Source organism: Psittacicella hinzii (assembly GCF_003585885.1).
GTDB lineage: Bacteria > Pseudomonadota > Gammaproteobacteria > Enterobacterales > Psittacicellaceae > Psittacicella.
In genome coordinates, this window is sequence record NZ_NRHC01000025.1 from 1 (window position 1) to 52,326 (window position 52,326).

Annotated in this window: 35 protein-coding genes; 17 read left to right on the top strand and 18 right to left on the bottom strand. The window is 33.2% G+C overall.

What is annotated here, in order from left to right; translation table 11 throughout:
- The first annotated feature begins 126 nt into the window (after window positions 1–126).
- On the top strand, window positions 127–1,236 hold the full coding sequence (locus CKF54_RS02080) for a hypothetical protein (protein ID WP_147396804.1): 1,110 nt from the start codon (window positions 127–129) through the stop codon (window positions 1,234–1,236).
- Between the two features lie 70 nt (window positions 1,237–1,306).
- Window positions 1,307–1,960, top strand: a complete 654-nt coding sequence (locus tag CKF54_RS02085) for a superoxide dismutase (RefSeq protein WP_119524630.1) — start codon at window positions 1,307–1,309, stop codon at window positions 1,958–1,960.
- 189 nt (window positions 1,961–2,149) lie between these two features.
- On the opposite strand, the gene CKF54_RS02090 is transcribed toward CKF54_RS02085, so the two are convergent.
- The 4 genes from CKF54_RS02090 to CKF54_RS02105 all read right to left on the bottom strand — a co-directional run bounded on the left by CKF54_RS02090 (window position 2,150) and on the right by CKF54_RS02105 (window position 6,958).
- Window positions 2,150–3,913 carry a hypothetical protein gene (locus CKF54_RS02090; protein WP_119524631.1) on the bottom strand — a complete coding sequence of 588 codons (1,764 nt, stop codon included), beginning with the start codon at window positions 3,911–3,913 and terminating at the stop codon, window positions 2,150–2,152.
- 170 nt (window positions 3,914–4,083) lie between these two features.
- Window positions 4,084–4,203 carry a cytochrome bd oxidase small subunit, CydX/CbdX family gene (locus CKF54_RS02095; protein ID WP_119524632.1) on the bottom strand — a complete coding sequence of 40 codons (120 nt, stop codon included), beginning with the start codon at window positions 4,201–4,203 and terminating at the stop codon, window positions 4,084–4,086.
- Window positions 4,204–4,217: 14 nt separating this feature from the next.
- Window positions 4,218–5,366: a cytochrome d ubiquinol oxidase subunit II gene (gene cydB, locus CKF54_RS02100; protein ID WP_119524633.1), complete on the bottom strand. Its 1,149-nt coding sequence runs from the start codon at window positions 5,364–5,366 to the stop codon at window positions 4,218–4,220.
- Window positions 5,366–6,958 (bottom strand): cytochrome ubiquinol oxidase subunit I, encoded by a 1,593-nt coding sequence (locus tag CKF54_RS02105; RefSeq protein ID WP_119524634.1) that lies wholly within the window; start codon window positions 6,956–6,958, stop codon window positions 5,366–5,368. The genes cydB and CKF54_RS02105 overlap by 1 nt, the downstream gene beginning before the upstream one ends.
- A gap of 572 nt (window positions 6,959–7,530) precedes the next feature.
- On the opposite strand from CKF54_RS02105, the gene CKF54_RS02110 reads away from it, so the two are divergent.
- Window positions 7,531–7,947, top strand: coding sequence for a hypothetical protein (locus tag CKF54_RS02110; protein ID WP_147396805.1), 417 nt, complete (start codon window positions 7,531–7,533; stop codon window positions 7,945–7,947).
- Between the two features lie 217 nt (window positions 7,948–8,164).
- On the opposite strand, the gene CKF54_RS02115 is transcribed toward CKF54_RS02110, so the two are convergent.
- The 7 genes from CKF54_RS02115 to CKF54_RS02145 all read right to left on the bottom strand — a co-directional run bounded on the left by CKF54_RS02115 (window position 8,165) and on the right by CKF54_RS02145 (window position 20,146).
- Window positions 8,165–9,226, bottom strand: coding sequence for an OmpA family protein (locus tag CKF54_RS02115; RefSeq protein ID WP_119524636.1), 1,062 nt, complete (start codon window positions 9,224–9,226; stop codon window positions 8,165–8,167).
- A 243-nt stretch (window positions 9,227–9,469) separates the two neighbouring features.
- Window positions 9,470–11,149, bottom strand: coding sequence for a DEAD/DEAH box helicase (locus CKF54_RS02120; protein ID WP_119524637.1), 1,680 nt, complete (start codon window positions 11,147–11,149; stop codon window positions 9,470–9,472).
- Between the two features lie 150 nt (window positions 11,150–11,299).
- A complete protein-coding gene (locus CKF54_RS02125) occupies window positions 11,300–12,463 on the bottom strand; it encodes a hypothetical protein (RefSeq protein WP_119524638.1) in 1,164 nt (387 codons plus the stop codon).
- A 275-nt stretch (window positions 12,464–12,738) separates the two neighbouring features.
- Window positions 12,739–13,860 (bottom strand): porin, encoded by a 1,122-nt coding sequence (locus CKF54_RS02130; protein ID WP_119524639.1) that lies wholly within the window; start codon window positions 13,858–13,860, stop codon window positions 12,739–12,741.
- 115 nt (window positions 13,861–13,975) lie between these two features.
- Window positions 13,976–15,118 (bottom strand): porin, encoded by a 1,143-nt coding sequence (locus tag CKF54_RS02135; protein ID WP_119524640.1) that lies wholly within the window; start codon window positions 15,116–15,118, stop codon window positions 13,976–13,978.
- 660 nt (window positions 15,119–15,778) lie between these two features.
- On the bottom strand, window positions 15,779–18,940 hold the full coding sequence (locus tag CKF54_RS02140) for an efflux RND transporter permease subunit (RefSeq protein ID WP_119524641.1): 3,162 nt from the start codon (window positions 18,938–18,940) through the stop codon (window positions 15,779–15,781).
- Window positions 18,941–18,955: 15 nt separating this feature from the next.
- Window positions 18,956–20,146: an efflux RND transporter periplasmic adaptor subunit gene (locus CKF54_RS02145; RefSeq protein WP_119524642.1), complete on the bottom strand. Its 1,191-nt coding sequence runs from the start codon at window positions 20,144–20,146 to the stop codon at window positions 18,956–18,958.
- 872 nt (window positions 20,147–21,018) lie between these two features.
- Between CKF54_RS02145 and CKF54_RS02150 the strand changes: the two genes are divergently transcribed.
- The 4 genes from CKF54_RS02150 to CKF54_RS02165 all read left to right on the top strand — a co-directional run bounded on the left by CKF54_RS02150 (window position 21,019) and on the right by CKF54_RS02165 (window position 26,562).
- The gene (locus CKF54_RS02150; RefSeq protein WP_410454506.1) at window positions 21,019–22,659 is read left to right on the top strand and encodes an L-lactate permease; all 1,641 of its coding nucleotides are present in this window, start codon (window positions 21,019–21,021) and stop codon (window positions 22,657–22,659) included.
- 131 nt (window positions 22,660–22,790) lie between these two features.
- A complete protein-coding gene (locus CKF54_RS02155) occupies window positions 22,791–24,095 on the top strand; it encodes an HlyC/CorC family transporter (RefSeq protein WP_119524643.1) in 1,305 nt (434 codons plus the stop codon).
- 9 nt (window positions 24,096–24,104) lie between these two features.
- Window positions 24,105–25,559, top strand: a complete 1,455-nt coding sequence (gene hldE, locus CKF54_RS02160) for a bifunctional D-glycero-beta-D-manno-heptose-7-phosphate kinase/D-glycero-beta-D-manno-heptose 1-phosphate adenylyltransferase HldE (RefSeq protein WP_119524644.1) — start codon at window positions 24,105–24,107, stop codon at window positions 25,557–25,559.
- A gap of 7 nt (window positions 25,560–25,566) precedes the next feature.
- Complete coding sequence (locus CKF54_RS02165) at window positions 25,567–26,562, top strand: lipid A biosynthesis lauroyl acyltransferase (protein WP_119524645.1); 996 nt, start codon at window positions 25,567–25,569, stop codon at window positions 26,560–26,562.
- A 36-nt stretch (window positions 26,563–26,598) separates the two neighbouring features.
- Here CKF54_RS02165 and typA read toward each other — a convergent pair whose 3' ends face one another.
- Window positions 26,599–28,437: a translational GTPase TypA gene (typA, locus tag CKF54_RS02170; protein ID WP_119524646.1), complete on the bottom strand. Its 1,839-nt coding sequence runs from the start codon at window positions 28,435–28,437 to the stop codon at window positions 26,599–26,601.
- Between the two features lie 152 nt (window positions 28,438–28,589).
- Between typA and gmk the strand changes: the two genes are divergently transcribed.
- The 4 genes from gmk to CKF54_RS02190 all read left to right on the top strand — a co-directional run bounded on the left by gmk (window position 28,590) and on the right by CKF54_RS02190 (window position 32,646).
- Window positions 28,590–29,168, top strand: coding sequence for a guanylate kinase (gene gmk, locus CKF54_RS02175; RefSeq protein ID WP_119524647.1), 579 nt, complete (start codon window positions 28,590–28,592; stop codon window positions 29,166–29,168).
- Window positions 29,169–29,294: 126 nt separating this feature from the next.
- Complete coding sequence (rpoZ, locus tag CKF54_RS02180) at window positions 29,295–29,867, top strand: DNA-directed RNA polymerase subunit omega (RefSeq protein WP_119524648.1); 573 nt, start codon at window positions 29,295–29,297, stop codon at window positions 29,865–29,867.
- Window positions 29,868–29,940: 73 nt separating this feature from the next.
- Entirely contained in the window at window positions 29,941–32,079 is a 2,139-nt protein-coding gene (locus tag CKF54_RS02185) for an ATP-dependent DNA helicase RecG (RefSeq protein WP_119524649.1), read from the top strand.
- A 3-nt stretch (window positions 32,080–32,082) separates the two neighbouring features.
- Window positions 32,083–32,646, top strand: a complete 564-nt coding sequence (locus CKF54_RS02190) for a hypothetical protein (RefSeq protein ID WP_119524650.1) — start codon at window positions 32,083–32,085, stop codon at window positions 32,644–32,646.
- A gap of 47 nt (window positions 32,647–32,693) precedes the next feature.
- Here CKF54_RS02190 and CKF54_RS02195 read toward each other — a convergent pair whose 3' ends face one another.
- Complete coding sequence (locus CKF54_RS02195) at window positions 32,694–34,373, bottom strand: ShlB/FhaC/HecB family hemolysin secretion/activation protein (protein WP_119524651.1); 1,680 nt, start codon at window positions 34,371–34,373, stop codon at window positions 32,694–32,696.
- A gap of 747 nt (window positions 34,374–35,120) precedes the next feature.
- Here CKF54_RS02195 and aceE point away from each other — a divergent pair.
- The 3 genes from aceE to lpdA all read left to right on the top strand — a co-directional run bounded on the left by aceE (window position 35,121) and on the right by lpdA (window position 40,928).
- Window positions 35,121–37,793 (top strand): pyruvate dehydrogenase (acetyl-transferring), homodimeric type, encoded by a 2,673-nt coding sequence (gene aceE / locus CKF54_RS02200; RefSeq protein ID WP_119524652.1) that lies wholly within the window; start codon window positions 35,121–35,123, stop codon window positions 37,791–37,793.
- An 87-nt stretch (window positions 37,794–37,880) separates the two neighbouring features.
- Window positions 37,881–39,491: a pyruvate dehydrogenase complex dihydrolipoyllysine-residue acetyltransferase gene (gene aceF / locus CKF54_RS02205; RefSeq protein ID WP_119524653.1), complete on the top strand. Its 1,611-nt coding sequence runs from the start codon at window positions 37,881–37,883 to the stop codon at window positions 39,489–39,491.
- 15 nt (window positions 39,492–39,506) lie between these two features.
- The gene (lpdA, locus tag CKF54_RS02210) at window positions 39,507–40,928 is read left to right on the top strand and encodes a dihydrolipoyl dehydrogenase (protein ID WP_119524654.1); all 1,422 of its coding nucleotides are present in this window, start codon (window positions 39,507–39,509) and stop codon (window positions 40,926–40,928) included.
- Between the two features lie 95 nt (window positions 40,929–41,023).
- On the opposite strand, the gene CKF54_RS02215 is transcribed toward lpdA, so the two are convergent.
- The 5 genes from CKF54_RS02215 to fabB all read right to left on the bottom strand — a co-directional run bounded on the left by CKF54_RS02215 (window position 41,024) and on the right by fabB (window position 46,344).
- Window positions 41,024–41,941 carry a hypothetical protein gene (locus tag CKF54_RS02215; RefSeq protein ID WP_119524655.1) on the bottom strand — a complete coding sequence of 306 codons (918 nt, stop codon included), beginning with the start codon at window positions 41,939–41,941 and terminating at the stop codon, window positions 41,024–41,026.
- Window positions 41,934–42,713 carry a hypothetical protein gene (locus CKF54_RS02220; RefSeq protein ID WP_119524656.1) on the bottom strand — a complete coding sequence of 260 codons (780 nt, stop codon included), beginning with the start codon at window positions 42,711–42,713 and terminating at the stop codon, window positions 41,934–41,936. Before CKF54_RS02220 ends, CKF54_RS02215 begins: the two co-directional genes overlap by 8 nt.
- 1 nt (window position 42,714) lies before the next feature.
- Window positions 42,715–43,554 (bottom strand): 16S rRNA (cytidine(1402)-2'-O)-methyltransferase, encoded by an 840-nt coding sequence (gene rsmI, locus CKF54_RS02225; RefSeq protein ID WP_119524657.1) that lies wholly within the window; start codon window positions 43,552–43,554, stop codon window positions 42,715–42,717.
- Between the two features lie 58 nt (window positions 43,555–43,612).
- Entirely contained in the window at window positions 43,613–45,043 is a 1,431-nt protein-coding gene (locus CKF54_RS02230) for a nicotinate phosphoribosyltransferase (RefSeq protein ID WP_119524658.1), read from the bottom strand.
- A gap of 77 nt (window positions 45,044–45,120) precedes the next feature.
- Window positions 45,121–46,344: a beta-ketoacyl-ACP synthase I gene (gene fabB / locus CKF54_RS02235; protein WP_119524659.1), complete on the bottom strand. Its 1,224-nt coding sequence runs from the start codon at window positions 46,342–46,344 to the stop codon at window positions 45,121–45,123.
- A gap of 211 nt (window positions 46,345–46,555) precedes the next feature.
- On the opposite strand from fabB, the gene CKF54_RS02240 reads away from it, so the two are divergent.
- The 3 genes from CKF54_RS02240 (at window position 46,556) to fbaA (ending at window position 52,197) form a co-directional block, all read left to right on the top strand.
- A complete protein-coding gene (locus tag CKF54_RS02240; protein ID WP_222987475.1) occupies window positions 46,556–49,570 on the top strand; it encodes an MnmC family methyltransferase in 3,015 nt (1,004 codons plus the stop codon).
- Window positions 49,571–49,923: 353 nt separating this feature from the next.
- Window positions 49,924–51,093 (top strand): phosphoglycerate kinase, encoded by a 1,170-nt coding sequence (locus tag CKF54_RS02245; protein ID WP_119524661.1) that lies wholly within the window; start codon window positions 49,924–49,926, stop codon window positions 51,091–51,093.
- A gap of 24 nt (window positions 51,094–51,117) precedes the next feature.
- Entirely contained in the window at window positions 51,118–52,197 is a 1,080-nt protein-coding gene (gene fbaA, locus CKF54_RS02250) for a class II fructose-bisphosphate aldolase (RefSeq protein WP_119524662.1), read from the top strand.
- The last annotated feature ends 129 nt before the right edge of the window (window positions 52,198–52,326 follow it).

Consider the following 52,326-nt stretch of genomic DNA (forward strand, 5'->3'; position numbering starts at 1 on the left):
GAGTAGGTCATCGCCAAATTGATTTTCTTTTAGTCCTCTAGTTAATTCTAGAGGACTTTCTTGTATGTAAAAATAATTATGCTATCTAACTTAAAAAATATAGACTTTCATTGCCATTATTCAATAATGATTAATGAAATAGTTAACAAAATAGATTTAGATAAATGCGAAAAGGAAGTAGCTCTACTCATTGTTAATACTATATTGTTGAAGTACTTTGAGCACTTTAAAATTAGAGCAATACATAACGTTAGTACACATATAAACCATTTAGGCTTAATAAAACTATTAGAATATTCTCAAGTCCTAAATCAAAAGTCTAATTTACTTACATATGCTGGTGTTCACCCTATGGTTACCTCTAGGGGATATGTTTTCTCAGACTATTATGGAACTGCTAATGAGGTAGAAAAGCCATATATAGATGTATCAACCTATATTCAAATAAATAAAATATATACAAATTTGTATAGTTACTTTTCTGAAGGTAGATTAACTAGGGATAGTGAGCTAAGGGATATATATTTAGGTGAAGTAGGTCTTGATGTTAACTATGTTAATACTAATTTGGAAAAGCAGGGAATTCTTCTTTCAAATCAATTAATTTCAGTTTTTAGTTATTTGCAAGAAAATGAAGTTGCTGATGATTTAATGGTAAATTTACATTTAGTTGGTCAGCAAGCTTATGATGATTTTTTTAAGTTATTTAAGCAACACCTGACTCTGCAGAGCAATTTAAATTTTAAAAGACTAATTCTTAACTTTCATTCCTTCAATTACCCAGAACACCTATTAAAGAAATTATCTACCTTAATCAGTGAACTTGATACTTTAATAACAGAAAAGAATTGTACTCTACAGATTCTTTTGGGTATTGGAGAAAGATCTATAACTAGTGCTAAAAAGCTTAATTTACTAAAAAAAGCAAAGCTTTTACCTAAAGTTGTTTTAGTTGCGGAAACGGATTTACCTTTTTCTTTTAAGGGGTTCTTGGATAAATTTTCCTCAGAGATTGTTGAAATTGTGAATAGTTTTGTTTTAATGATCTCTAAAAAGGATATAGCAGATTTATCAGATATAATAAATAAGTTATCCAGTTGTAGCGAGGTAAATTTTGATGATAGTTATTTGATCTTACTTAAGAAGATATATAATACCATTGAGATTTCAACTTTAACAAGTAATGAATTAATCTATCCAATTTTTAAAGTGGAAGAGTTTATAGATGGTTTATAATAAAAAATTACTAGAAAAATAGTAGTAAAAAGTGTATTATAATAATTCACATATCTTAAAGGAGATCCTCATGTCGAATAAATATACTCTGCCTGAATTAGGCTATAGTTTTGATGCTTTAGAGCCATATGTTGATGCTACAACTATGGAAATCCACCATGATAAACATCACGCTGCATATGTTAACAATGCGAATGCAGTATTTGAAAAACACCCTGAATTATTTAAAGAATGTCCAGCTTGTTTTTGTAGAGGTATCAAAAACCTACCAGAAGAAGTTAAAGGTGCATTAAGAAATAATGTTGGTGGTCACTACAACCATACTCTTTTCTGGTCAAGCCTTAAAAAAGACGTAGCATTACCTTCTGAGTTAGAAGCAAAACTTGTTGAAAATTTTGGTTCAGTTGATGCTTTCAAAGCAGAATTTGAAAAAGCTGCAACTACACGTTTTGGTTCAGGTTGGGCTTGGTTAGTTCTAACTTCTGATGATAAATTACAGGTTGTGAGTACAGCAAACCAAGATAACCCATTAATGGGTAAGGAAGTTGCTGGAGTTGAAGGTACACCTTTACTAGCTTTAGATGTATGGGAGCACGCGTACTACTTAAAATATCAAAACCGTCGTCCTGATTACATCAAAGCATTCTGGAATGTAGTGAACTGGAGTGTTGTTTTAGAAAGATTAAATAACAAATCAGCTGACTGTAAAGAGAATTTAAGATAGTATCATCTTACACTATAAAAATTTCTATTTAAAAAATGAAGAAGGAGTAATTATCCTTCTTCATTTTTTATATGTGAGTAGATTAAAGCATATCCGTTTTTCAAGATTATTCTATTTAGGTACATTAACTTGGAAAACTATAGTTTAACTAGTAAGAGTTGTATTTATATATGGAGTAAGTTCTAGAATTTACTGGGATATACTACAAATCTTTTTAATTCTATCCGCGAATTGATCGTTTGTAATACCAAGAGCCTTTAATATTTCTTCTTGTTTTTCGTTAATAAAATCAACTGTAAAAGAGCCATTTAGTGATTTATAGATATTGATATTATTCAGTTCGTCAATTACATCGTTTACGGTCATCTTTAAAGGGTATTTGTGCTTCTTAATTCTCTTAGAGAGTTCATTGCGTATAACTAATGAGACAAAGATGCTTAGACTGCGTCCTACATATATAGATTTATAGCTTTTATCGCAAACTTTATTACCAAAGATAAATTGATCAACTTGGCACATTGCTTCAAATAATTTATGTCTATGATAATCTTGTAAACCTTCTTCAATCTCTTTGTTGTTATTGTCTAGGACAACAAAATAACCACAATATTTGGTATTTTCTCTAAATTTTGGATTGCTAAAGCTAGCCTTGTAGTCAAGAGGTTTATTTTCGCCATTTAAACAATTGATATCAACAAAATTATCATATTGCTTAATTTCTTCTAGAGATTTTATAGAACCGTCGTTTACTTTTTCTATGATTGTTTTAACTCTCTTACTTTCTAAACTAAATTCTTCGCTATATAGATCAGGGCTGAAGCATAGGTAAGCGTTGTAAGTACTCTCATCATAGGTCACTGGCAATTTTATGGTGTAGGTAGAGTCCTCTAAGATAAACTTGCCTTGCTCTTTGATTACACCTTGAGTTTGTTCTACACAATCTTTTAGCGTTTCAGTTTTCTCTCTAATTAGTATTGTCAAATCAGGAATATTAAGTTTTTCAATTGCATCTAATGGAGCATATTTCGCATCATAAACAACGCTAACTTTCTCAGTAGAGGCATGTGCTAGCATTTGATTTATTTCCGATTGGAGTAGAGATGTATTTTCATTCTCATAGCTAAGGTCAAAGTTAAGTGGTAAACCCGTTTCTTTGTCGGTAACTAAACAAAAACTTATGTGTGAGCCATTATCTTCTTGGCTGTTATAAGGTAGTAGAATCGAATAATTGTCCGGTGTGGAAGATCTATAGTTGTATGATGTAACATCATAAATTAGAGGATGTTCTTTATTATATTTGAAGTTAGCCCAGTCTTTTTTAAAATCAATTACATGTTTAGAAAGTCTTTTAAAGAATTTGACTGCATCTTGTGATTTAACAAAACAATCTAAGGGTAAATTATTGACCTCAGACCAATCTGTAAATGTATCAATTGCTTTAGTTTCATGATGAAAAAGAGATCCTAAAGCTATTAGCGCATTGGTATCTTTAACGCTAAAATATTTAGATAATTTATCTACTAAACCTATTTCTTCAGCTATTAATTGTGATATAGCAAAATGTTGAGCTGTAGGTATTTTAATGATATCCGAGATTAAAGTAATAATTTTCTCGCTCTCAACTGGACATTCTTGTGTTTGTTCTTCTTTACGAGGTCGACCTGGTTTTTTAAGAGCTACAGTTGTTGCACCCTCTCCTAGAATTTCTTCTAGAGGAATTAGTTCTAAATCAGGTAAAAATTCTTTTGTTCTTTTATTAGGAAGAAAGTATTCTGTATTCTCTGGAAGCATTTTACCAATTCTAACTCTGTCAGATGTGCCATATCTTGTACCATCTGATCGCTTCTCTGAGCGGTATTTGGTAACGTAATATAAACTGTAATCAGTGTATTTTCTTTTAATTCTGCTTTCAGGAACTTTAGCTATATATACCACTTCTTTTCTTTTAGTCATAGTTACTTGTACAGACTTATTAATTTTTCGGAGATAGTTATTTTTAGGGAGGTAAGAGGAGCGTAATTTCCTTTAGATGTTTAAATAACACCTAGAGTAGTAAAATCTTTTACTTCTTTATTTTCGTATTATATTAAAAGGTGCTAGCCGAAGCTAGCACCTTTTGCTTATTATTTTTTCTTTTGATCTTCGTATTTATCAAAAAAGCCACTTTTTTCAAGTTTTGTTACAGCTAAAACTGTTAACCAAATAGCTACAAATACTCCGATAACCCAGATTGCATAAAACATATTTACCTTCCTGATTAGTACAGATTGTGACTATTTTCTTGAACGTCTTTAGTTGATAAACGTGACCACATTTTGTAGTATGCCCAAGCAGTGTATAGAAGAACAATTGGAACGAAAACAATAGCCACGTAGAACATTACATGTAGAGTGTTATGGCTAGAAGTTGAATTCCAAATTGTTAAACTTTGCCATGGAGCTGTTGAGCTTGGAAGAACAAATGGGAATAAAGAAATTGCGTAAGTAGTGAATAAAGCAAATACACCTACAGAAGAACTGAAGAATGCAAAGCCATTGCGACCATTTTTAGAAGCTCTAGCAGCAAATAAGTAAAGTAGAGCAGCTAATACTGGAACTACAAATAATACAGGAGCTTTTAAGTAATTTGCATACCAAGAACCTGTAACTACTACGTCACCTTCTTTAGCTTGTAAGATTAGTGATTCGTTTACAATTTGGTAACCATTGATGAATGCTAACCAAACAGCAACTAAAACACCTACAACAACTACTAATAAGCTTAATACTGAAGCTAATTTTTGAGCACGTACTTGAATATCAGAACCTACTTGTGTACGTAAAGCTAACCATGTAGCACCTTGAGTTAAGAATACTAATAAAGATAGCACACCACATAATAGGCTGAATGGATTTAATAATTTTAATAAATTAACAATCCATAAAGTGTCACCACCGTAGTAGGAACGACCAATAGTGTCAAATTCAAATGGTAAACCTAATAATACGTTACCTAAGCCTACACCGATAACTAAAGCAGGAACAACACCAGAGAAGAATAGACCCCAGTCAACACCACGACGGTGTTTTTCTAAGTCAAATTTATGGCGATATTCCATACCTACTGGACGGAAGTATAAAGCAAATAGGATTAAAATCATTGCTAGGTATAAGCCTGAGAATGATGTTGCATAAACTTCAGGCCATGCCGCAAAGATTGCACCACCACCTAGTAATAACCAAACTTGGTTACCATCCCAGTGTGGAGCGATTGTGTTAATAACAACACGTCTTTCTTCATCTGATTTAGCGATGAATGGATTTAAAGTTAAAGCACCGATATCAAAACCATCGAAAATTACGAAACCGGCTAATAAAACGATAACTAAGATCCACCAAATTGTTTGTAGGACTGCAAAATCTAGCATTATTTATCTCCTACGTTTTCTAGTTTCTCAAAGTGGTATTTACCAGTGTGTAATGCACTTGGACCAAGTTGAGCGTATTTAACCATGAAATAAGCTTCGAAGTAAATGAAGATAGTATAGATACCACAAATTGCGAAGATACTAAATAGTAAATCACCTACAGATAGAGTAGAGTGAGAAATGTATGTTGGTAACACTTCGTAAACTGTCCAAGGTTGACGACCATATTCAGCTACGAACCAACCACATTCAACACCAACCCAAGGTAGTGGTAAAGCTAACATTGAAGCTTTAAGTAATTTAGATTTGCCTGGTTGTACTTTTTGACGTAATACTTTCCAAGTACATACAGCAAATAATAGGATCATTAAGAAACCAGAAGCCATCATTAGACGGAACGCATAGAATAAAGCACCTACGCGAGGAGTAGTCTCTTCGATAGCAGCTTTTAATTGCTCTTCAGTTGCACCTAATAATAGAGCAGGATTTTTATCTGAACCTGGAACAAATTGTGTGAATAATAAACCGTAACCTAAGTATTTAGCTTCATTTTCAGCAAATGCTTCTTTTTCAGCACGGCTTGCGTTAGGATTATCACGTAATTCAGCTAAACGAATTAACGCATCACGACCTTTTAAGAATTTCTCTCTATTTTCGTCGCGGATTTGGTTAAGACCTTTAATTTCTGTATCTAATGAACGAGTAACAATTAAACCACCAACGTAAGGGATAGTGATTTCAAATTTGTTTTTCATTTCTTTAGAATCAGGAATTGCAATCATAGCCCAAGGAGCAGGAGCTTTTTCAGTATCATAGATACCTTCCATTGCAGCGATCTTTGTAGGTTGTGCTTTACCAACATGGTAACCAGATTCGTCACCCATGTATACAACACCTAAAGAAGCACAAAGACCAAATACAGAAGCAACAGCGAAAGAACGTAATGCGAAAGCTACATCACGGTTTTTCATTAAGTAGATAGCAGAAATTGCTAATACGAAAATAGAACCTGTAGTGTAACCAGCTGTTACAACGTGTAAGAATTTAGCTTGAGCAAATTCAGATAGAACTAGGTCAGAGAAGCTTGCTAGTTCCATTCTCATTTTGTCAACGTTAAATACAGCACCTTGTGGGTCTTGCATGAAACCGTTTGCGATTAGGATCCACATTGCTGATAAGTTAGAACCAAATGCTACGCAGTAGGTAGAGATTAAGTGTTGGATTTTAGAAAGTCTATCCCAACCAAAAGCAAAAAGACCTACGAAAGTTGATTCTAAGAAGAAAGCCGCAGCACCTTCAATAGCTAGTGGAGCACCAAAAATGTCACCTACATAGTGAGAATAGTATGACCAGTTAGTACCGAACTGGAATTCCATTGTAATACCAGTCGTAACACCGATAGCAAAGTTAATTAAGAATAACTTGCCCCAGAATTTAGTCATATCTTTGTAAACTTCTTTACCTGTAACTACGTAAATAGTTTCCATTGTTGCTAAAACAAAAGTAATACCTAGTGTTAAAGGAACAAAATAGAAGTGATATAACGCAGTTAATGCAAATTGAAGTCTTGAGAGCTCAATAATGTCTAGCACATTAACTCCTTTATAAACAAATAATAAAACAAAATAATGAGCTTAATTAGCTAATGTTTAAACGTAAATAAAACTTTGGTATTAAATTAATCTTTTTTGTTGCAAGAAAGACTGAAACATAATAGATTAAGAAAAATACCTATCGTAGAAATATACTATATATTATATCAATTTTATAGATTAATAGCCCTAGATTGGCGTAAATTTCTCTAGTTTTACGGAATAGTTAAAACTCTAATTAGAGCTATTTTCACAAATACAATGCTTAATTTTTTATTACTAATAAAATATTTTTTTGATTTTTAATTAATTTTCTTAATTGAGAGAATACTTATGAGTAAATTTATAACTAATTTTTTAATGAGAACAATTATATTTTGTCAAGGCAATAACTTATTAACTTAGTCAATTACTAAGATATTTCCGGAGATTTAATTACGAATTAAATATTTCCTTGAAAAGTTTTAGACAAGCTAGTATATTATAATAAATTAGTCAAGCTAGGATAATTATCATCGGCTTGCATATACAGATTTCCTTTAATGAAATTTTATATATAAATTTTGAATTTAATGAAAATGAACTTTTTATCCAAATCTTTGCTAATTCTTTTGGTAGTAACAGCGCCATTAGCAAAGTCAACAGAAACTAAATTGACCGCATATAATAATAGCTTGATCTTTACCACCAATGATGTTACTGCTGAACAAGTAAAAAATTTAGGTGATAAATATAAACAACATCCAAATTGTCAGTTATTTGTAAAAAAATCAAAAGTCATTTTTGATAGTAGCCTTAAAGGGGCAACAGAGAATACTTCTTCAACGACTAGAAGAGAGTTCAACAATATTTTTAATCAGTTAGCAAATAGATTAGAAAATTCTAATATAACTGATCAAGAATTTGCTTGTTATCTTTTTAGTAGAAAACTAGATGCTTTACAAATTGAAGCTAGTATGGGAGAAGTGTCGCCTAATAGTACTAATTAATTTTAGATATTTGGTCTATTGTTAATTCGCTTCATTTGCCTTTCTTACCTATTGACACTTCCTTACCTAAAAAATTATTTCTACCCTATAAATTTTATTTCTACCCTATAAATTTTATTTTGTATAAATAAAAAGCTCCTCCATGTTCTAATGAACACGGAGGAGCTTTTTTAGTCTTTATAGATATTTTATAAACTTGTTACACTATCTATTAGAATTATTTAGTTACTGTACCAGTTACGTAAACGTCAACACGACGATCTGGTGCTAAACATGTAACTAAAGCTTTACGGTTTTTAACATCGTAACAGCCGTTTGTTACAGGTTCTGCAGAACCAACACCTTTAACTGTTAATAATTCTTGGTTAACACCTTGAGATACTAAGTAGTTAGCAACGCTTTGTGCACGACGCTCAGATAGTTTTAAGTTGTAAGCAGCAGAACCTGTACGGTCAGCGTGACCAACAACTTCAACACCTGATACTGTGCTGTTAGGGTTGTTATAACGAGCTAATACGTTAGTGAATGATTCAGCTGCGTTAGCTGTTAATTTATCTGAGTTTAGAGCAAATAATGCGTCAGATTTTAATTCAAATTTTTCAGTTGTAACAACTGGAGCTACTACTACAGGAGCGCGTTGACCGAATACATAAGTAGCTGTAGCTTGTACTAAGTGAACGTCTGGTCTGTATTTGTTGCTGTTGTTATTTACATCTGTACCTAATTGAACAGCATAGCTACCTTCTTCAACGTTTAGACGTGAATCTTTGAAAGTTCTGAAGTATGCTTTATACTCAACACCTACAGCGAATGAGTTAACGAAGTAGTATTCAGCACCTACTGTAGCGTAAGGAGATACTCTTGTTTTTTCTGATACTAATGTTGGAGTAGTAACTTTGTTAAAGAATACACCAGCACCTAAACCAGCAAATACGTTTACTTTTTCACCGATAAATTGGTTGAATTTAACACCTAAATCTAAAACGTTAGATTTGTGAGTTAAAGTTGTACCATTGTAATCGTATTTGTTGTCAGCAGGTTTTTGCCAACCTAATTCAAACGCCACGTGGTTATTTAAACGGTAACCTAAGAATAAACCGTAAGTAACACCGTCATCAGTGTGGTAAGAGTCGTTGTTAAAATCTGTGTTTAATTTTACAGTGTTGTGGTATTGAGCATAACCAACTTTACCTGTAACGTAGAAACTATTTGCTGAAGGAGCAGCAAAAGCTACTGAAGTAGCACTAAGAGCTAATAAAGCTACTGCTGTTTTTTTCATGTAAGACCTCTAAATCTTTTTGTGTTGTAAAATTCTATTGGAATTCCAAATAGAACTTAAAGATTTCAAAAATTGAACCCATTGAAATCCACTAACAGAATACAATCGATTAATATTATACCATATCTGTAATTTAGATAACCACTTTTAGCCAGCGATAAATTTAATTAAAAAACAAGACGTTAGTGGAATTTGAATAAATTTATACGAGAAAAATACCCTTATTTAACTTGCTTAACGGTGCTACTCGCCTTTTAAGAACTCATTATATAAATTAAGAAGCTCTTTTAGATTAAACTGTTTGGTTTCTAAAGACTTGTAAATTTTGTACTCTAGCTCATGTCCATATAAGTGAGCAATAGTCATTTTTTGCGTTTGACCAGCTCGGTTAATACGGTTACAAGCCTGTATATACGTTTCACAGCTATGTATTGGAGCAAACCAAATTATTAAGCTGGCACTTGTAGCAGTAATACCATGAGACATAGTGGTAGGTATTGCTAATAGTACGTCTAAATCATCTGTGTTTTGTAATTTATGAAATATCTCTGCTCTTTCTTTTTCACGAACATCAGAATTGATTTTAGCAACTTTAAATTTTGTAGAGAGTTCATCATATAGTAAATCTAAAGTACTTTTGTACGGAACAAAAACTAAAGTTTTACCCTTATTCTTTTCAGTTCTCTCTGAACGAGCTATTTCAATTAATCTAATAGTTTCCTGTACTCTTGACTTATTATCTAGAGTAATTATTTCTTTACTATTATCATAAACAGCACCACAGCAAGCTTGAATGATCTTACCAACAATAGCGGCTCCATTCGCAGGAGTTATACTTGAACCGTTTTGCATGCGAACATATTCAAATTCTTTAAGTTGCTTAATTAAAGCGCACTGCTCATTAGAAAGTTCACATTGTGAGTAAGAATTTACAAGATCAGGCAGATCTAGACAGTCTTCTTTCTTAATACGGATAGCTGGATTAAAGTAGTTATAAACTAAATCCAATGACATTTCTACGCTTTTGAAGTCTTCAATGTTATCAGAAGCTGAATTTAGAAATCTCAGATTTAGATTTAAATTCATTATGCCTTTAAAGTGTGAATAGGTTATGCCAGTAAGATTTTCTGGGCATACCATTAGCACTTGACCATAAGCTTCGAGCGGAGAATTTGGAACTGGAGTACCAGTAATTCCCCAAACATATTTAGCTTGTTTTGTTATTTTGTTTAGGTTCTTCCAACGAGCTGTTGTATGAGTTTTATAAGTAGTTAGTTCGTCAATTACAACAAGATCGTATTCTTGAGCTAAAAGTTCTTTTTGAACAACTTCAACGCCATCTGGGTTAATAATATGTATTTGAGCTTGAGACTCTTGCAGTAATTCAATGCGTCGTTTTTTGGTATTTGCATATATTATTTGTGAGGTTAACTCGCAGTTCATACTTTGCAAAGTTGTTTGCCAAGCATCGCGCATCACTGACAGAGGACATACTATTAATACTTTTTTAATTTCTTTAATGCGAAATAAATAATTAATAGCGTGAAGTGTTGATAGAGTTTTACCTGTACCCATATCAGCAAGACAAAAACAATGTCTGTGTACGGATAAAAAAGCGGAGATTTTAAATTGGTGTTCAAAAGGAGTCATTTCTCCAGGCCAATCATAATCTGCCTTTCTTACTATAGGGCTTAAAGTAGTTGCATTTAGGTCTGCTAACTTTCTAGCATTATCAAAAGTCCAGGGTACTTCTACAATAGTGTGTTTAGAAGTAGTATCTGTATTTTGATGAACAATTGCTTCGGGAATAGCTTCTGAGATTTCCTTGCTAAGACGTGTCCAAACGTATAGACTTTTTTCGTCAGGGCTTGGAATAATATTATTTTGGCCTATTGCTTCTTTGATTTTCTGAAACGAAATCATAGCGAACACATATATAACTTGAAAATGACTAGATATATCTATTTTACCAGTGAATTAAATAATTTTTTTATAATTTTTTTATTTATACATAAAAACCTCTATGTTTAAAAAACATAGAGGTAAAAATTTTAGAGGGATATTTACAATAAATTAGAATCTAAAGCGTAAGCCTGTAGCGTATGCTGTTGAATTGTAATCATTTTCAACTTTAACGCCAGATGTTGTTACATCTTTTCTTGCTTTAGCATAACCGCCTTCAAGGAAGAATAACGCTTCTAAATTATCTTTTTTATATAAAACAGAACTAAAGCCTAGTAAAGTTTGTAATACATTAGCTTGTTCTTTATCAGCATTTCCAGTGTATTTAGTTTCAGCATGAACATATGATAAAGCAACATATGGACGGAAGTATTGGTTCATGTCATAGTTTAATGTACCTGCTAAAGACCAAGCATTATTTTTCTGGTACTGATTTGAAGCGCTTAAATGGAATTTAGATTTTTCGTAAGTTGCACCAACAGAATAGTATAGTACTGGAGTAATTTTTTGACTCCATGTTAAGTCATAAGTGTGATACTGTCTTGTTTTTCTAATAGCTGCGTTTTTATTAGTAGTCTGTGTATCAGAGTAAACAAATTGTAAATTACCTAAATCTTGGAATGTATAGTCAACTAAGAAACTTAACTGTTTACGTTGCTGAGTTGATGAATCGTTAGTTTTACCCCAAGATACACCATAGAAGTAATTTTCGTATTTATTAGTATATTGGAAAGAACTATCATATGAAGTTGCAACTGTAGCAGCTGTAAAACCTAGGTGATTATAAAAATTATCGCGGTTAGTAAAGAACCAGCTGTTGTCACCCATACGGTAATCTGATAAAGTTGCAAATTTACCATAGCGTAATGTACCGTATTTATCGTATCCTAGACTTACACTTGCATTATTTAAAGTAAAGCCTTCGCGCTTATGATTACCTGTTTTACTTTTACCTGTGTAAACGCCATTAGTGTAGCTTGAAACTTCGCGGCTAGAGTAAAAGAATACGTGCTGCATTCTTGCGTAGAAACTAAATCTTAGTTTACCATCAGTGATGTTACCACCTAACCATAGACGTGTTCTTGCTTGGTTAAATGAAGCATTTAGTTTACTTTGTAAAACGCCATCAGCCTTGTGCTCAGGTTTCCATGTTGTGGTTGCACCACGTAGTTCACCACCAAAACTTAATGAAGCATTATCAGATTTATACAGTGTGTAAGAGAATGCGCTCGTAGCAACAGATGCTAATAATAATGATAGCAAAGTTTTTTTCATAGCTTTAATCGTAATTTTGGAACGTATATAATTTTCTTGGAGATATTATGTAAGGGGCATACCTTACGATTTGATTATAGCAATAACCCCATTATTTTAAGAGGTTTTTTAATATAGAAGATACTATTTTTTATTAAAAAGTTGTCACAGATCACACTTTTGAAAAGTAAAATGTAAAAAACATAACAAAGATCAAAAAAAATAACTCTATCTCATTTGAAATTCTAGGCAAAGAAAAAAGCAGACCGAAGTCTGCTTTTTTTCTATAGGTAAAATTAGAAAGTTAATTTAGCACCTACGTTGAAACCTTTGTTCTTAGTTTTTGTGCTACCTTGAACATCACGAACAGTTTCTTTAGCTCTTGAGTAGAAGTATTCAGCAAATACTGTTACTTTAGCTGTTTCATATGTGTAAACATCAGAAGCAGCACCTACAGCTAAGTTGTAGTATCTAGTTTTAGTAGTTGATGATTTATCGTAAGCGTCAACTTTTTCTTTAACATAAGCTAAGTTTAAGAATGGTTGAGCGTATTGGAAGCCAGTGTAACGAGCTTTAGCAGCTAATGACCAAGCTTTATCTTTAGCTTCAGTATTTGTTGATGTGTGTTCATAAGTGAACGCAGCACCTAATACGAAATCTTGTACTAAACCATCATTGTAGAATGCTAAATCGTAAGAGTTTTGAGTTTCAGTTGTTTGTAAATCAGCACGATTACGAGTGTTAGCATAGTTAAATACTACGTGGTTACCTGCTAAGTTGTAAGAAGCTTGTAACGCGTATTGTTTAGTGTATTGATATTGAGAAGCTTTAGTTTCACCGTAGCTTAAACCACCTTTAACACCGTAGAATTCAGGCGCTAAATATGTAACTACTGTATCAAATGATGTAGGAGCTGTCCAAGCTGTGAAACCACGCTCATCGTTAGCTTCGAAAGCATAGTGATCTGCTTCCATATCGTTACCGAATTTGTCATCAGCAACTGTTACATATTTACCAAATAAGAATGAACCGTATGTAGGGTGACTTAATTGTACGTAACCACGGTTAAACTCAACACCATCACGTGTGTGTTCACCTGATTTGATACCAGCTACTTTTTGTGAGTGGTAATCAAATCTTGTGTTGAAACGTGTGTAGAATGAGTAAGTTAGGTTGTTAGAGTCAGTCATACTACCGTATAAACCGAAACGTAAACGACCTTGGTTGTATTTGTTATCTTCTTTGTTAGCGCTGTCGCCGTTTACTTTAACAGAACGATCTTGCAAGAAGTAACGAGCTTCAGCAAAAACGCCTAAATTTGCGCTTGTGTTACCGTTGCTGTAAGTATATAAATTAGTGTTAGCAAATGCAGATGAAGCTACTGATACTACAGCTAAAGCTAATAATGTCTTTTTCATGAGAAAATCTGTCTACTTTACGTAGGCTATGCCTATTTTGTTTATTATGATGATTGGGGGAAGAGGTAAAATTAATTACCTCCCCTTCAATTAAATATTATTCTATAAAACTGAATTAGAATGATACTTTAACACCAGCTGCGAAAGCTGTATCTTTGATTGTACGTTTCTTATCAGTGCTTTCGTTTTTCACACGATCACGTAAGAATAAAGTTTCACCGAATACGCGAACTTTAAATGTATCTAATTGATAAACATCAGATTGTGCACCTAAGTAGAAACCTGCAACTTTGTGTTCAGCGTTAGCTGATTCTAAGTCTAGTTTTTGGTAAGTTGCACCAGCGTATGGTTGGAAGTATTGGTTTAATCTGTAAGAAGCTTTAACAACTACAGAGTGGTGTTTGTCAGTTGAGTTAGTAACTTGTGAAACAACACCATCTTTGTTTTGTGTGCGAACATAATCATATGCTGCAGCAACTGTTAGATCATCATTTAATAATTTTTGAACTACAGCAACTTCAAAACCTTTTTTCTTAGTAACATTTGCTTCAGTATTACGTAAGTTTTCGAATACTGCAGTAGCTTTAACCGCTGTACCAGTTGAGAACGCGTAAGTACCTGCGAAAGCGTTTTGTACTACACGGTTACCGTCAGCGATGCTTGAGTATAATTTACGGTTGTGTTTAGTTTGGCTGTATGAGTACTCAAATACGAAGTTGTTGAATACTGGAGAAGTATAGTAAACTGTTTGGTTACCAGTTGTACGTGTATTAGCACGTAAAGCTGTTAAGAAATCTAAATATTCTAAATCGCTATCAGCTGCACCATCAACTACAGTTGTTTGACGACCTAATTGTAGTCTACCGAATTGATCGTTTGCTAAGTATACATATGCACGGTCAAATGCAAAGTATTGTGTACCTTCGCTTAAGTGAGATTTAGCTGTTGCGTCAGTTGCGTAAGTGTATACTTTAGAAGTACCGTCTTGTAAGAAGTTGTTTTGTAGACGTACACGGAAACCGTATGCTGTTGAATCAGCAACGCGGAAATCACCACCAAATGCTAAACGGTAACGAGCTTTAACGTATTGGTTTGTTGTTTTAGATGTTAAACCATCTTTATTTTTTTCGTAAGCGTATACGAAACGAGTGTAACCGTCAACATAAAGACGAGCTACATCTGATTGATAAACTGTTGTGTTAGCAAAAGCTGAACCTACTAGAGAAGCTAAAGCTAAAGTTAATAAAGTCTTTTTCATATGAACCCTATATATTATTTTTCAGCCCAAGAAACTTGAACTTTAAAAACCCAAAACTTGTAGTTTTGGAAATTAAACTAATTAAGACAAAAGATTGTCATCCAAACAATTTTTAATTTAATTTTATTATGTGTTTCTGCATTAAAATATACGTCGCAGTTCACATAAAGTAGCTAAGTAACTCCTTTATTATATAATATTTATTTTGTTTTTTCTATCATTCTTTAAGGATTTTTACAGAGAATAAGGGAACTTTTTAACTTTAATGATAAAGAACGGTTAAATGTAAATTTTAAAATCTACTCAAGTTTTCAACTCTTTGATTTTTATAACTTTAGATTATTGTTAGATAAAAGTTATTATCATTTAGACTAGTTGTATTTTTAATTTTTTGATACAAAACTGACGTGATTTAGCAAATTATCTAAAAAATATTTTTTTCAACTTTACTTTTTTCTTTCCAATTGAAAATAACAGATAATAAATAAAATAATTAATTTTCGTGGAAAATAAATTTGCCTTTTTTACTTATTCAGAGACCTTAGGGATCTAATCAAACTTAGTATAAAATTATTCGCTAATAATGAAAAAGTCCTTCATGTTAATTATGAACATGAAGGACTTTTTTAATTAAAAGACTAATCTATATTCAGATCTAAATTAATCTTTGTGTTTATCTAAAGATAGAGTGTCATCTTTACTTTCTTCTTCATCAGCAATTTCGTCAACACCCTCTTCTTCCATTGTAGAAGCAATAGAAGGGATAGTTTCATCGAACTCTGGAACAGGTTCGTGACGTTTACCGATAAAGATGTATACCATAGGTAGAACGAATAAAGTAAAGATAGTACCAATTGATAACCCTGAAACGATTGTAATAGCAATCGCAAAACGAGCATTAGCACCAGTACCAGAAGAGATTAACAGTGGAATTAGACCTGCAACCATCGCTAAGGTTGTCATTAGGATAGGTCTGAAACGTAAACGAGCAGCTTTAATAATAGCTTCACGTTTTTCTAAACCATGATTAATCTGTTCTTCTTTAGCAACCTCACACATTAGAATACCGTGTTTAGTTATTAGACCTACTAGTGTCATCATACCGATAGTTGTGTATAAGTTGATAGTAGCACCTAATTTACTACTTAATCCTAGTAAGAATAATGTTGCAACGGTACCAGTAATAGCTAGTGGTACTGTTACCATAATTACTAAACCATCTCTCCAAGAGTTAAATTGGATTGCTAGCACTAAGAAGATAAGAATAATAGCTAGAGCAAAAATAATTGTTGTCTGATTTCCTTCTTGTACATATGTACGTAAGTCACCTGATAGGTCATATGTATAGTTAGAAGGGAAATAGTTATAGAAATTATTTTGGATCCAACTTACTAAATCTGACTGTGATTGTGTAGAAACACCTTGTACAGTTACAGAGTTTAATTGGTTAAATCTTGGGTAAGAAGCAGGTTGTGATTCAATATTATAAGTAATTAATTCTGATAATGGGATATTAGTTCCACTTGAATTAGTTACGTAGTAATTATAAAGAGAATCAGTACCTGATTTATTATCATTAGCTAGTTGTGTAACTACTTTATACACAGTACCATCAATTGATACACGTGCTGCAGTACTTCCAGATAAGTAAGAAGATAAAGCTGAAGCAATATTAGAAATTTGTACACCTAAACGTGAAGCTTTTTCACGATCAATTGTAATATTTAATTTTGAGTTGTTGAAAGCTACGTTTGTACCAGACATAATTAAAATGCCTTCATCTTTTGCAGCCTGAGCAAATCTTTCTGCATAAGGTACAATTTTTTCTAAAGCATCAACTGATTGTACTGCTACGGCAAAGTTATAGAAACCAGATCCTGGAACTTGGATTTCAGGGAAACTGAAAGTATTTACTTGTAAACCTGGAACTCCACCAAACACACCACCATACTGTGCTAGCATTTCAGCTTGAGTTAGAGGTCGTTCTTCTTGTAAAGGAGCGATATTGATAATCATAGAAGATTGAACAATTGATAATCTTCCAGTTACATAAGGAACTTGTTCAAATCTTTTAGCAATAACTTCTTGTACTAATTGACCGTAAGCAACCGTAGAGTTAGCTGGTAATCCTGCAAATGCTAAGAAAATACCACGATCCTCAACCGGTGTTAACTCAGAGTTAATATTTTTTGGTAGTGATACTAATGATAAAACAGCTGCAGCTAAGAATAATAAAACGAATTTAGGATGGTTTAAGAAACCTTTTAAAGCTGTATCATACTTAGCATTGATTTTATCTAGAGTACTTTCTACAAAGTGCTCAAATTTAGAAACTTTCGCATGATCGTAATTTCTATATAAATAATTACATAACATTGGCGAAAGAGTCAGTGATACGATACCAGAGAAAATAACAGAACCTGCTAGGGTAACTGCGAACTCACGATAGATTGGACCTGTGGAACCTGTAGTTAAAGTAAATGGTAAGAATACAATAGCTAGAGTACAGGTCATTACAATAACTGGAGCAGCAATTTCACGTGTACCTATAATAGCGGCACGGAAAGGAGTTTCTCCATATTTAATGTGACGTTGAATGTTTTCTAGAACAACGATCGCATCATCCACCACTAAACCGATTGCTAAAATTAAAGCTAGTAAGGTTACTAAGTTTACTGAGTAGCCTAAAAGAGCTAATAAAGCAAAGTTAGCTAAGATAGAAATTGGAATAGCAATAATTGGAACAATTAGTGACTTAACGCTACCTAAGAACATTAACATCACAATCATTACGATAACAACAGCTTCAAAAACTGTTTGTACCACCTGGTGAATAGCGGAATTAACAGCTACAGTACCATCGTAAACAACAGTAGAACTGATATAGTTTGGTAAAGTAGGTTTAACTGTGTTTTCGTATTTATCAATTAACTTAGCAACAACAGTTAGAGGGTTTGCTTCCGGAGTTAATTCAAATCCTATAACAACAGCCGGTTTATCATTATAAGTAGCAGTTGTTTGGTTAGGTAAATCTTCCATTGTAACATTAGAAACATCACCTATACGGATTGGTAAATCGTCAATAGTTGTAATGATTAGATTTTTTAACTCATCAACATTCTTTACTGAACCATCAACGTTATTAGTTAATACACGATAATCTGATCTTAAAGAACCGGCAGCAATTTGAACGTTATTAGCACTTAGCGTAGATGTTACTGAAGACGGACTTAAACCATATTTATCAAGTTTTTCAGGGTCAAGTGTGATTAACATGTATAAACCAGGGTTCATAAATGATACACTTGCAACACCATTAACAGTATAAAATTGAGGTTTAACGTTACGATCTAACCAGTCAACTAACTGTGCGTTTGTTAACTGCTCAGTTGAGAAAGCAACATATAACGGGTTTACCGAACGTCCCTCATCCTTGCTGATAACAGGTTCATCAGCATCACTTGGGAGGTCTGATTTAGCTTCATTTACTTTTGCGATTACGTCACTAAATGCTTTATCTAAGTCAGCACCAGCTACAAGATATAAAGTAACAGTACTTGTACCTAAAGCAGATGTTGAATACATATAGTCAACGTTTTCAACTGAAGCTAATTCTGTTTCTAACGGGCTTGTAATAAAGTTTTGAATAGATTGAGCTGATACACCAGAGTAAGTTGTTTCTACTACTACGGTAGCGGTAACAAGTTTAGGGTACTCACGTACGCTCATCTTGCTTAAACTATATAAACCAAGTACGATTAAGAGAATACTTAGAGCAACACCCATTACTGGTCGTTTTATAAACGCATCAGTAAATTTCATTATTATCCCCTTTAATTACTTTGTATCTTCTTGTGCTGTTGCAGGTAGTTTAAATGAAGTAGGAACTCCTAATCCATATCCTTTTGCAATTCTAACTAAAGAACCGTCAAGAATGTTGTTGTAGTTAGTAACAATAATATTACCAACTTCTAATCCTTTAGTTACTAAAGCTACACCATTAACACGTTCGTTAGCTGTAATATAAACTTCTGTAGCGCGATAAACACCATCAGCAGATTGACCATTGCTTGTTAAGCTTTCTTTTTCTTCATCTGTTAATGGATCTAAACGATACACAATTTGACCATATAGAGAGTAGTTAACAGCAACGTCAGGGATAGTAATTTGATTACTTACTGGGTTTGTACTGATGTTTACTTTTACAAATTCACCGTCAGCTAAGTTAGTATTGTTTGCAAAAGAAACACGAACTTGTGATAGACCTGTAGAGGTAGAAATAGTGCTATCAACACCTGAAACTACACCAGTTGCTAATTCTTTGCCATCTTGGCTAAAAGCAGTAACTTCGTTACCAATTTTTACATTTTCTGTAAATTGAGGAGAAACTCCTAAATTGATATAGAAGCTATTACCCTCATCAGAAGATGAGTTTGGAACAACTGTCACTAGAGTAGTGCCCGAGCTAACAACATCACCTACTGAAGGAGAAATTGTACCTACCACACCATCAAAAGGAGCGATGATTTGTGATAGTTGAATAGTTTCTTCAGTTGCACGTACTGTAGATAATTGTGCGTTATAGCTACTTAAAGCGCTTTCCACTTCATATTTAGAAGCACCGCCTTCTGCGTAAGCTGCTTTAAGACCGTCATAGTTTAATTTTAAAGAACGTAAAGAAGCTCTTTGTGAAGCAAGAGTTGCTTGAGATGAAGCAACATCAAGACTTAAGATAACTTGACCTTTTTTAACAGCTTGGCCTGGTTTAAAGTTAATAACTGCAACTTTACCAGAGTTTACTAAAGCAAGGCTACCTGTGTTTTGTGTTTTTACAAACCCAGAAGAGCTAATTGCACCTAAATATGTTCCACTTGAAACTTCGATAACTGAAACAGATGTTACTGCTGTAGGAGCCTTGTACTTACTTTTTTGATAAGAGATAAAGTAAGAGAATAAGCTTAAACCTACTAAAACAACGATAACAGCTGTCATCAATATATAGAAGACAAAAGATCTGCGTTTTGCCATGTGTTGTCCTTAATATGTAATTATTAGCTATCTAAACTATAATTGAGGCTATGTGTATAAGATACTAATAGCTAGATTTTATAGGAAAGGTTGAGTTTTCAATAAGTTTAAATTCTAAAATTATATCTTTAGAATAACCTCAATTGTTATATATTGATATACTCGTTAAAGTATGTTTTTCAAAAGAAAATTTTGGAGAAAAATACTACTAGATTATAGCAAAATTAACTCTAAAATAAGAGAGCTTAGTTCATTTTTATTTTAAAGCCCAGTTTAACTTATTGATTTTTAAAACGTTAATGTTTTCGTTTAATTGAGTAAATAATCAATTATTTAAGAAAAAGCAGAGTAATAGTTCTTAACAATACAAAATTTTTTAAAGCAGCTAGATAAAATTATTTTAAAAAATTATGAGGGTGATACTTAGATTTTTATTTAGAAATAGGCAGGTAATAGAGTTTTACATGTAAGTATGTTTTTACAAATTCTTAATAATCAAGAATCTAAACAAATTTAGATTTTAAAAAATTTCTCAAGAGTATATTTGTATCTTGTAATTTTGTAAGAGAAAGTTTGGGTACGATATAGCTAAGAGTTGTAATTTTATTACATGCACATGATACGCTTGTAAGAAGCTAAAAAACTAGATAAAAACTATGGTTTTAAGCATGAAAGAGTTAAAAAAGTAGAAAAATATTGCAAAAAAGTGTGATCTACTGCACATTTTTGAAAATATTTTATCTAAAAGCTTGCTTTTGCTATATCGGTCTGTAGATAATAGGAGCTGAAAAGTTAGATCTATTTTTATAAGAAGACCTAGCTATAAAAAACTAGTTCCTTTTTATGTGTATGTTCTTCATGGTGGAATATAAATGTCAGGCGTAGCTATTCAATTTATTTTAAGCGTATTCCCGATTTTGCTATTAATTTACTTAATGGCTAAAAAGAACGGATTACCGTCTTATATCGCACTTCCTATTACGGGAGCGCTGATCCTATTAATTCAATTATTTTATTGGGGTAACTCAGGCAGTAAAATCTCAGCTTCTGTGATTGCTTCATTTATTGCAACGTTAGTACCTGTTACTATTATTTTTGCGGCAATTCTTTTTAACCGCTTTATGGAAGTATCAGGAAGCATTAGAGTAATTAAAAGCTGGTTAGCAACAGTTTCTCCTAATCCAGTAGCTCAATTAATGATTATCGGTTGGGCTTTTGCATTTATGATTGAGGGGGCTTCTGGTTTTGGTACTCCGGCAGCAATTGCGGCGCCATTATTAGTTAGCTTAGGGTTCCCAGCAATTCGTGTTTGTATCTTAACTCTAATTATGAACTCAGTACCAGTATCATTTGGTGCTGTAGGTACTCCAACTTGGTATGGTTTCAGCCAATTATCAGCGGTAAACTTCTCTGAGTTAGCTTCAAAAACTGCAATTATTCACTCATTTGCTTCTTTAGTAATTCCAGTTATTGCTTTACTATTTGTGGTTAAATGGTCTGAAGTTAAGAAAAACTTAGTATTTGTTTACTTATCAATTCTTTTCTGTGTGGTGCCATATTTATTAATTGCTCAAGTTAATGATGAATTCCCATCATTAGTAGGTGGTGCAATTGGTATGTTATTATCAGTTTGGGCTGCACAAAAAGGTTTAGGTTTATCTAAAGATAAAAGTTCTTCAGAAACTAGCGGTACTGATTATGAAGCTGTTACAGGTAAACAAGTTGCAAAAGCTTTAATGCCATTTGCAATCCTTATTGGTTTATTAATTGTAACTCGTGTTCAACAGCTTCCATTCAAGGCAATGATGAACAGTACTGCTGAGTTATTTACTGTTAGCCTAGGTTTTGCTGACTTTAAATTAACTCAATCTCTAACATTTGGTTTACATAACATTCTAGGCACAGGTATTAGTGATTCTTATAAACTTCTTTATGTTCCTAGTTTAATTCCATTTGTAGTGACAGTATTATTCTGTCAGTTCTTCTACCAAGAATCAAAAGGTCATATTGCTAATATTTTCAAAACATCATTAAGTTCTGTGAAATTAACTTACATCGCTCTATTTGGTGCTTTCGTAATGGTTAAATTAATGATGTTAACTCCAGATCCTTCAAATGATATTACTTTATCAATGGTAAATGTTATCGGTCAGGTGTTCTCTAGCTCTATGGGAGAAAGTTGGTTATATGTAGCTTCATACCTAGGAGCTGTAGGTGCTTTCTTCTCTGGTTCAAATACAGTATCTAACCTAACTTTTGGTAGTATTCAACAATCAATTGCTCAACAAATTGGTTCTAGTCAAACTACAGTTTTAGCTCTTCAATCAGTTGGTGGTGCTATGGGCAACATGGTATGTTTAAATAACATCATTGCGGTAGCTTCAGTAACTAACTGTTTAAGTCAAGAGGGATATATTTTAAAACGTACATTTATCCCTATGGTGATTTACGGTGTGATTGCGGCAGTAGTTTATCAAGTATTCGTAATTATCTCTCCAGGTGTTTGGGCTTAAGATTATTGTTCCTTAAAAGGGTGAGGCTTGTCCTCACCCTTTAACATTTAGATATTTTCTTTGTGGTATAATATCTTTCTTAAGTCTCGACAAGAGAAATTTTGAATGTTTTTAACTAAATCGGATTATTTATGGACTCTTCCTCTGTTTCGTTTTTGATTATTATCATATTTTGCTGTATTTTATCTTCTGCTTTTTTCTCTGCAAGTGAAACTGCTTTGCTTACTTTAAATAGATATAAATTACAAACAGCATTACTACAAAATAGATACGGAGCTAAGTTTGCTGATAAACTACTTCAGAATTCTGATAAATTAATTAGCACTATTTTAATTTGTAATAACTCGGTTAATATTGGAGCCTCTTCTTTAGCAACTATTGTTGGGCAGGCTATTGCTGGAGACATGGGTATTGCGATAGCAACTGGTGTTTTAACATTTATTCTTCTAATGTTTGCGGAAATTATCCCTAAAACATTAGCAGTAAAAAAGCCTGAAGCAATTTCATATGCTTTTGCCCCAGCTCTATATGTTGTTTATAAGATAGTAACACCGATCGTTTATATATTTAACTTCTTTACAATTATCTTCTTTAAGATATTCAAGATTCAACAACGAACAACAGAAACTCAATTATCTAATGAAGAATTAAGAGTTATTGTAAAAGAATCACAGACTCTCGTTGGTAAAGATCATTCTGATATGATGAATTCAGTATTAGATCTTGAAAAAATGACAGTTGAGGATATTATGATTCCTAGACATGAGATTGTGGCTATAGATATAGATGACGATATTAAGTCAATTATTAGACAATTAAATCAATCTCCTCACAGCCAAGTAGTGGTATATCGTGAGTCTTTTGAAAAACAAATAATTGGTATGTTACGAATTCGTGAATCATACCGCTTAATGATGGAGTCAAACGAGTTTTCAAAAGAAAATCTGGTGAGAGCCGTTGACGAGCCAATTTATATTCAAGAGGGTACTACTCTAACTAAACAATTATTCAATTTTAAAAAGGCTAAGCGTAAAATTGGCATAGTTGTTGATGAATATGGCTTTGTAATAGGTTTAATTTCTATTGAAGATATTCTTGAAGAAATAGTTGGTAACTATACAACTAACTCTATTAGTGATGAGCAAGAAGATATTAATTATATTGCTCAAGGTAAGTATTTAATTGATGGACAAGCTAACCTACGTGATTTAAATAGAAAATTTAGTTGGGATTTAGCTGCTGAAGACGTACGTACTTTAAATGGATACCTTTTAGATAAGTTCCAAGATATTCCTGAAGTAGGTTCTAAGTATAAGTACAATAACCTAGTTCTTACAGTGAAAGAAGTTGATCGTAAGGGTATAAAACAAATTGAGATCATTGATTTAAAGAGATTTAAGTCATCTTCAGAGAAAAAACCATCAACTACTAAATAACAATTTTTTATGTTAATTGATAAATTAGATTTTAGTATTGCCAAAATCTTTGTTTTTGGTGATGTGATGATTGATCATTATTGGTATGGAAGTACTTCAAGGATTTCTCCAGAAGCACCTGTACCTGTAGTGCTTTATAATGACCAAAACTCTACTTTAGGAGGAGCTGCTAACGTAGCACGTAATTTAGTTGCTTACGGAAGTCATGCGACTCTATCAGGACTTACTGGTGAAGATGAGGATGCAAAACTATTAAAAAAATTATGTGAAGAGATCTCTCTTCCGTACTTTTTCTTAGCTTTTCCAAATATCAAAACAACTAAAAAACTAAGAATTTTAAGTAGACATCAGCAACTATTACGAGTGGATTTTGAAGACTCTTTAGTTTCTAAGTTTTCTATTGAAAAAGCAATTGAAGACATTGGTGGTCAACTAGAACAAGCAATAATTGATTCAGACGTAGTAATTCTTTCTGATTACTTGAAAGGTGCGAGAGAGTTATTTCCGACAATTATTGCACTTGCAAACAAATATAAAAAAGTAGTAATTATTGATCCTAAAGGAAGTGACTATTCTTTATATAAAAATGCAAATTTACTTACTCCGAACCTAAGTGAGTTTAGATTAATTGCTGAACAATATAACTTTAGTAAAGAAGAAATTTTAGATGAAAGTAATGAGAAAAAGATAGCGCAAACTATTATCAAAGATCTTAACCTTACTGATCTCTTAATTACTAAGTCTGAAAATGGTATGACTTTACATCAAAAAAATGGTGAGGTGTATCATCAATTTACCTATGCTGAAGATGTTTATGATGTAACAGGTGCGGGAGATACTGTTATAGCTACTTTAGCTTCTGCTATAGCAACAGGTGTGGAGATAAAAGACGCTTGTTACTTAGCTAATAAAGCGGCAGGGGTTTCTGTAGCTAAGTTAGGAGCAGCAACGGTAAGTATGGATGAGCTAAGAAAGTCTTGCAATATAGAAACTTCTCAAAGATCTTTAAGTTTTGAGCAAGTAGTTGCTCAAATTAGAGAAAAACAAAAAGCAGGTGAGAAAGTTGTATTTACCAATGGTTGCTTTGACTTGCTTCATAGAGGGCATCTTAGTTATTTACAAAGAGCAAAAGAACTTGGCGACATTTTAGTTGTTGCAATAAACTCAGACAGTTCTGTTAAACGTTTAAAAGGTGACTCTAGACCTATAAACTCTTTAGATGATCGTATGTTTATGCTTTCATCATTAAAGTATGTAGATTACGTTGTTTCCTTTGATGAGGATACACCTTTAGATGTTATTAAGTTAATCAGACCAGATGTTCTTGTTAAAGGTGCTGATTATCAAGTTGAAGATATTGTAGGCTATAAAGAAGTTACATCTTACGGTGGCAAAGTTCAAACAATAACTTTCATTGATTCTTATAGCTCAACTAATTTAATAAATAAAATTAAAAATAATTAATTTCTTTATGAAGAAAAATGATCAGATCTTCGAATCCAATAGACCACATTTTAAGAAGGAGTTTTTACTTCCCAAGTACTGGAAAATTTGGTTGCTAATCGCTCTATGTTGGATTCTATCACTTCTTCCTTATAGTGCAATTCGTTGGGGAGGTGTGCAATTAGGTAAGATCTTTCGCAACTCGAAGCTAAAAGTTATACGTAAAAGAAGAGAGATAGCACGTATCAATATAGATATAGCATTAGCTTCAAAATCGAAAGAAGAAAGGGATAAAATTTTTGATCAGTTTTGTGCTAATGTTGGTATAGCTCTATTTGATATAGTTATAGCATGGTTTTGGAGTAAAAGAAGATTTAAGAAATTAATAAAACTCCCAGAAAAGGATTTTTCTCAGTGGTATGAGAAAAAAGCATTTTTATTCTTGTGTCCTCATTTCTTAAATCTTGAAGTTAATGCTAGAGCAATTGGTTTAATCCTTCCATCTTATGGAGTATATTTAAAAAATGCTAATCCACTTTGGGATTGGTTACAATATTATTTCCGATTAAGAAATAACAAAGCTCTAGTTCCTAAAGACAATCCACGTGCGATGCTTAAAACTTTAGCTTTAAAACGTGGTCTTTGGTATGCTCCAGATCAAGATCTAGGTGTAAAATCTTCAATTTTTGTACCTTTCTTTGATGAACCTCAAGCTTGTACAACTACTGGAACTTACCAATTGTATAGAAGCTTTAACGATTTAACTTTAGTACCTTGCATGCTATTACCTAGCGAAGATAGTAGATACCAATTTGATTTTGTCATTTTAGATTCTATAGATTTCGAAGATCTCACTGAAGAATTTAAAAATGAAAAGATCTCTAGAGAAGAGCTAACTTATCAAATTGTATTAAGAACTAATCAGGCTATTGAAAAAATGGTTAAATTAGATATTTCTAATTATATGTGGCTACACAGACGTTTTAAAAATAGACCTGAAGGTCAAAAAAGTTATTATGAATAAAAAAAAGATCCTCCATTATGGAGGATCCTTTTTTTATTATTTGTTTGCTTGACGGTAAGCACGACGACGATCGTTTTCAGTTAAGAATTTCTTACGAATACGAATTGATTCTGGTGTAACTTCTAATAATTCATCATCATCGATGAACTCAATAGCTTGTTCTAATGAGAATCTTACAGGTGGTACTAACACAACAGCGTCATCTTTACCTGAAGCACGCATATTTGTTAATTTTTTACCTTGTAAACAGTTTACTGTTAAGTCATTATCACGACTGTGGATACCGATGATTTGACCCTCATAAACTTCTGTATTTGCATCAATTAATAGCTTACCACGTTCTTGTAGAGAGAATAGAGCGTAAGCTAGTGCTTTACCTGTACCATTAGAAATTAGTACACCGTTAACACGTTGACCAATTTCACCTGGTTTAACTACATCATAGTGGCTGAAAGTAGAGTAAAGTAAGCCAGTACCAGATGTCATAGTCATGAATTCACCACGGAAACCGATTAGACCGCGCGCTGGAATAATGTAATCAAGTCTTACTCGACCTTTACCATCAACTTCCATATTTCTTAGTTCACCTTTACGGAGACCAAGAGCTTCCATGATTGAACCTTGATGTTGTTCTTCAATATCAATAGTTACTTGCTCAAATGGTTCTTGCTGTACACCATCAACTTCTTTATAGATTACACGAGGACGTGATACAGCTAGCTCGTAACCTTCACGACGCATATTTTCGATCAGTACAGATAAGTGTAATTCACCACGTCCTGAAACTCTGAAAGCGTCAGGGTCTTCAGTTTCTTCTACACGTAGAGCAACGTTGTGAACTAATTCTTTACGTAAACGTTCTAAAATTTGACGCGAAGTAACGAATTTACCTTCTTGACCACAGAATGGAGAGGTATTTACACAGAAGAACATAGTAACAGTTGGTTCATCAACTGAAAGAGCAGGTAAAGCTTCTACATTATTAACATCACAGATAGTGTCTGAGATGTTTAACTCACCTAAACCTGTAATAGCAATAATATCACCAGCTGTAGCAACATCTTGCTCTACTCTTTGTAAGCCAAAGTGACCAAGAACTTGACCTACTTTACCATTACGTTTGTTGCCTTCTGCATCAATAATAGTAACTTGTTGGTTAACTTTAACATTACCACGTTTAATACGTCCAATACCAATAACACCAACATAGCTATTATAGTCAAGTTGTGAAATTTGCATTTGGAATGGAGCTTCTAGATCAACATCAGGAGGAGATACTTTTTCTAGAATAGCTTCAAATAGTGGAGTCATGTCTTCAGCCATGTCATTATAATCAAGACCAGCAATACCATTTAAAGCTGAAGCATAAATAATTGGGAAGTCTAATTGCTCGTCAGTCGCACCTAAGTTTACGAATAGATCAAAAACTTGGTCAACAACCCAATCAGGACGAGAACCTGGACGGTCTACTTTATTTACTACTACAATTGGTTTTAAACCATGCTCAAATGCTTTTTGTGTAACAAAGCGAGTTTGTGGCATAGGACCATCTGTTGCGTCAACAATTAGAAGAACAGAGTCAACCATTGAAAGAACACGTTCGACTTCACCGCCGAAGTCAGCGTGCCCTGGAGTATCTACGATATTAATGTGGTAGTCACGGTAGTTGATTGCTGTATTTTTAGCTAAGATAGTAATACCACGCTCTTTTTCGATAGCGTTACTATCCATGATTCTCTCTTCAACTTCACCACGTGAGTTTAAAGTACCTGATTGTTGTAATAATTTGTCAACCAGAGTAGTTTTACCATGGTCAACGTGAGCAATAATAGCAATGTTTCTTAATTTGCTAATGTCTTTATTAATAGATGTCATGACTTAATAATTCTGTTTACTATAGTAAGAGTTAAGTAAAGTTTTTGTAAAAATAAACTCTAAAATCTGTCAATGTATTATATAATAAATAAAATTTATTTAAATAAATATTTACCTTGAGTTTAGAGGAATATGCTTCCACAGTTGTGATTATGACAGAACAAACAAAAAAAGGTCGCCTTTTTATTATTTCAGCTCCTTCAGGTGCTGGGAAAAGTACTTTAATTAACAAATTATTAAACTCTAGCTTTAAATCAAAGTACTACCTTTCTATTTCTCATACAACTCGTCCAGTTAGACCCGGAGAAGTTCACGGGGTACATTACTATTTTACAAACATAGAAAACTTTGAGCATTTAATACAACAAGATGAGTTTTTAGAATATGCTGAAGTATTTGGTAATTACTACGGAACTTCAAAAAGAATTATTCGAGAAAAGCTTGATCAAGGAATCAACATCTTGCTAGATATTGATTGGCAAGGGGCGAGAAATGTGCGTAAACAATTTCCAGAAGCAATTTCAATTTTTATTTTACCACCTAGCTTAGAAGAGCTTCAGAAGAGACTTTTAAATCGTCAAACAGATTCATTAGATGTTATTGCTCGTCGTATGGAAAAAGCTGAGAATGAAATGGCTCATAAAGACGAATATAACTATGAAATTTTAAATGATGATTTAGATCATGCTTTCAAACAATTTGTTGATATATTAGAATCATCTTCAAAATAAATTAAAGAAAATCACAAAGTAATGTGATATACTTAATTATTCTTTATGACATGTTGCTGAAAACGCTCTAAACATAAGCTGTATAGAGTGTATTTTAGATAAAGGTTTTCATCTTAGAGTAGTCCAATGCAAGATAACAAAATAGTTAACATTACACAAGCTTTAAAAAAAATTCCTAACCGTTTTGAGTTAATTGCTGTAGCAGCTCGTCGTGCTAGACAAATTCAAGAGTACGAAGCTGCAGTTGCAAAAGCAGAATCAAATTACAGAAATACTTCAACTTTAGTACTAGCTCAAGCTCGTGTAAAAAATGGCAAGGGTGGAACAAGAGAAAGTAAAATTGAGACGCAATTAAAAGAGTTAAGAAATAATCCTATTAATCTTTTTGTTGACAACTCAATTACTAAAGATAAGCCAACAGTTGTTGCTCTTCGTGAGATTCAAGAAGGCTTTGTAAATAAAGAATACTTAGATCGTAAAGATATTTTCGATCAAATTCAAGAACATACAAGTTCATTTGAAGAAGTTGATAGCTTACTTCAGTCTACAGATGACACTTTTGATGAAGATACTTTTAGAAGTCTAAAAGATGATTTCAGAAGCTTTGCAAATGATGAAGATGAAGTAGACACAAGTGAATTTTTTAACGTTGTAAATCCTTTCGATGAAAGTGATGAAGATTACAACGATGAAGAATAATAAAGTTAGTTAACTTTTTTTGTAATTTTAGGATAGGGACCATTTTAATGGTCCTTTTTTTGAATATGTAGATATGACGCAGTCGGTTTACTCAATACCTATTGAAAAAATTAAAGGGGTAACTAAGGCAAATCTCCCTAAATTTAAAGAAAATTTAGGGATTAATAATTTAGGTGATTTGCTGATGTTTTTGCCCAGAAATTACGAAGATAGGTCTCAAATAGTTTCTTTACCAGAGGTCATACCTGGTAATAAAGTTTGTATACGTGTCGTTGTCACAGGCAAGTATAAATCAGTAGTTGATAGATATAATTACAGACTAATAGTCAATGGTGTAGATCCAACTTCAGGTAATACAATTTTGATTGTTTTTTACCGAGCAGCAAATTATTATGATGAAAAGATTGAGGTAAACTCTGTCCACACCTTTTTTGGAATTGTGGAGTTAAATACCTATGGACAAACAGATTATAAAATTAATCACCCTGAAATAGTTACAGATGATAATTTTGTTGGTAAAAATCTCCTAACACCAATATATCCAAGTACTGATAAATTAAAACAAGATACTATTAGGAAAGTTGTACAAAATGGTATAGCTATAGTGGAAAAAATGAGTTTACCAAATTTATTGCCTCAAAGTGGTTACCCATTAATTCCATTTCGCAAAAGTGCAGGGTCTGCAATTGAGTATCTAGATATAAATAAACTAGACTTCTTGCAAAGTCTAAAGTTTATTCACACTCCACCGAAAAATGTAAATATTCAGGATATTATTGAGAGACGTAATCCATATCTTATAAGGTTAATAGCTGAAGAAATATTGGCTAAGCAATTAACTCTAATTTCCTCGAAAAATATTTTACAAAGGGAAAAAAGCGTTGTAATCCCTCCACAATTAAATTTAGCACAAAAAGTCATTCAGGATCTACCATATAAGCTTACTAATGCTCAAATGAAAGCCTTTCTCGATGTGGTGAATGATTTGGCAGCAAATAAACCAATGTTACGTTTAATTCAAGGTGATGTTGGATGTGGGAAAACAATGGTTGCAGTTTTAGCCATAGCTCATATAGTTCAGTATGGGTATCAGGTTGCATTAGTTGCGCCAACGGAGATTCTCGCTTCTCAGCTTTTTGAAAATGTCAATAACGCTTTACAGGCTTACGGAGTTAAATCTGTTTTTGTTAGCGGTAAATTAGGAGCTAAGGGAAAAAGAGAGGTTGGAAATTTAATTAAAACGGGTCAAGCTAATGTTATAGTTGGCACACATGCTGTTTTCTCTGAATGGGTTGAGTATAAAAATTTAGCTATGGTTATAATCGACGAACAGCACCGTTTTGGTGTTGAACAGAGATTAGAGATTTCTACTAAGCAAAAGAATTTCAAAATTCACACTCTTATGATGAGCGCTACACCTGCACCTCGAAGTTTAGCTATGACCATTTACGCTAACCTTGATTTATCAATCATAGATGAGCTACCGCCAGGAAGGAGTAAAGTTGAAACTTTTTTAATAAGTAAGAATGAAAAAGTAAAACTATTTGGACGTATTAGAAAAGTAATTCACGAGGAAAGAAGACAAGTTTACTGGGTGTGTGTTCTAATAGAAGAGAATGAAAATTATCAAGCTACGAGTGCATTAGAAACTTTATCTGAACTAAGGTCATTTATGCCAGAGGTTAGAATTGGTTTAATCCACGGTAAATTGAAAGAGCAAGAAAAAGCTGAAATTATGCAAGCCTTTAAAGAGCAAAAACTTGATCTTTTAGTCGCAACAACGGTTATCGAGGTTGGAGTAAATGTGCCAAATGCTTCGATAATGATAATAGAAAATCCTGAAAGACTTGGATTATCACAGATCCATCAGTTAAGAGGGCGTGTAGGTCGTGGCAGTGTAAAATCTTTTTGTGGTCTTTTATATGAACCAAAAATATCTCGTTCGACTAAAGAGAGGTTAGAGATTTTTCAGCGCACCAATGATGGCTTTGTTATTGCTGAAGAAGATATGAAGCTAAGAGGTAATGGTGACATTGTTGGCACAAGGCAGTCTGGAGAGATGCAGTTTCAAATTTCAGATTTAGCTAAAGATAATTTAATTGCCGAAGTGCTAATTCCTTTTGCGCAAACTCTTTATGATCAAGATCCAGAGTTATCTAGACAGATAATGCGACGTTGGAATGCTAATCAAAAAGATTATGTCTTAATTTAAAGTATGGAACAGTTTAGTCGCTTACTAGAAAATATTATAAAAAGTAAATGCGTTGATAGTTTTACCAATGACTTAAATCAAATTCAAAAAACTTTGGAAGAGAAAGAAAATTATCTTCTAGAAGCCAAAGCAGTTGGAGTTGATTACCCTGACAGTATTACAGCCTTAATTGAAGCTAAAGATGGGGAGTTACCTAGAGTCATTGTAAACTGCCAAAAATCTATAGATGACTACTTAATAAGATTTATTAACTTAATTAATAAAGATAATAATGTAGTCTTAACTGGCTATACTTTTTTAGATCTGTCACATGATTTGAATGTAAAAAAAGTTATTCTTTCGGAATTAACTAGAAACCAGACTATACCTTTAGGTTTATGGTTATTTAAACAACAATTTACAGCTTCAGAATTTATATTTCGTAAAAGCGGAGCTAATCAATTTATGAGGATAAGGTACTTTGATATTGATTGCTCTAAATATGTTAACTACTTCGCCACTGTAAGGTTATATCTTGTTGAAGTTTTTAATATAGATACGTTTATAAAGTACATTGAAAAAAAATAAGGACATGTCATTAGACAAGTCCTTATTTTTTTAGCTATAAAATTTGATTACCAACGGTAAGAAGTTGTGAACCAAACAGAGTATTTACCACGGTTGTTATCTTCACCTTTAAGACGGTAAGCACCATAAACGTCTGCTGACCAATCTTTATAAGATACACGTAAACCTAAACCTGTTGATGCGATAAATTTGCTGCTATCACCATCAAAGTTTTTGCTTTGATTGTAAAACTTATCAGTTGCATCTTGGTTATAGTGAACCCAACCACCATCTAGTAAAGCATAAGCTTTAAGATCAAAGTTAGGTAATCTTACTAGAGTAGGAGTGATTAACTCGTTTTGTAAATAGAAACCTGAATCGCCTGAACCGTTTTCATCACGGAAGCCACGAACATCATTAGAGAATAGCTCAGAGCTTACTAAGTGTTTGCTTGAGTATTGACCTTTAAATTTAGATACCCATGTCCAGTTTTGTGGAAGAGCAACTTTAAAGTTTGCAGTTGCAGTCCACCAATCAGAGTATTTCTCAGCAGTTACTAAACGACCACCAGCTACACGTAGTTTGTTGATGTTATCAGTACCTAAGAAACCAGCGTAGTAGAAGTTATATTTAGTTGAGAATTCAATTTCTAAACCACGGAATGGTACGATTTTACCAGCAAAACCAACGTTGATTGGTGATACGTAGTAAATTTGGTTAGTATCACTTAAGCTAAGTGAGTTATAACGGATTGATGACTCACTTTTCAGACGTTTAAATGTATAACCAGCTTGGAATTTGATTTGGTTAGAGTAACCGAAATCAAAGTGAGGTAAGTAGTAAGACCAGTTTAGGATTGCTACATCACCGACACCGTTCACATCATAGAAAATAGTGTTACTATTGTCGTATGGAACGTTATTTTGGTTAGTTGATGAGTGGAATAAAGATACATCTAAACGTTGGTGTGCTGAGTAGAATGGTAATGAGTAGCTACCACCAAATGCATAGTAACGGTCGAAGTTCTTTAAGTTTGTTAATAAAACTAAGTTAAGAACGTCGTCTCTACCAGTTAAGTTTGCATTTAAATAACCAGCCATGAAACGTAAGTACTCTACGCCTTTATCAGTAGATGAGTTATCTAATTGTACATAACGTAAAGTTTTACCACGTGGTGCAACAACGTTTACGTTAGCTACAATTGGCTTACCTGGTTGTAATTCATATTCAACCTGAGTAAGTTTTAATGGGTTTTCGATAGCCATTGTTAATTCACGCTCATCAACCCAAGGGCGACCAGCAACGAATTGTACGCCTTCTTTTAATGAAGGAAGTGAATTACGTACGTTTTCTTGAGAATAACCTGGAGCAGAACCGTAATTAACTTGACCAGCTACGAAGTTAACATTATAAACTACTGTACCGTCAGCAATTCTTTGGTTAGGTAAAGTAACAGTGAAAACACCTTTCGCGTTAGCGTTTAATGTATCTTGTAATTTTGCACGTAACTCGTTTAATTTAGATACAGTTACACCGTTACCTGTGTATTGTTGTAAAAGAACAACTAACTGCGCTCTTACTTCAGGGCTAATGTAAGAATCATCAGTATAACCCGTTAAGTTATAACGCGTAACCGAGAAAGTTGCTTCAGTTGCTTCACTATTAGCGTAAGTAGTTGTAGCGATAGAACCTACGCCAACTAGAGATAAAGCTAATAAAGCTGAAGTTAATTTATTTTTAAATTTCATACACTTGTTATTTTTTAATAAACAATTAAAAAGAAAACAACAACTTTTTCTTTTAATTTATCAAGTACTATACCCTTTTAGAGTAGGATATACCCAATAACAACTAACCTATTCAATTTTTTAAGTTATTTCAAAAACTCAAGAATATTTATCTTGAGGTTAAAAAAAGCATTCAATAAATAATTATATACTAAACTTAGTCTGAAATTCTAAAAAAGATAGCATTTTTTAGTGGAAAAATAGCTTGATTTCTAAAAATTGATATGATTTAGTTGAAAATTTACTTTTACAATCAGTTTTATAGTAAAAAAGTAAAAATCTATGCATGCTTCCGTACCTTTTTCAGTAATTCAATAGCATTTATTAATGTGTTTTAAAATGTAAAAAAGATAAAAATATTGAGAAAAGTACATTTAACTTTTTTTAATTTAGCTCTTTAGATAATGTAAGATCTCAAGAAAAAACTATAGGTATGTTATATAATATTAGTAGGTTTTTCTATTGGGAAATATTGGGAATTTAATTTATTTGTAAAGTTTAGTATTCAAAAACTTTGTTTATTAGTAAAAAAATGTTAACGAATACTACTTATAAAAAATTAATTTCTTTATTAGACTCTTTATAACGATTATCAATTATTGAATTATGTAGAGCAAATTGCTACCAATAAGTAAATGATGGGTAGCAAAGTACTTTATGTTAATTTAATTAGAATATTAAGCTAACAAAATTGTAAAAGGACATAAAATGTCAAACATCAATACTAATGATATCGATCCTATTGAAACACAAGAATGGCTTGATTCTTTAAATTCTGTATTAACTAACGAAGGTAAAGAAAGAGCTAAATTTATTATCGATAGTTTACTTGCTCATGCTGGTTCAAAAAATATTGAACTTCCTTCAGCTTTAAATACCCCTTACGTAAATACAATCTCTGAAGATCAAGAAGTTGAATATCCTGGTGACATCGCACTTGAGAAAAAAATCCAAGCTGCAATCCGTTGGAACGCTATTATGATGGTTCAACATGCGCAGAAGAAAGATCTTGACTTAGGTGGTCACTTAGCTTCTTACCAATCAGTTTCAGATATGTGGGAAGTTGGTTTTAACCACTTCTTCCGTGCTGCTACAGATGTAGATGGTGGTGATTTAGTATACTTCCAAGGTCACTCTTCACCAGGTGTTTATGCTCGTGCGTATGTAGAAGGTCGTTTAACAGAAGAACAAGCAGGTAATTTACGTCAAGAAGCTTTTGTTGATGGTTTATCTTCTTATCCACACCCACACTTAATGCCTACATTCTGGCAGTTCCCTACAGTATCAATGGGGTTAGGTAGCTTAACAGCTATTTACCAAGCTCGTTACTTAAAATACTTACACAGCCGTGGTTTAAAAGATACTTCTAACCAAACTGTTTGGGCATTCTTAGGTGATGGTGAGTGTGATGAAGTAGAATCAAAAGGTGGTATTTCAATCGCTGGTCGTGAAGGTTTAGATAACTTAGTATTTGTTGTTAACTGTAACTTACAACGACTAGATGGTCCAGTTTTTGGTAACGGTAAAATCGTTAATGAGTTAGAAGGTATCTTTGCTGGTGCTAAATGGAAAGTTATTAAACTTCTATGGGGCTCTTCATGGCAAAAACTTTTAGATAGAGATACATCTGGTAAACTATTAACTTTATTAAGTGAAACAGTTGATGGTGATTTCCAAAACTTTAACTCAAAAGATGGTGCTTACTACCGTGAACACTTATTCTCTAAATACCCTGAAACTTTAGAGTTAGTTAAAGATTTATCTGATGAAGAGTTAAGTCACTTAGTTACAGGTGGTCATGACTTTAAGAAAATTTACAACGCATTTAAAGTTGCAAAAGAAACTAAAGGTCAACCAGTTGTTATCTTAGCTCAAACAATTAAAGGTATTGGTTTAGGTAAAGCTGCTCAAGGTCTAAACATTGCTCACCAAGTTAAGAAATTAAATGTTGATTCATTAAAAGGTATCCGTGATGAGTACCAATTAAACTTAACTGATGAACAAGTTGAAAAATTAGACTTTGTTAAATTCGCTGAAGGTACAGCAGAGTACAATTACTTACACGGTCAGCGTAAGGCTTTAGGTGGTTACTTACCACAACGTCGTGAAAGATTTGATGTTGAGTTTGAAGTACCATCAATTGAAGATCTAAAATTACAACACCTATTAGAAAAACAAGAACGTCCAATCTCTACAACTTTAGGTTACGTTCGTTACTTAACTGCTCTATTAGAAAACGAGAAAGTTGGTAAACATATCGTTCCAATCGTAGCAGATGAATCTCGTACTTTCGGTATGGAAGGTCTATTCCGTAAAGTAGGTATTTACTCTCCATTTGGTCAAAAATATACTCCACAAGATAAAGCTTCTGTAGCTTTCTATAAAGAAGACACAAATGGTCAGTTACTACAAGAAGGTATTAATGAGTTAGGTGCAACAGCTTCATGGTTAGCTGCAGCAACTTCTTACTCAACAAACAACGTACCAACAATCCCATTCTTTATCTACTACTCAATGTTTGGTTTCCAACGTGTAGCAGATTTATTATGGTTAGCTTGTGACCAAAAAGCTCGTGGTTTCTTAATCGGTGCTACTTCTGGTCGTACAACATTAAACGGTGAGGGCTTACAACACGAAGATGGTCACTCACACATTATTTCAAGCGTAATGCCAAGCGTAAAATCTTACGATCCAGCATACGTATATGAATTAGCAGTAATCCTTGAAGATGGTATCAACCGTATGTATGGTCCAGCTCAAGAAAACGTTTACTACTACATTACAACTTTAAACGAAACTTATGAGCAACCTGCAATGCCTGTAGATGCTAAAGAGGGTATCGTTAAAGGTATTTACAAACTTCAAGAAGTTGAAGCGCAAGGTGAACAAGTAGCTGAAGTTCAATTATTAGGCTCTGGTTCAATTTTACGTCATGTAATTCTTGCTGCTGAAATCTTAGCTAAATATGGTATTAAATCTCACATCCACTCAGTAACATCATTCACTGAGTTAGCTCGTGACGGTCAACGTTGTGAACACAAACACAGATTAAATCCATTTGCAGCTCAAGATATCCCATACGTAACTAGTCACTTACAAAACTTACCAACAGTTGCTGCAACTGACTATGTTCGTGCATTTGCTGAACAAATCCGTGCATTCTTACCAACAGCTAACTATAACACTTTAGGTACAGATGGTTACGGTCGTTCAGATAGCCGTGAAAACTTACGTAGATTCTTTGAAGTAGATGCTCCACACATTGCATTAGCATCTGTTTACGCATTATTACGTCAAAGAACATTAAAACCAGAAACAGCTAAACAAATCATTACTGATTTAGGTATTGATCCAAACAAACCTTACAGTTTAGATTTATAGTATTAGCAATTTTTTAGTTTAACTTCTTCAATGGGAGTTAATTTAACTCCCATTGAGATAAATTTCAATAAATAAGGGTTTTTTTAAATGGCTAAACAAGTTCAAATGCCTGATATTGGTACTGATGAGGTGAATTTAGTTTCATTATCAATTAAGGTTGGTGATGTAATTAAAGCTGATCAAGAAATCGCAACAGTTGAAGGTGATAAAGCTTCTATGGATATCCCTGCTCCAGAAGCTGGTAAAGTTACTGAAGTTTTTGTAAAAGTAGGTGATAAAGTTTCTACAGGTGTTCCTTTCTATGCTGTAGAATCTGCTGAAGCTTCTACAGAAGCTCCAAAAGAAGAACCAGCAGCTCAAGAAGCTGCTCCAGTAGCACCAGCTGCTTCTGCTTCAGCTGTAGAAGTAATCAACTTACCAGATATTGGTAATGATGAAGTTAACGTAGTTGCTATTAAAGTTAAAGTTGGTGACGAAGTTAAAGAAGATCAAGAATTATTAACTGTTGAAGGTGATAAGGCTTCTATGGATGTTCCTTCTCCTAAAGCAGGTAAAGTTGTTGAAATTTTAGTTAAAGAAGGTGATAAAGTTAAGACTGGTGTTCCTGCATTTAAATTTGAAGTTGCAGGCTCTGCTCCAGTTGCAGCTCCAGCACCTAAAGCAGAAGCTTCTGTTGCTCCAGCGGCTCCTGCAACACCAGCTCCAGCTGCAGCTCTAGCTTCAGGCAATGCTGTTAAAGGTTTACCACAAGAGAAAGTAGAAGCTTCAGCAAAATTTGCTCATGCTTCTCCTTTAGTGCGTCGCCACGCTCGTGAGTACGGTGTTAACTTAGATCAAGTTAAAGCAACTGGTCCTAAAGGTAGAGTTTTACCTGAAGACGTAATTGCATACATTAAATCAGCAGTTGAAGCTGTACAAACTGGTAAAGTATCAAGCTCTACATCTGTAGGTGGCTTAAACTTATTACCATGGCCTAAAGTAGACTTCTCTAAATTTGGTGAAGTTGAAGTTAAAGAGATGGGTCGTATTCCTAAGATCTCAGGTCAAAACTTACACCGTAACTGGGTAATGATTCCACACGTAACAGCATTTGATTGGGCTGATATTACGGATTTAGAAGATTTCCGTAAACAACAAAATGCAATTGCTGCTAAACGTAAATTAGATGTGAAAATTACTCCGTTAGTTTTCATTATGAAAGCTGTTGCAAGAGCATTAGCTAAATATCCTAAATTTAACTCAAGCTTATCAGCTGATGCAGCTGAAATGACTTTCAAAAAATACATCAATATCGGTATTGCTGTAGACACTCCAAATGGTTTAGTTGTACCAGTAATTCGTGATGTAGACCAAAAAGGCATTATTGAGTTAAGTCAAGAATTAGCTGAAATCAGTCAAAAAGCACGTGGTGGTAAATTAACTGGTGCAGATATGTCTGGTGGTTGCTTCACAATTTCATCTTTAGGTGGTATCGGTACTTCTGGTTTCACTCCAATCGTAAATGCTCCTGAAGTTGCAATTTTAGGTGTTTCTCGTTCAGAAACTCGTGCTGTATGGAATGGTTCTTCATTTGTTCCTCGCTTAATGTTACCTCTATGCCTATCATTTGACCACCGTGCAATTGATGGTGCTGATGGTGCTCGTTTCATCACTGCTGTAAACGAAGCTTTAAGTGACTTACGCACATTAATTATGTAATTGATAGAGGAAACAATGTCAAACGAAATTTCAACACAAGTAGTAGTTATTGGTGCAGGTCCTGCAGGTTATTCAGCTGCATTCCGTGCTGCTGATTTAGGCAAAAAAGTAGTTTTAGTAGAAAAACATAGCACTTTAGGTGGTGTTTGTCTAAATGTAGGTTGTATTCCTTCTAAAGCTTTACTACACGTATCTAAAGTTATGAATGAAGCTAAAACTTTAGCTTCTCATGGTGTTACGTTTGTTGATCCAAAAATCGACATCAATGGTATTCGTAAATATAAAGAAGGTGTAATCTCTAAATTAACAACAGGTTTAGCTGGTATGGCTAAAGCTCGTAAAGTTGAAGTTGTTAGAGGTTGGGCTCAATTTAAAGATAAGAATACTTTAACTGTAGCGTTACCTGAAGGTGATGAAGCTGTTGTTAAGTTTGAACACGCTATTATTGCAAGTGGTTCAACTCCAGTTACATTACCATTCATTCCACATGAAGATCCACGTGTTTGGGATTCAACAGATGCACTAAAACTAGAAACTGTACCTACCAGATTACTAGTTGTTGGTGGTGGTATTATCGGTATGGAAATGGCAACAGTTTACTCAACTTTAGGTTCTAAAGTTACTGTTGTAGAGCCAGCTCCACACGTAATTCCTCCAGCAGACGCTGAATTAGTAAAAGTACTAACTAACGCATTAAAAGATAAAATTGAATTCCGTGTAAATACAGGTGTTAAAGCTGTTGAAGCTAAAGATGACGCTGTGTATGTAACTATGGAAGGTGAAGTTAATGCTACTGAAGGTTACGATGCTATTTTAGTATCAGTAGGTCGTCGTCCTAATGGTAAAACATTAAACGCTGAAGCTGCTGGTGTTAAGGTTTCTGATCGTGGCTTTATTGAAGTTGACAAACAAATGCGTACAAACGTAGAAAATATTTTTGCGATTGGTGACGTTGTTGGTCAACCTATGTTAGCTCACAAAGGTGTACATGAAGGTCACGTAGCTGCAGAAGTTATCTGTGGTCAAAAACACTATTTCGACCCTCGTGTAATCCCATCTATTGCTTATACTGAACCTGAAATTGCTTGGGTAGGTAAAACAGAGAAAGAGCTTAAAGAAGCTGGCGTTAACTATGAAGCAGCTGTATTCCCATGGGCAGCTTCAGGTCGTGCAATTGCTTCAGATGCAGCTAATGGTTTAACTAAACTATTATTTGACAAAGATACTAACCTAATTTTAGGTGCTGGTATTGTTGGTACAAATGCTGGTGAACTATTAGGTGAAGTTTGCTTAGCTATTGAAATGGGTGCTGATGCTGAAGATGTGGCTTTAACTATCCACGCTCACCCAACACTACATGAATCAATTGGTTTAGCAGCTGAAATCTATACTGGTGCAATCACTGATTTACCAAATAAAAAAGCAGTTAAAAAATAATAAGTTATAAGTGCTTTAAATAAATAATAAATTTTTGTATTCGAACGTTAAAAGCCTACCTGCGCATGCAGGTAGGCTTTTAAAATATTATAAATTTAATTTCTAGATTTTTGGTAGTTGTAAATCATTATAAATACAACAATTAAGTATAGTTTTGCTAAGAAACCACTAATATAGCTAAAGACTAGAGTGTTAATGAATGACATTACACTTGGAATATTTAGTAAGCTTCCAATGGTATCGCTTAGTGCAATAACAGCAATCATTAAAGTTGGCGTTAAAACCAGCATGAAGATCACAAATACAAAGGTATTGAATAAATCTCCACCTCTTTTCATGAAAAGATTTTTTAAATCAATTAGGTAATCAGTGAAAGTATATTGATTGTAAACTACTAGAATAGTGATGCTTAAAGTTAAAACAATACTTACTACTCTGAAAAAGATAAATAGAATTGCTACTACACCCTCTCCTAAATTGAATAGTAATATATTTAATAATGCTTCAAGTAAAAGGAGAATTATACTGAACTGAAAGCATCGCCAAATAGCTAACAAGGTTAACTTAAGCATTGGTTTAGAAAAAATTACAGGTAAAAATCCCTGAATAAGATCTTTAAGTTTAATGTTAGATCTTAAATCTTTCAATTCTAAGATGCTATTTATCTCTGGATTATTTCTTTCAACTACTTCAACAATAGATTTTACTATTAAAGCTATTACTGCAATCAAAAATAGTTCGACAAATGTGCTTACTATTAACCATGAAGCATTTAGGATATTTAAGCGATCGATAATAGCTAAGGCAGAAAGATCATCTGTGCTTGAAGTACTTAAACTAAGCTGTAACGATGGAAATATAGTTTGAATAAAGTTTTCAAAAAAGTAAGTTACAGTAATTCCTAGTAAAAAGATACAAGTTAGAATTCTAAAATTATGGCCAAAGAATCTTAAACCAAAGAAAATAATATTAGGTTTTGGTGACTCTAATTGTGGAATAAACTTATCACTCATAATCTTTTGTATTTATTAAAGAGTTGTATTTATCTTGAAATAGAACTTGCAGGTTAAGCATATAGATACCAGTCATAACAGGCAAGCTTAAGGTGAGAGTTATGAATGCGTAATCATAATCTTTAATAAGAGCAAAAACTCCTAAGCTGTAAATAAATAAAATTAGTGCGCTAATGATGTAGCTAAAAATAATACAAAAGCAATTATAGCCAATAAAAATTAAAAAATTGCGATATGTCTTATTTAAAGACCCATAAACTAATTTATTTATCATAAAACCAGCAATTGGGTAACAAACTACTGCAAATAAGAAAATAAAAATGTTTCTAGTATAAAAAAATAAGTTATAGTTATCACCAAATAAACCAAAAGCATATGGAATATCATCTAACATAACTATACATATACCAATCCATAGTATGAGTAGTGGTTTCCCTAAAAAATAGATTTTTTTTAATGCTTCCCAGATAGCTATATTAAATAGTCTTCCTTTTGATTTTACTTGCATAGGGTCATTGCATAATTGCTCGTATCTGCAAGTCACAAAAATTCCTAAGGTAACAGAAAGTGCAATAATAAAACTAACAGCTATCGATTTGAGGATAAAGTCATTTAAGTACTCAGATATGAAACGTTCGTAGTTCAAAATCGAGCCAATAATTAAAAACAAAGCAGAGAAAGCTGTTATCTGCCAATTCTTAACCATTCTCATTAGACTAGATAGTCCTGAAAAAAGTAATATCTGAGCTGTATTATTTTCAACGTTTTTCATATTACTTATTCTCAACTATATAATTATAAACTTCATCTTTATCTAGTGAGAAGCTTGAAGAGACTATTTTTGTTACTTTCTTAGGAGGAAGTTCTTGCATTAGTTCTTTAATTAAACTCTTAACTTCTTCGGTTAAGTTAATACTTTTTGTTGAACGATTACCCTCAATAATTAGCACAAATTCACCTTTTTGGTGATTATTATTTGCACGTAAGTACTCTAAAATCTTAGCGGAATCATCAGTAACAATAGTTTCAAATTGTTTAGTCAATTCACGAGCCAAACATAATCGTCTTTGCTCTCCAAGTATCTCAATTAAGTCACAAACACTTTCCTCGATACGATGAGTAGACTCGTAAAATATTGCTGTTGAAGTTAAAGATTTTATCTCTGCAAATTTGTCTTTTCTCTGTTTACTTTTAGCTGGTAGAAACCCATAAAAGGTGAAAGAATCGGAAGGTAATCCTGAAGCAGAAAGAGCTGAAATAAATGCACAACATCCAGGTACAGGGCTAACTCGAATATTATTTTCGTGACAAGCTTTAGTTAGAACATAGCCAGGATCTGAAATTAAAGGAGTTCCTGCATCAGAAACGAGAGCAATATTTTTACCTGAAAGTAATTGATTAATAATTTGCTCAGTAACTTCTTTTTCATTATGATCGTGGTAAGCTGACAAAGGTTTGTTAATACCTAAGAGGTTAAATAATGTAGAACTATGTCTTGTGTCTTCACATAGAATAGAATCTACAGTTTTTAATGTTTCAACAGCTCGAGGTGAAAGATCTTGCACATTGCCAATAGGTGTAGCAACTATATAAAGAGTACCATGGTTTTCCATAATTTTCCTATGATAAAAAGAGAAGACAAATGTAGAAACATTTGCCTTCTTTATGCAATTACTTATTGAAATACTCTACATTGTGATGTAAATAGCTATTAGCTTTTTCACGTACAGTGTCAAAAGAAACTTCTTTAACAAGTTTTCCGTTGTAGAAGATTACCTCTAGCATATCTTTATTATCTTGATAAGCTGGATCGTCTTTACGTACTGTTTTAATTTCACCATCAACTTCAACTAGTTTTAATCTACCTTTTTTAGAGGTTTTAGTAATATCAGTCACAGGTTGTTTAAAGGCATCAAACCATGTGCCATCAATTTTAACCGCTGAAGCTTTCATTGCAAAACGGCAAGTATCTCTATTTACTTTTTGTTGTAACTCTGCACCCATACCAAAAGCTAAATTCTCAATTGAGAATTTATTTTCTTCTAATACTTTACAAATTTTTAGGATAGAGTCAGTATTTACTCCATCACCTTGAATCAAGCGAATGTATGGAGGTAATACTTTATAACCTTTACTATTCACTGTGCAACCAAAAATTTGCGTAAGTTGATCGATGGTTTTTAAAACGATAGTTGCAGGATCTCCTGAATCAGGACGAACAACTAAAGTCCCATTAGAGTTTTTAATTTTCTCAACAATATCTGGGCGAGCAATAAATTGAGTTATAGCATGGTCTAGGTCATAAGAGTCTAAGACCATAGAAACGATACCACCATTTAGTAAATTTCTATCGATAATACTTTCATATGCTTCAAACTCACGTTCTCTTCCCCATGAAGTAATGGTAGAGTGCTCAGCTGCTGGAATTGAAAATCCAATCATACCAGCGTCATAATATTTTTGCCCTTCAAGAATTGAAAGAATACTATCGGTGCCTTTAAAGTTTACAAGATGAGCTAGACCACCAATTTCACAAGTTTCTGTTGAAGAAGCACCGCGAGCCCCAAAGTCATGTAATTTGAATTCTAATTGCGCTAGTAATTCTTCTTCAGGAAGATCAGAGGTTTTTCTAAGATAGTGATATAAATTTTGTTTATTTTTAAAACTTAAGGTTGCAACCGTGGTTGGATACCAAACTGCACGTAACAAAGAAGTCTCAATATAACTAGTTAACCAGTAACAATTTGGATCTGTGTTGGTTACTTGTACTAAAGGATTACTAGCAGGAACTAAGGTTCCCTCTGGTACAGCTTCTATTTGTATAGGAAGATATCCATCATAATTTTCTAAGATATATACCCATCCTTCACGATTAAAAGGCAAACCATGAGAAGTTAAAAAATTCTCTGCTTCATTAATTTGTTCTAGAGTAATAGGTTTTGATAGATATTTTTTTAAATATCTTTGTAGACCGAAAAATATTGTATGTGAATATTTTCCACCTCTTGATTCAATATAACTAGATATATTCTCAGTTTTTGGTGGGTACTGTTTAAAGTGCGAAGCCTTATAAGAATCTATATCAAGAATTAAATTGTACATATAGAGATCCTTTTACTCTTTTTTAATTAATAAAATTAACGCAGGCAGTGGAAGAGCTGCCTGCTAATTGTAATAGATTAACGCGCAAAACGTTTAAATACTAAGCTAGCGTTTGTACCACCAAAGCCAAAGCTGTTAGACATAACAACATTAACTGGTTTATTAAGGTTTGAAGTTAAAACTTTAACACCTGCAGGTACATTTTCATCAAGTTGCTCAATATTTGCTGAAGCAACTAAGAAATCATTGTTCATCATTAGTAATGTATAGATAGCTTCATGAGCACCAGCTGCCCCTAAACTGTGTCCAGTTAGAGACTTAGTTGAAGAAACGTATGGACTGTTATCACCAAATACTTCTTTAACAGCTTGTAACTCTTTAATATCACCTGCTGGAGTTGAAGTACCGTGTGCATTAATATATTCAACTGCTTCATCAACATTTAGTAATGCTTGTCTCATGCAACGAGCAGCACCTTCACCAGATGGAGCTACCATGTCATAACCATCAGAAGTTGCACCGTAACCAACAATTTCCGCGTAGATTGGAGCACCACGCTTTAATGCGTGTTCTAGTTCTTCGATAACTAGAATAGCACCACCACCAGAAATAACAAAACCATCACGGTTTTGGTCATAAGCACGTGAAGCTTTTTCAGGAGTATCGTTATATTTGCTTGATAATGCTCCCATGGCGTCAAACATTGATGAAAGTTCCCAAGATAGTTCTTCACCACCACCTGCAAAAACTACATCCTGTTTTCCTAATTGAATTAATTCGTATGCATTACCAATACAGTGAGCTGAAGTAGAGCATGCTGAAGAAATAGAATAGTTTACACCTTTAATTTTAAAGAAAGTAGATAAACAAGCTGAAACCCCAGAGCTCATTGTTTTAGTCACAGCGTAAGGACCAATTGATTTAACACCTCTAGCAGATTGTGAAGCATTAAATGCCTGTACCTGTGCAAGTGGAGATCCACCACCTGAACCAACGATTAAACCCGTTCTTTCGCTTGAAATAACATCTTCGGTTAATTTAGAATCAGCAATAGCTTGTTGCATCGCAACATATGCGTATTGACTTGATTCAGACATAAATCTAAGAGCTTTTCTTTCTATTAAATCACTTGCATTGAAGTTTTTGATATTACCTGCAACACGGCTTCTCATTCCAACTTCAGCAAACTCAGGCATGTATACAAAACCTGATTTACCTTCTTTTAAGCTATTTAAAACTTCATCTTTATTATTTCCAATACTTGAAATAATACCGATACCAGTTACAACCGCTCTTCTCATTATAAAATTTCCCTATAACTTTTTAATAAGTAAATCATCTAACAGGTAAATTATAACATGTTTACCTTAATTTCTCATTGAAGTCCTATAAGTTGCAATCATGCTGATAATAAATTATTATGTTAGGCAGCAGTATTTAGATAATTCTACTCTCACTTCCATAAGTTTATAGATGATAAACCATATATTTAGTAGCTTTTCTATCGAGAAATTGGATAAAGCAAATATCTCAATAGAAGACGATAAACTTTTTAGTACAGAATACCAAGATATCTATTATCAAAATGACTTTCCAATTGAAGAAAGTACTTATACATATCTTTGGAAAAGTAACTTAATACAAACGATTTCTCAAAAAATATTTTCAAATGTTCAAGAAAGTGCTCCAAGTTTTAATGGAGTTTTAAAAAGTCTTGAGATAGGTTTTGGCTCTGGTTTAAATATGCAAGTTACTTTAGCTGGAATTACAGCTTTCCGTAAGTTGCAAGAGCATCTTACAAAGTTAGATAGTGAACATATTTATGCACAAGCCCTTGATATAACCTTAACATCTGAAAGGGTAAAATCCCAAGTAGAGAGAATATTTAGATCACCTAAATTTGAAGTTTTCTACCAACATAATACTAGATTTAGTCAGTTTTTGAAAACAAATTTTAATTATACCAATTCTCTCAAGAGATTAAATAATTACTTTAAGCTAGATATTAAAAGTCTATCTAAATCATTATTTACTGATAAATATATAAATTCTTTTGTAGAAGAGCTAGCCCCTTGGTATGGTGATTTTTTCATAAATAGAATAATAGAAGATATAAATGTTCTAGTAAAAAGTGAGGTTTTTAAAAGCAATTTAGCAGATTTAATTAGTGCGGTAAAACAGAAATTTATTTACCAATATGTGTCCATTGAAAAATACCCAATAGATGTTAATTCTCTTGAGATTCTTCATAAGAAGTTTTTCATTCGCGATTTAAGTGAAGATTGCTTAACTTTTTACTTTTTGAGTTTGTACTCATTATTAAAAGAAGCTCTAACTAGAAATGTCTCTTTTCCAACTATAGAAAAAGATGATCCAGCTCTCAATAGTTATTTAAATTCTCAAGAGTTTAATGATAAATTTCACACAACTCAAACAATTAAAGATATTAAGCAACTGCGACAAAAGATTTTAAGTAACATACAGTCATTAGATTCCTTTTACCTTAACCTATGTCAGTCAGCTTTTGTTATAGAGTTGACCTGCAGTATCTTAGAGGAACTAATTCAAGACTTAGAAGAAGTTAAAGCTGAAATTCTCTGTAAGCTTAATAAAGTAGCTGATAGGTTAATTGATAAATCAGATATATCTGAAAGTTCAAGTTTTGTCATTACCTCGGGACAAGACTTGGTAAATATTTATTATGACAGCGTTGAAAAGGTATTTGCAGAATACGCTCTATCTTTAGGGCAAAGTAGTTTTGATTTAATACTCTTAGACGGCTTTGATCCTGCTAAAAATAGAGATCTATGGAATAGCAATTTATATGCTGGTTTGGGGTTTTTTGCAAAAGATCAAGCTCATTTAACTACTTTTACGGCATCAAATTTAGTTAAACGTGGTTTAACTGCTGTTGGCTTTCAGACCTACAAGGCAAGTGGCTTTAATAAAGGTACTATTATTCAAGCTAAGTTTTCAAGAAAAGAAATGTTGTTAGATTTTTTAAATGATTTCTACACAGCTTGGGATTTTCCAAAAAGGAAAGCTTTAGATAGCCTCGCTTATGATTTTAGCCTAGAGCAAGCTAACAGCTTTTTAGCGGAAAAATTTCCTTATTACAATGGGAAGTTTAAAAATAGTTTTATTGGTCGAGTTAATCAATCATTGGTTAACAAACTATATCAAATTAAAACCAATACTTACTTGCCTGCTAAAGTTTTCCCTTATAGAAAAGTTTCAGATGAAAAAATTAACAGTTTGGTTAATGGTAGGGGTAAATGTGAAGTATTAGGTTCAGGAATATCGGGGATCAGTACTATAAACTATTTAAAAGACTTACAAATTGATTTCATTCTTACTGATAGTTTTAGTAAGAATAAAGGATCAATTAATCCGATTGGCTTAGTTTACCCTCAGTTAGTCGATGACTCTTCTGAATTAAATAATTTGCACATTAGAGCTTTTCTCTACAATAAAGCTGTCTTTGCTGAATTAGGTGATGTTGCTAAACCTAGTGAAATTCTCCTGAAGAAAAAATCAAAGGTCATTCCAAATTACGATTGGCAATTTGTTGATAATTTAAGTAATAAATTTTATAAAATTCAAGGATATAAATTCTACGTAAATCGATTTATTCATCAGTATCAGCAGCTGAATAAACTTATTTTACAATATGATTTACATATGCAAGACAAAGCAAATTATCAAGCTGTGAAAGAAAATATATTAGTGAGGTATTTTTGCACAGGTGCTGGTATTAAAGAAGAGTTACAGTTAGATCAAATAGGTTTTAGTTCTGGGAAAGTAAGTTACATCATTTTGGAGGATTTGCGTAAAGTACTAGAGAAATTCTTTACTGAAGTGGATCTTAAGCAAAGTGTAATTGCTAATTTAACTAAAATAGAATCTTATTGCGGAAAAGGTTACTACACTTTTGGGGAAGTTATCTTGGAAAATGAAATAAGTCCTAGAATGCCAAATAATGATATTAGAAGTAAAAAAGAGGTAGTTTTATTCGGCGCAACTCATCATAATGGAAAATTAGCAACAGAGATTGGCGACAAGATAAGTGACAATTTAGTAAATATACAAAATTTTGTTTCAGATTTAACAGAGGTATTTAATTTAAACTTAGAAGATAGCGCAAAGAAACAATTGGAATCTGAACTCTTAAATAAAATTAATAGTTACCAAGAGGATACTATATTTGGGACAAGAGTTAATATTCGTGATAGATATCCTATTCTTGGGCAAAAATATGATCTTGTTCAGTATAATCAGGTACTAAGCTCATTTAAACACCATAAGTACACAAGTGAATTTAAGCACGAGGAAGTTAAATTTGACATAATTCCTGACAACTTTTACTTAGGTGGTTTAGGTTCTAGAGGTTTAAACTTAGCCCCTTTACTAGCAATAAATTTAATAAATGCTTCTTTAGGTTTAAGTTTATCTCTTCCGGATCATATTGTCGAAAAGAGTAATGCTTATAGAATCCACCTGCCTAATTTATTGAAAGGAAATAAATAACTGTAGTATCCACAACTATATTTAACTGTGAAAAAGTTAAAAGGTTAACATTTTTTAACATAATCTTTTATTTATTAGGTGGATGATTGTTGAGGATTATATTATTGTTTTTTAATGGCTTTCTTTACTAAACTTAATTGTGTAGTTAAGCCGTATAAACTCACGCCGTTATATTTGCTTGTGAATAAAAACCTATTTAAATACTAGGTTATTAATAAATCTACCTTTACTTAATTTATTAATTTTCAAGCAAAAAGCTAAAAGAGTTTTATAAATAAAATAACTGTATAGTTAAAATACCTAATAGCGTGTTATAATACAGTCGGTTTGAATATATTACAGGAGAGAACCACATGTCTGTAAAACAATTAAAAGATTTAGACATTAATAATAAAGTTTTATTTATTCGTGCTGACTTAAATGTACCGGTTAAAGACGGTGTAGTTACTTCAGATGCACGTATTGTTGCTACTCTTCCAACAATCAAATATGCTTTAGACAATAAAGCTAAAGTTTTAATTACTTCACACTTAGGTCGTCCTACTGAAGGCGAATATGATGAAAAATATAGTTTACAACCTGTTGTTGACTATTTAGCAAAAGCTTTACCAGGCGTTAAAGTTCGTTTAGAAAAAGATTATGTTGGTAAAGATAAAGTTGAAGTAGCTGAAAACGAAGTTGTTGTTCTTGAAAACGTACGTTTCAACGTAGGTGAGAAAAAAGACAATGATGAGCTAGGTCAAGCATACGCGAAATTATGTGATGTATTCGTAATGGATGCATTTGGTACAGCTCACCGTGCTCAAGCTTCAACTCACGCAGTTGCAAAATATGCTAAAGAAGCTGTTGCTGGTCCATTACTAAGCGCAGAATTAGAAGCTTTAGGTAAAGCTCTTAAAGATCCTAAACGTCCACTAGTAGCAATCGTTGGTGGTTCTAAAGTATCTACGAAATTAACTGTTTTAGATAACTTATCTAAAGTAGCTGATCAAATTATCGTAGGTGGTGGTATCGCGAATACTTTCTTAAAAGCTGCTGGAAATGAAGTAGGTACTTCATTATGTGAAGATGATTTACTTCCTGAAGCTAAACGTTTAGCAACTCAAGTAAGCATTCCTTTACCAGTAGATGTACGTGTTGGTAAAAAGTTTGATGAAAATGAACCAGCAGTAGAAAAAGATGTTAAAGACATCGCGAGCGATGAAATGATTTTTGATATCGGTGATCGCTCATCTGCTGAATTAGCAGAAATTATTAAAAACGCTGGTACAATCTTATGGAATGGTCCTGTAGGTGTTTTCGAATTTGAAGCATTCCGTAAAGGTACTAAAGATTTAGCTGAAGCAATTGCAGAATCTAACGCATTCTCTGTTGCAGGTGGTGGTGATACTTTAGCTGCTATCGATTTATTTGGCTTAAAAGATAAAATCTCTTACATTTCTACAGGTGGCGGTGCATTCTTAGAATTCGTTGAAGGTAAAGTATTACCTGCAGTTGCTATCTTAGAAGAACGTAATAAATAATCTCATACATTGGAGAAAATTAAAATGACTAAAGTTTTAGACGTTATTAAACCAGGTGTTGTAACTGGTGATGATTTACAAAAATTATTCCAAATCTGTCACGAGCACAACTTTGCATTACCAGCTGTTAACTGTGTTGGTTCTGACTCAGTAAACGCAGTAATGGAAGCAGCGGCAAAATTCCGCTCTCCTGTAATTGTTCAATTCTCTAATGGTGGTGCACAATTTATTGCTGGTAAAGGTTTAGATGCAGACGCATTATACAAATCAGCTTTAGGTTCAATTGTTGGTGCTCAACAAGTTCACTTATTAGCTGAAAAATACGGTGTTCCAGTAGTATTACATACTGACCACTGTGCGAAAAAATTATTACCATGGATTGATCACTTACTAGATGCAGGTGAAGAGTTCTACAAACAACACGGTAAACCACTATTCTCTTCTCACATGATTGACCTTTCTGAAGAAACTTTAGAAGAAAACATTGAGATTTGTAAACAATACCTAGCTCGTATGGATAAACTAGGTATGACTTTAGAAATGGAATTAGGTATCACTGGTGGTGAAGAAGATGGTGTAGATAACTCTGATCGTGATCCTTCAGAATTATATTCTAAACCTGAAGAAATCGACTACGTATACACTGAGTTATCTAAAGTATCTCACCGTTTCACTATTGCTGCTGCATTTGGTAACGTTCACGGTGTTTATAAACCAGGTAACGTTAAATTAACTCCAAAAATCTTATTAAACGGTCAAAAATACGTTCAAGAGAAACACAACACTGTAACAGATAAACCTGTATTCTTCGTATTCCACGGTGGTTCAGGTTCAACTAATGAAGAAATTAAAGAAGCAGTTTCTTACGGTGTTGTTAAAATGAACATCGATACTGATACACAATGGGCTACATGGGCTGGTGTATTAGAGTTCTACAAACAAAACGAAGCTTACTTACAAGGTCAATTAGGTAACCCTACTGGTCCTGATGCACCTAACAAAAAATACTACGATCCACGTAACTGGTTACGTCACGCACAAGCTTCAATGGTAGAGCGTATCGGTGAAGCTATGGATAGCTTAAACTCTAAAAATACATTATAATAATCAAAAAATTGATTATCTTTCTATAAATAGTATTCGAACGAAAAATAGGAGAGCTTTAAACAAAGCTCTCCTATTTTTATTAAGGAAGTAAATGTATAGTAATATCAAACCTATTTTCCCGTTTTC

Bases quoted from the DNA above. Each gene is read 5' to 3' on its own strand.
- CKF54_RS02080 (WP_147396804.1), top strand. From the start codon at position 127: ATGATTAATGAAATAGTTAACAAAATAGATTTAGATAAATGCGAAAAG.
- CKF54_RS02085 (WP_119524630.1), top strand. From the start codon at position 1,307: ATGTCGAATAAATATACTCTGCCTGAATTAGGCTATAGTTTTGATGCT.
- CKF54_RS02090 (WP_119524631.1), bottom strand. From the start codon at position 3,913: ATGACTAAAAGAAAAGAAGTGGTATATATAGCTAAAGTTCCTGAAAGC.
- CKF54_RS02095 (WP_119524632.1), bottom strand. From the start codon at position 4,203: ATGTTTTATGCAATCTGGGTTATCGGAGTATTTGTAGCTATTTGGTTA.
- cydB (WP_119524633.1), bottom strand. From the start codon at position 5,366: ATGCTAGATTTTGCAGTCCTACAAACAATTTGGTGGATCTTAGTTATC.
- CKF54_RS02110 (WP_147396805.1), top strand. From the start codon at position 7,531: ATGAAAATGAACTTTTTATCCAAATCTTTGCTAATTCTTTTGGTAGTA.
- CKF54_RS02115 (WP_119524636.1), bottom strand. From the start codon at position 9,226: ATGAAAAAAACAGCAGTAGCTTTATTAGCTCTTAGTGCTACTTCAGTA.
- CKF54_RS02120 (WP_119524637.1), bottom strand. From the start codon at position 11,149: ATGATTTCGTTTCAGAAAATCAAAGAAGCAATAGGCCAAAATAATATT.
- CKF54_RS02125 (WP_119524638.1), bottom strand. From the start codon at position 12,463: ATGAAAAAAACTTTGCTATCATTATTATTAGCATCTGTTGCTACGAGC.
- CKF54_RS02130 (WP_119524639.1), bottom strand. From the start codon at position 13,860: ATGAAAAAGACATTATTAGCTTTAGCTGTAGTATCAGTAGCTTCATCT.
- CKF54_RS02135 (WP_119524640.1), bottom strand. From the start codon at position 15,118: ATGAAAAAGACTTTATTAACTTTAGCTTTAGCTTCTCTAGTAGGTTCA.
- CKF54_RS02140 (WP_119524641.1), bottom strand. From the start codon at position 18,940: ATGAAATTTACTGATGCGTTTATAAAACGACCAGTAATGGGTGTTGCT.
- CKF54_RS02145 (WP_119524642.1), bottom strand. From the start codon at position 20,146: ATGGCAAAACGCAGATCTTTTGTCTTCTATATATTGATGACAGCTGTT.
- CKF54_RS02150 (WP_410454506.1), top strand. From the start codon at position 21,019: ATGTCAGGCGTAGCTATTCAATTTATTTTAAGCGTATTCCCGATTTTG.
- CKF54_RS02155 (WP_119524643.1), top strand. From the start codon at position 22,791: ATGGACTCTTCCTCTGTTTCGTTTTTGATTATTATCATATTTTGCTGT.
- hldE (WP_119524644.1), top strand. From the start codon at position 24,105: ATGTTAATTGATAAATTAGATTTTAGTATTGCCAAAATCTTTGTTTTT.
- CKF54_RS02165 (WP_119524645.1), top strand. From the start codon at position 25,567: ATGAAGAAAAATGATCAGATCTTCGAATCCAATAGACCACATTTTAAG.
- typA (WP_119524646.1), bottom strand. From the start codon at position 28,437: ATGACATCTATTAATAAAGACATTAGCAAATTAAGAAACATTGCTATT.
- gmk (WP_119524647.1), top strand. From the start codon at position 28,590: ATGACAGAACAAACAAAAAAAGGTCGCCTTTTTATTATTTCAGCTCCT.
- rpoZ (WP_119524648.1), top strand. From the start codon at position 29,295: ATGCAAGATAACAAAATAGTTAACATTACACAAGCTTTAAAAAAAATT.
- CKF54_RS02185 (WP_119524649.1), top strand. From the start codon at position 29,941: ATGACGCAGTCGGTTTACTCAATACCTATTGAAAAAATTAAAGGGGTA.
- CKF54_RS02190 (WP_119524650.1), top strand. From the start codon at position 32,083: ATGGAACAGTTTAGTCGCTTACTAGAAAATATTATAAAAAGTAAATGC.
- CKF54_RS02195 (WP_119524651.1), bottom strand. From the start codon at position 34,373: ATGAAATTTAAAAATAAATTAACTTCAGCTTTATTAGCTTTATCTCTA.
- aceE (WP_119524652.1), top strand. From the start codon at position 35,121: ATGTCAAACATCAATACTAATGATATCGATCCTATTGAAACACAAGAA.
- aceF (WP_119524653.1), top strand. From the start codon at position 37,881: ATGGCTAAACAAGTTCAAATGCCTGATATTGGTACTGATGAGGTGAAT.
- lpdA (WP_119524654.1), top strand. From the start codon at position 39,507: ATGTCAAACGAAATTTCAACACAAGTAGTAGTTATTGGTGCAGGTCCT.
- CKF54_RS02215 (WP_119524655.1), bottom strand. From the start codon at position 41,941: ATGAGTGATAAGTTTATTCCACAATTAGAGTCACCAAAACCTAATATT.
- CKF54_RS02220 (WP_119524656.1), bottom strand. From the start codon at position 42,713: ATGAAAAACGTTGAAAATAATACAGCTCAGATATTACTTTTTTCAGGA.
- rsmI (WP_119524657.1), bottom strand. From the start codon at position 43,554: ATGGAAAACCATGGTACTCTTTATATAGTTGCTACACCTATTGGCAAT.
- CKF54_RS02230 (WP_119524658.1), bottom strand. From the start codon at position 45,043: ATGTACAATTTAATTCTTGATATAGATTCTTATAAGGCTTCGCACTTT.
- fabB (WP_119524659.1), bottom strand. From the start codon at position 46,344: ATGAGAAGAGCGGTTGTAACTGGTATCGGTATTATTTCAAGTATTGGA.
- CKF54_RS02245 (WP_119524661.1), top strand. From the start codon at position 49,924: ATGTCTGTAAAACAATTAAAAGATTTAGACATTAATAATAAAGTTTTA.
- fbaA (WP_119524662.1), top strand. From the start codon at position 51,118: ATGACTAAAGTTTTAGACGTTATTAAACCAGGTGTTGTAACTGGTGAT.